Annotated in this window: 58 protein-coding genes (1 of these 58 running past the window's edge); 28 read left to right on the top strand and 30 right to left on the bottom strand. The window is 44.2% G+C overall.

The window, feature by feature from the left end:
• From MAS10914_RS0112085 to MAS10914_RS0112065, 4 genes are all read left to right on the top strand, one after another.
• Positions 1-1,120 carry the 3' portion of an iron-containing alcohol dehydrogenase family protein gene (locus tag MAS10914_RS0112085; RefSeq protein WP_017316197.1) on the top strand. It extends 53 nt beyond the left edge of the window, so only the last 1,120 of its 1,173 coding nucleotides appear in the window; the start codon falls outside the window, past its left edge; its stop codon occupies positions 1,118-1,120.
• Positions 1,121-1,239: 119 nt separating this feature from the next.
• Positions 1,240-2,424, top strand: coding sequence for an aspartate aminotransferase (locus MAS10914_RS0112080; protein ID WP_017316196.1), 1,185 nt, complete (start codon positions 1,240-1,242; stop codon positions 2,422-2,424).
• 85 nt (positions 2,425-2,509) lie between these two features.
• Positions 2,510-2,638, top strand: coding sequence for a hypothetical protein (locus MAS10914_RS36155; protein ID WP_269635050.1), 129 nt, complete (start codon positions 2,510-2,512; stop codon positions 2,636-2,638).
• A 797-nt stretch (positions 2,639-3,435) separates the two neighbouring features.
• Positions 3,436-4,482, top strand: coding sequence for a 1-acyl-sn-glycerol-3-phosphate acyltransferase (locus tag MAS10914_RS0112065; protein ID WP_017316193.1), 1,047 nt, complete (start codon positions 3,436-3,438; stop codon positions 4,480-4,482).
• A gap of 166 nt (positions 4,483-4,648) precedes the next feature.
• Here the strand turns inward: MAS10914_RS0112065 and rppA are convergent, their stop codons facing one another.
• Positions 4,649-5,335 carry a two-component system response regulator RppA gene (gene rppA, locus MAS10914_RS0112060; protein ID WP_017316192.1) on the bottom strand — a complete coding sequence of 229 codons (687 nt, stop codon included), beginning with the start codon at positions 5,333-5,335 and terminating at the stop codon, positions 4,649-4,651.
• A gap of 68 nt (positions 5,336-5,403) precedes the next feature.
• On the opposite strand from rppA, the gene hisG reads away from it, so the two are divergent.
• Together hisG and MAS10914_RS0112050 are read left to right on the top strand one after the other, a co-directional pair.
• Complete coding sequence (gene hisG, locus MAS10914_RS0112055) at positions 5,404-6,048, top strand: ATP phosphoribosyltransferase (RefSeq protein ID WP_017316191.1); 645 nt, start codon at positions 5,404-5,406, stop codon at positions 6,046-6,048.
• Positions 6,049-6,080: 32 nt separating this feature from the next.
• Positions 6,081-6,785 carry a class I SAM-dependent methyltransferase gene (locus MAS10914_RS0112050; protein ID WP_017316190.1) on the top strand — a complete coding sequence of 235 codons (705 nt, stop codon included), beginning with the start codon at positions 6,081-6,083 and terminating at the stop codon, positions 6,783-6,785.
• A 38-nt stretch (positions 6,786-6,823) separates the two neighbouring features.
• Here MAS10914_RS0112050 and MAS10914_RS0112045 read toward each other — a convergent pair whose 3' ends face one another.
• The gene (locus MAS10914_RS0112045; protein ID WP_017316189.1) at positions 6,824-7,381 is read right to left on the bottom strand and encodes a GNAT family N-acetyltransferase; all 558 of its coding nucleotides are present in this window, start codon (positions 7,379-7,381) and stop codon (positions 6,824-6,826) included.
• 228 nt (positions 7,382-7,609) lie between these two features.
• On the opposite strand from MAS10914_RS0112045, the gene MAS10914_RS0112040 reads away from it, so the two are divergent.
• From MAS10914_RS0112040 to MAS10914_RS0112030, 3 genes are read left to right on the top strand one after another with little or no spacing between them, the layout of a single operon-like run.
• Complete coding sequence (locus MAS10914_RS0112040; protein ID WP_017316188.1) at positions 7,610-10,165, top strand: GAF domain-containing protein; 2,556 nt, start codon at positions 7,610-7,612, stop codon at positions 10,163-10,165.
• Between the two features lie 14 nt (positions 10,166-10,179).
• Positions 10,180-10,605, top strand: a complete 426-nt coding sequence (locus MAS10914_RS0112035) for a response regulator (protein ID WP_033365166.1) — start codon at positions 10,180-10,182, stop codon at positions 10,603-10,605.
• A 58-nt stretch (positions 10,606-10,663) separates the two neighbouring features.
• Positions 10,664-12,949 carry a hybrid sensor histidine kinase/response regulator gene (locus tag MAS10914_RS0112030; protein WP_017316186.1) on the top strand — a complete coding sequence of 762 codons (2,286 nt, stop codon included), beginning with the start codon at positions 10,664-10,666 and terminating at the stop codon, positions 12,947-12,949.
• A gap of 14 nt (positions 12,950-12,963) precedes the next feature.
• Here MAS10914_RS0112030 and MAS10914_RS0112025 read toward each other — a convergent pair whose 3' ends face one another.
• A complete protein-coding gene (locus MAS10914_RS0112025; RefSeq protein WP_017316185.1) occupies positions 12,964-13,605 on the bottom strand; it encodes a hypothetical protein in 642 nt (213 codons plus the stop codon).
• Positions 13,606-13,977: 372 nt separating this feature from the next.
• On the opposite strand from MAS10914_RS0112025, the gene MAS10914_RS0112020 reads away from it, so the two are divergent.
• Positions 13,978-15,858, top strand: a complete 1,881-nt coding sequence (locus MAS10914_RS0112020) for an ABC transporter ATP-binding protein (RefSeq protein WP_017316184.1) — start codon at positions 13,978-13,980, stop codon at positions 15,856-15,858.
• 205 nt (positions 15,859-16,063) lie between these two features.
• On the opposite strand, the gene MAS10914_RS0112015 is transcribed toward MAS10914_RS0112020, so the two are convergent.
• Positions 16,064-17,041, bottom strand: coding sequence for a sucrase ferredoxin (locus tag MAS10914_RS0112015; RefSeq protein ID WP_017316183.1), 978 nt, complete (start codon positions 17,039-17,041; stop codon positions 16,064-16,066).
• Between the two features lie 1,394 nt (positions 17,042-18,435).
• Between MAS10914_RS0112015 and MAS10914_RS0112005 the strand changes: the two genes are divergently transcribed.
• Entirely contained in the window at positions 18,436-19,179 is a 744-nt protein-coding gene (locus MAS10914_RS0112005) for a Mut7-C RNAse domain-containing protein (protein WP_017316181.1), read from the top strand.
• Between the two features lie 349 nt (positions 19,180-19,528).
• On the opposite strand, the gene MAS10914_RS0112000 is transcribed toward MAS10914_RS0112005, so the two are convergent.
• A complete protein-coding gene (locus MAS10914_RS0112000) occupies positions 19,529-20,437 on the bottom strand; it encodes an AraC family transcriptional regulator (protein ID WP_017316180.1) in 909 nt (302 codons plus the stop codon).
• Positions 20,438-20,656: 219 nt separating this feature from the next.
• Between MAS10914_RS0112000 and MAS10914_RS0111990 the strand changes: the two genes are divergently transcribed.
• The 9 genes from MAS10914_RS0111990 (at position 20,657) to MAS10914_RS0111950 (ending at position 26,620) form a co-directional block, all read left to right on the top strand.
• The gene (locus MAS10914_RS0111990) at positions 20,657-21,412 is read left to right on the top strand and encodes an SDR family NAD(P)-dependent oxidoreductase (protein WP_017316178.1); all 756 of its coding nucleotides are present in this window, start codon (positions 20,657-20,659) and stop codon (positions 21,410-21,412) included.
• Between the two features lie 30 nt (positions 21,413-21,442).
• The gene (locus MAS10914_RS35510; RefSeq protein WP_156818139.1) at positions 21,443-21,619 is read left to right on the top strand and encodes a hypothetical protein; all 177 of its coding nucleotides are present in this window, start codon (positions 21,443-21,445) and stop codon (positions 21,617-21,619) included.
• Between the two features lie 22 nt (positions 21,620-21,641).
• Positions 21,642-22,451 carry an SDR family NAD(P)-dependent oxidoreductase gene (locus tag MAS10914_RS0111980; RefSeq protein ID WP_017316176.1) on the top strand — a complete coding sequence of 270 codons (810 nt, stop codon included), beginning with the start codon at positions 21,642-21,644 and terminating at the stop codon, positions 22,449-22,451.
• Between the two features lie 23 nt (positions 22,452-22,474).
• Positions 22,475-22,843, top strand: coding sequence for a hypothetical protein (locus MAS10914_RS0111975; protein ID WP_017316175.1), 369 nt, complete (start codon positions 22,475-22,477; stop codon positions 22,841-22,843).
• Between the two features lie 126 nt (positions 22,844-22,969).
• Complete coding sequence (locus MAS10914_RS0111970) at positions 22,970-23,848, top strand: NAD(P)-dependent oxidoreductase (RefSeq protein WP_017316174.1); 879 nt, start codon at positions 22,970-22,972, stop codon at positions 23,846-23,848.
• A 1-nt stretch (position 23,849) separates the two neighbouring features.
• Positions 23,850-24,143, top strand: coding sequence for an EthD family reductase (locus MAS10914_RS0111965; RefSeq protein WP_017316173.1), 294 nt, complete (start codon positions 23,850-23,852; stop codon positions 24,141-24,143).
• Between the two features lie 84 nt (positions 24,144-24,227).
• Positions 24,228-24,788, top strand: a complete 561-nt coding sequence (locus tag MAS10914_RS33505) for an N-acyl homoserine lactonase family protein (protein ID WP_084786346.1) — start codon at positions 24,228-24,230, stop codon at positions 24,786-24,788.
• Entirely contained in the window at positions 24,782-25,780 is a 999-nt protein-coding gene (locus tag MAS10914_RS0111955; RefSeq protein ID WP_017316171.1) for an NAD(P)H-dependent flavin oxidoreductase, read from the top strand. The genes MAS10914_RS33505 and MAS10914_RS0111955 overlap by 7 nt, the downstream gene beginning before the upstream one ends.
• 120 nt (positions 25,781-25,900) lie before the next feature.
• The gene (locus tag MAS10914_RS0111950) at positions 25,901-26,620 is read left to right on the top strand and encodes an SDR family NAD(P)-dependent oxidoreductase (protein ID WP_017316170.1); all 720 of its coding nucleotides are present in this window, start codon (positions 25,901-25,903) and stop codon (positions 26,618-26,620) included.
• 114 nt (positions 26,621-26,734) lie between these two features.
• Here MAS10914_RS0111950 and proB read toward each other — a convergent pair whose 3' ends face one another.
• From proB to MAS10914_RS35505, 3 genes are all read right to left on the bottom strand, one after another.
• Positions 26,735-27,844: a glutamate 5-kinase gene (gene proB, locus MAS10914_RS0111945; RefSeq protein WP_017316169.1), complete on the bottom strand. Its 1,110-nt coding sequence runs from the start codon at positions 27,842-27,844 to the stop codon at positions 26,735-26,737.
• Positions 27,845-28,065: 221 nt separating this feature from the next.
• Positions 28,066-28,623 (bottom strand): YqeG family HAD IIIA-type phosphatase, encoded by a 558-nt coding sequence (locus tag MAS10914_RS0111940; RefSeq protein ID WP_017316168.1) that lies wholly within the window; start codon positions 28,621-28,623, stop codon positions 28,066-28,068.
• 135 nt (positions 28,624-28,758) lie between these two features.
• A complete protein-coding gene (locus MAS10914_RS35505) occupies positions 28,759-28,848 on the bottom strand; it encodes an endolytic transglycosylase MltG (RefSeq protein ID WP_232224149.1) in 90 nt (29 codons plus the stop codon).
• A gap of 105 nt (positions 28,849-28,953) precedes the next feature.
• On the opposite strand from MAS10914_RS35505, the gene MAS10914_RS36150 reads away from it, so the two are divergent.
• Positions 28,954-29,079: a hypothetical protein gene (locus MAS10914_RS36150; RefSeq protein ID WP_269635049.1), complete on the top strand. Its 126-nt coding sequence runs from the start codon at positions 28,954-28,956 to the stop codon at positions 29,077-29,079.
• A gap of 464 nt (positions 29,080-29,543) precedes the next feature.
• Here MAS10914_RS36150 and MAS10914_RS0111930 read toward each other — a convergent pair whose 3' ends face one another.
• The 10 genes from MAS10914_RS0111930 to hemE form a co-directional block, all read right to left on the bottom strand.
• A complete protein-coding gene (locus MAS10914_RS0111930; protein ID WP_017316167.1) occupies positions 29,544-30,116 on the bottom strand; it encodes a DUF3727 domain-containing protein in 573 nt (190 codons plus the stop codon).
• A gap of 134 nt (positions 30,117-30,250) precedes the next feature.
• Positions 30,251-30,745 carry a Holliday junction resolvase RuvX gene (ruvX, locus tag MAS10914_RS0111925; protein ID WP_051151149.1) on the bottom strand — a complete coding sequence of 165 codons (495 nt, stop codon included), beginning with the start codon at positions 30,743-30,745 and terminating at the stop codon, positions 30,251-30,253.
• A 102-nt stretch (positions 30,746-30,847) separates the two neighbouring features.
• Positions 30,848-32,104: a GNAT family N-acetyltransferase gene (locus MAS10914_RS0111920; RefSeq protein ID WP_017316165.1), complete on the bottom strand. Its 1,257-nt coding sequence runs from the start codon at positions 32,102-32,104 to the stop codon at positions 30,848-30,850.
• A gap of 189 nt (positions 32,105-32,293) precedes the next feature.
• A complete protein-coding gene (locus MAS10914_RS0111915; protein ID WP_026082505.1) occupies positions 32,294-32,494 on the bottom strand; it encodes a hypothetical protein in 201 nt (66 codons plus the stop codon).
• Between the two features lie 372 nt (positions 32,495-32,866).
• Positions 32,867-33,193, bottom strand: coding sequence for a YnfA family protein (locus MAS10914_RS0111910; protein ID WP_026082504.1), 327 nt, complete (start codon positions 33,191-33,193; stop codon positions 32,867-32,869).
• Between the two features lie 141 nt (positions 33,194-33,334).
• Positions 33,335-34,921 (bottom strand): B12-binding domain-containing radical SAM protein, encoded by a 1,587-nt coding sequence (locus MAS10914_RS0111905; protein WP_017316162.1) that lies wholly within the window; start codon positions 34,919-34,921, stop codon positions 33,335-33,337.
• Between the two features lie 190 nt (positions 34,922-35,111).
• On the bottom strand, positions 35,112-36,071 hold the full coding sequence (locus tag MAS10914_RS0111900) for an NAD-dependent epimerase/dehydratase family protein (protein ID WP_017316161.1): 960 nt from the start codon (positions 36,069-36,071) through the stop codon (positions 35,112-35,114).
• Positions 36,072-36,613: 542 nt separating this feature from the next.
• Entirely contained in the window at positions 36,614-36,994 is a 381-nt protein-coding gene (locus MAS10914_RS0111895; RefSeq protein WP_017316160.1) for a PIN domain-containing protein, read from the bottom strand.
• A gap of 11 nt (positions 36,995-37,005) precedes the next feature.
• The gene (locus MAS10914_RS0111890) at positions 37,006-37,266 is read right to left on the bottom strand and encodes a hypothetical protein (RefSeq protein ID WP_017316159.1); all 261 of its coding nucleotides are present in this window, start codon (positions 37,264-37,266) and stop codon (positions 37,006-37,008) included.
• Positions 37,267-37,373: 107 nt separating this feature from the next.
• Positions 37,374-38,429 (bottom strand): uroporphyrinogen decarboxylase, encoded by a 1,056-nt coding sequence (hemE, locus tag MAS10914_RS0111885; RefSeq protein ID WP_017316158.1) that lies wholly within the window; start codon positions 38,427-38,429, stop codon positions 37,374-37,376.
• 148 nt (positions 38,430-38,577) lie between these two features.
• Here hemE and MAS10914_RS0111880 point away from each other — a divergent pair, with 148 nt between their 5' ends.
• The 3 genes from MAS10914_RS0111880 to MAS10914_RS0111870 are packed head-to-tail and all read left to right on the top strand — an operon-like array spanning position 38,578 to position 40,051.
• Positions 38,578-39,312, top strand: a complete 735-nt coding sequence (locus MAS10914_RS0111880) for a hypothetical protein (protein WP_017316157.1) — start codon at positions 38,578-38,580, stop codon at positions 39,310-39,312.
• Between the two features lie 32 nt (positions 39,313-39,344).
• Positions 39,345-39,629: a hypothetical protein gene (locus MAS10914_RS0111875; protein WP_232224148.1), complete on the top strand. Its 285-nt coding sequence runs from the start codon at positions 39,345-39,347 to the stop codon at positions 39,627-39,629.
• A complete protein-coding gene (locus tag MAS10914_RS0111870) occupies positions 39,626-40,051 on the top strand; it encodes a type II toxin-antitoxin system VapC family toxin (RefSeq protein ID WP_017316155.1) in 426 nt (141 codons plus the stop codon). The genes MAS10914_RS0111875 and MAS10914_RS0111870 overlap by 4 nt, the downstream gene beginning before the upstream one ends.
• A 3-nt stretch (positions 40,052-40,054) precedes the next feature.
• Here MAS10914_RS0111870 and MAS10914_RS0111865 read toward each other — a convergent pair whose 3' ends face one another.
• The 9 genes from MAS10914_RS0111865 to MAS10914_RS0111820 form a co-directional block, all read right to left on the bottom strand.
• Positions 40,055-40,999, bottom strand: a complete 945-nt coding sequence (locus MAS10914_RS0111865; RefSeq protein ID WP_017316154.1) for a S66 peptidase family protein — start codon at positions 40,997-40,999, stop codon at positions 40,055-40,057.
• A gap of 234 nt (positions 41,000-41,233) precedes the next feature.
• Entirely contained in the window at positions 41,234-41,683 is a 450-nt protein-coding gene (locus MAS10914_RS0111860; RefSeq protein ID WP_017316153.1) for a hypothetical protein, read from the bottom strand.
• 141 nt (positions 41,684-41,824) lie between these two features.
• Entirely contained in the window at positions 41,825-42,904 is a 1,080-nt protein-coding gene (locus MAS10914_RS0111855; RefSeq protein WP_017316152.1) for a glycosyltransferase family 4 protein, read from the bottom strand.
• Between the two features lie 943 nt (positions 42,905-43,847).
• Positions 43,848-44,588, bottom strand: a complete 741-nt coding sequence (locus MAS10914_RS0111845) for an ABC transporter ATP-binding protein (RefSeq protein WP_017316150.1) — start codon at positions 44,586-44,588, stop codon at positions 43,848-43,850.
• A gap of 25 nt (positions 44,589-44,613) precedes the next feature.
• Entirely contained in the window at positions 44,614-45,411 is a 798-nt protein-coding gene (locus MAS10914_RS0111840; RefSeq protein WP_017316149.1) for an ABC transporter ATP-binding protein, read from the bottom strand.
• A gap of 5 nt (positions 45,412-45,416) precedes the next feature.
• Positions 45,417-46,355 carry a branched-chain amino acid ABC transporter permease gene (locus MAS10914_RS0111835; RefSeq protein WP_026082503.1) on the bottom strand — a complete coding sequence of 313 codons (939 nt, stop codon included), beginning with the start codon at positions 46,353-46,355 and terminating at the stop codon, positions 45,417-45,419.
• A gap of 115 nt (positions 46,356-46,470) precedes the next feature.
• Complete coding sequence (locus MAS10914_RS0111830; RefSeq protein WP_017316147.1) at positions 46,471-47,421, bottom strand: branched-chain amino acid ABC transporter permease; 951 nt, start codon at positions 47,419-47,421, stop codon at positions 46,471-46,473.
• Positions 47,422-47,428: 7 nt separating this feature from the next.
• On the bottom strand, positions 47,429-48,676 hold the full coding sequence (locus MAS10914_RS0111825; protein ID WP_017316146.1) for an ABC transporter substrate-binding protein: 1,248 nt from the start codon (positions 48,674-48,676) through the stop codon (positions 47,429-47,431).
• 470 nt (positions 48,677-49,146) lie between these two features.
• Positions 49,147-49,809, bottom strand: coding sequence for a glutathione S-transferase family protein (locus MAS10914_RS0111820; protein ID WP_017316145.1), 663 nt, complete (start codon positions 49,807-49,809; stop codon positions 49,147-49,149).
• Positions 49,810-49,931: 122 nt separating this feature from the next.
• On the opposite strand from MAS10914_RS0111820, the gene rsmG reads away from it, so the two are divergent.
• Positions 49,932-50,714 carry a 16S rRNA (guanine(527)-N(7))-methyltransferase RsmG gene (gene rsmG, locus MAS10914_RS0111815; protein ID WP_026082502.1) on the top strand — a complete coding sequence of 261 codons (783 nt, stop codon included), beginning with the start codon at positions 49,932-49,934 and terminating at the stop codon, positions 50,712-50,714.
• A 71-nt stretch (positions 50,715-50,785) separates the two neighbouring features.
• Here the strand turns inward: rsmG and MAS10914_RS0111810 are convergent, their stop codons facing one another.
• Complete coding sequence (locus MAS10914_RS0111810) at positions 50,786-51,532, bottom strand: superoxide dismutase (RefSeq protein WP_017316143.1); 747 nt, start codon at positions 51,530-51,532, stop codon at positions 50,786-50,788.
• A 295-nt stretch (positions 51,533-51,827) separates the two neighbouring features.
• Entirely contained in the window at positions 51,828-53,009 is a 1,182-nt protein-coding gene (locus MAS10914_RS0111805; RefSeq protein WP_017316142.1) for an aldo/keto reductase, read from the bottom strand.
• A gap of 371 nt (positions 53,010-53,380) precedes the next feature.
• Here MAS10914_RS0111805 and MAS10914_RS0111800 point away from each other — a divergent pair, with 371 nt between their 5' ends.
• On the top strand, positions 53,381-53,617 hold the full coding sequence (locus tag MAS10914_RS0111800) for a hypothetical protein (protein ID WP_017316141.1): 237 nt from the start codon (positions 53,381-53,383) through the stop codon (positions 53,615-53,617).
• 160 nt (positions 53,618-53,777) lie between these two features.
• Here MAS10914_RS0111800 and rpiA read toward each other — a convergent pair whose 3' ends face one another.
• Positions 53,778-54,488 carry a ribose-5-phosphate isomerase RpiA gene (rpiA, locus tag MAS10914_RS0111795; RefSeq protein WP_017316140.1) on the bottom strand — a complete coding sequence of 237 codons (711 nt, stop codon included), beginning with the start codon at positions 54,486-54,488 and terminating at the stop codon, positions 53,778-53,780.
• Positions 54,489-54,711: 223 nt separating this feature from the next.
• On the opposite strand from rpiA, the gene MAS10914_RS0111790 reads away from it, so the two are divergent.
• Complete coding sequence (locus MAS10914_RS0111790) at positions 54,712-55,395, top strand: S-layer homology domain-containing protein (protein WP_017316139.1); 684 nt, start codon at positions 54,712-54,714, stop codon at positions 55,393-55,395.
• A 187-nt stretch (positions 55,396-55,582) separates the two neighbouring features.
• Positions 55,583-57,490 (top strand): 1-deoxy-D-xylulose-5-phosphate synthase, encoded by a 1,908-nt coding sequence (dxs, locus tag MAS10914_RS0111785; RefSeq protein ID WP_017316138.1) that lies wholly within the window; start codon positions 55,583-55,585, stop codon positions 57,488-57,490.
• Positions 57,491-57,671 lie beyond the last annotated feature (181 nt).

Raw genomic sequence — 57,671 nt, 5'->3', positions numbered from 1 at the left:
CACTCTTTGCGTAGCTCCAGCAAAGGTCATCCGTGGCTCGCAGATATTGGCACAAGCAACTGATGCGATCGCTCGTTTGGGAAGTCGTCCCCTAGTTGTGGGAGGTGAACAGACTCTTGCTGTCACCCAACACTTGCAACCACTGCTGAAACAACAACAGCTACATATTGCCCAAGCCTCTTATACTCCTGATTGTAGTGAAGCCAGCTTGAAAGCTTTACGTAAGGTAGCAAAAGAACATAAAACCGATGTTATTATTGGTGTTGGTGGTGGTAAAGCACTAGATACGGCTAAATTAATTGCTCACCAGTTGCAATTGCCAGTGGTGACAATTCCCACCTCAGCGGCTACCTGTGCGGCTTGGACTGCTCTATCGAATGTCTATTCTGATGAAGGGGCATTTCTCTACGATGTGGCATTGACAAGTTGTCCTGATTTACTGATACTCGATTACGACTTGATTAAAACTGCTCCCCAACGTACCCTTGTAGCGGGAATAGGGGATGCGATCGCCAAATGGTATGAAGCCTCAGTCAGCAGCGGACACTCAGAACAAACCTTAATCATAGCCGCAGTGCAACAAGCGCGAGTTTTGCGAGATATCCTCTTCCAAAAATCTGCCGATGCGCTTAAAGAACCTGGTAGCGAAGCTTGGCAACAAGTCGTAGATGCAACGGTTCTCCTTGCTGGAGTTATTGGGGGATTAGGAGGCGCACAGTGTCGTACGGTTGCGGCTCATGCCATACACAATGGTTTAACTCACATTTCTAAAAGTGGCAGCATTCATGGCGAAAAAGTCGCCTACGGTATCTTGGTGCAACTGCGTTTAGAAGAGATGGTACAAGGCAATCAACTGGCAGCTGCGGCACGGCAACAATTATTAAAGTTTTACGCAGAGATAGGATTACCCCAAAAATTGGGCGATTTAGGATTAGGCAACATCACCCTAGGCGAATTGCAAAAAGCTGCTGAAATTGCTCTAGATCCTCATTCTGACATCCACCGACTCCCATTTAAAGTTGCAGTAGAACAATTGATGGCGGCGATGGTTTCCACCACTGCGCCAGCAGAAGGACGCACTCATATGGGTTTAACGCCTGTTGTGAATGAGGTTGAGTAATTATTGGATCACATCAATCCCAGAGAAACGATGAATTGTGATGACTGAATAATTCATAATTCTTCGTTTCTCACCTTCCATAATTTATAATTCATAATTTATAATTGATAACTCCTTCGATGACATTAGATTGGATTGCCCCAGCTGAACGCATACAGAAATTACCACCCTATGTATTTGCCCGTCTAGATGAACTCAAGGCTAAAGCACGAGAGCAAGGGCTGGATTTGATTGATTTGGGTATGGGAAACCCGGATGGTGCAACACCGCAACCAGTCATAGAAGCGGCGATCAAAGCTTTGCAAAATCCTGCCAATCATGGCTATCCTCCTTTTGAGGGTACAGCAAGTTTCCGCCACGCCATCACTAGCTGGTATCGTCGTCGTTACGGAGTCGATTTAGATTCAGACAGCGAAGCATTACCACTTCTAGGTTCTAAAGAAGGATTGGCGCATCTTGCCATAGCCTACATTAATCCAGGTGACTTGATTCTAGTCCCCTCTCCAGCCTATCCTGCCCATTTTCGTGGTCCAGTGATTGCTGGGGGAAAAGTTCACAGCTTAATTCTCAAACCAGAGAATGACTGGCTTATTGATTTGGGGGCAATTCCTGAGGATGTTGCCCAAAGCGCAAAGATTCTCTATTTTAATTATCCCAGTAATCCGACAGCTGCAACTGCACCCCGTGAATTTTTTGAAGAAATTGTCGCCTTTGCCCGTAAATATGAGATTCTGCTCGTGCATGATTTGTGTTATGCGGAGCTCGCTTTTGATGGCTATCAACCGACGAGTTTGTTAGAAATTCCGGGCGCCAAAGACATTGGCGTTGAGTTTCATACCCTTTCCAAAACCTACAACATGGCAGGTTGGCGCGTTGGTTTTGTGGTTGGGAACCGCCATATCATTCAAGGTTTGCGGACGCTGAAAACGAACTTGGATTATGGCATTTTTGCAGCATTGCAAACGGCAGCAGAAACCGCATTGCAACTGAGCGATGATTATTTACATGAGGTACAAGAACGCTACCGTACCCGCCGCGATTTTCTTATTCAAGGCTTGGCACAGTTAGGTTGGAATCTAAGTAAAACCAAGGCAACAATGTATCTGTGGGTTCCTTGTCCTGTTGGCATCAGTTCCACAGATTTTGCTCTCAAGGTATTGCAACAGACTGGTGTCGTTGTCACTCCAGGTAATGCCTTTGGAGTTGCGGGTGAAGGGTATGTGCGAATTAGCTTGATTGCAGATTGCGATCGCCTGGGTGAAGCGTTGCACCGTTTCAAACAAGCTAATATCCGCTTTCAATAAACACAAATTTGTAGATGCCTTTTGGGCGACGTCCCATAGAATACACAGATAGATGTTGTTTATCTGTGTGTATCTCTGACTTTTCATGGGATGTGGAAAAGGTGCTCTAGAGGCGATGCTCCCAAAGGAAGCCGCCCAAAGGGCGATCGCTTGCTGCTTGTTAGAACTCTTGCAAAAGTATATTTTTTTATATGAAACCACAGATAAACACTGATATTTATCTGTGTTTATCTGGAGGGCACTGCGTTGCGGTGAGTCCAGCACTGCAGGAGGTGAGACCAGTGCTGCAGGAGGTGAGACCAGTGCTGCAGGAGGTGAGACCAGTGCTGCAGGAGGTGAGACCAGTGCTGAAGGAGGGTTTCCCGACCTAGGCAACTGGCGTAAGTCCTGCGGACAGGCTACGCCAACGCCGTCAGGCGTGCCGTTCGGCGCAGCCGTGCCGAAGGCTCAGGCATACCCGAAGGGGTTTCCCGCGCCCAGGTGACTGGCGTGAGTCCTGCGGACAGGCTACGCCAACGCCGTCAGGCGTGCCGCAGGCATACCCGGAGGGGGGTCTCCCCCCAACCCCAACGCCAGTCCGCTCAAGTCGGGAGACCCGCCCACGCGGCTGGCTCCTCCGTGGGGACCCCAAAGCCCCCCGTTGTAAGCGCAAAGCGCACACTACGTGTTGGCGCAGCCTGTCCTCCGGACTTACGCGCAGCGTCTCCGCAGGAGATAGCAAGTGTCCGTTGTCCATCTGCGGTTTTATTTTCAAGATTATTCACTTTTGCAAGAAGTCTGTTGTACTTCGTCCCCTTAGGGGGAATAGGTAATGGGGTGTAGTAGTCACAGTTGTTTCAAAAGCTTTTTGGTGATATAGCAGTCCTATTTGAATTTTGAAAAAAACTCAGTACAAGACTTCACTTGAAAATAGCAGGGGAAGCAGGAAACTTAGTCCGCAGTAAGATGGCAACTAGAAGTTTCTAAAGCTAGAATTACCAAGCCAATTGTTTTGAAAGCTGTTCAGCTATTGTGATTAATCAACACTCTGATAACCTTTTCAACCCTCAACTTGAAAAAACATCAGTTGAACAATATAACTTTGGCTGGTTTGATCGGTTTTGTCTGTGGTATCCTCCTGGATGGCTGATTGTATTCAACCGCCACTGGCAACACTATCACAAAGATCCAGATGGTTGGAATTGGTTGGAGTATGGGTTATTTTTGATTCCCGGTGGATTTTACATAGCACTTTTCATTCGCTGGTTACGGCTAGGCTGTCGTTCACCTCGTAGTGAAGTAGGTGAATTTGACCCAAATTATCAAAAAGCTTTTCGATATGAAGTTATTGCTCCAATTGTTAAATATTATTTTCGCGGAGAGTTGCATAACATTGAAAAATTGCCACAAACAGGACCAATGATTGTGGCAATGAATCATGCAGGAATGTGTTTTCCCTGGGACTTTTTAACGTTAGGTTATCTATTAAGTAAAACACAAGGATGGTTGGTGCAACCGTTGGCTGGTATATCTTTGTTTGACCATCCTTGGGTCATTTGGTGGTTACCACCCGGATGGTCAAAGGTTTTAGGTGGTGTGAGAGCAGAGTTAAATGATTTTGAGGCTGCAATACAAGAACGTAAAATTCTCTTATATGCACCAGAAGGTTTACGCGGACCGAGAAAAGGTTGGGGAAAACGTTATCAACTAGAAACTTTTGATTTAAGTTTTATTCAATTAAGCCAACGTTATCAAATTCCTATCTTGCCTGTTATTTGCATCGGTAATGAAAATTTACATCCTTGGACTTTAAATATTAAAAAGTTGCAGAAGCTATTAAATTTACCATTTTTGCCTATATCACCTTTAATACCATTATTTATTCTCTTTCCATCAATGGGAGTCTGGGCGATGAGAAGTCGCTTGCGTTACGCTATTCAGCCTTTATACACAGCAGAGTTAAATGGCGATAAGACAAAAAGATCAGAGGCTTATCAAAAAGCACAACAATTACGAGAAAAACTCCAAGGTCAAATCGATCAGTTGTTAAACAAAACAGTTAGAACTGAAGAGTTTTGAATTTTGAATAAAAGTTTTTAAACTCATATTATGTCCGGTTAAATAACCGTGTGCAAACTCGTAGTGAGGACTTTAGTCCTCTTGCTCTTTGAAAGCAAGGACTCTTGTCCTTACTACAAACAAGTTTTATTATGGGTAATTTCCCCAACATGATATCAACACTCATTTACGGAGAAACACCAAAGCGGTATCCTTTGCCATAGACAGTATGAATTAACGGTGTTTCGCCAGCTTGTTCAATCTTGCGCCGCAGCAGACGAATTAATGCTGCAATGACATTACTGCTAGGTTGTTCGTCATCTTTCCAGAGATATTGGAGAATCTGCGCGTGAGTGAGCAATTGTCCGGTATTTTCCATAAAATATTGCAGGAGCTGGCTTTCTTTTTCTGATAAATCGATGCTCCTGCCTCGACGATAAGCCACTTGGTTTTCGCTATCGAGTTCTAAGTCAGCTACTATAAGCCTTTGGGTTGTTGTCCCATAGCTTGGGGAACCGGAACGACGCAATAAAGCACGGACTCGTGCTAGTAACTCCCGCAACTCAAAAGGTTTAACCAAATAGTCGTCCGCGCCTGCATCCAAGCCTTCCACTCGGTCATTCAGAGTATCTTTAGCGGTAAGAAACAAAACAGGTGTGATTTTGCCTTGGCGTCGTAATTCCTGACAAATCTCCAACCCCGTTTTTCCTGGCAGCATCCAATCTAAAATCAGTAAGTCATAACTGCGGCTTTGTGCAAGTTGGCTACCACTTGTCCCATCATAAGCGGCATCAACGCTATATCCCTCACGAGTTAACAACCGACTCAAAGGGTCAGTTAATTCAGCTTCATCATCAACGAGCAAAATTTGCATGGTTAGCCATCTGTACTTAGCTATCAGATATTATTATTTTGCTGATTGCTGAACGCTGACCGCTAATTATGCTAACTGTTGCATTGCCAAAAGGGGAACTTCTCAAAAATAGCATCTGCATCTTGCAAGCTGTGGGATTGGATTTTAGTGCTTTTTTGGACTCAAGTAACCGCCAACTTCAGATTTCCGATTCTAGCGGTCAAGCCAAAGGGCTGCTGGTGCGAGCGCAGGATGTGCCAGTATATGTCGAATATGGTCAGGCACAGCTAGGTATCGTCGGATATGATGTCTTGCGGGAGAAAAAGCCACAAGTCGCCCACTTAGTTGATTTAGAGTTTGGACATTGTCGAATGTCTGTGGCGGTGAAACAGTCCAGTCCTTATCGTTCGGCTCTAGAATTACCACCTCATGGTCGAGTGGCTTCTAAGTATGTAAATTGTGCGCGTGAATATTTTCACAATCTGGATTTACCTGTAGAAATTGTACCGTTGTATGGTTCGGTGGAGCTAGGTCCAATTACGGGGATGTCAGAGGCTATTGTAGATTTGGTTTCCACAGGGCGAACCTTACGCGAGAATGGTTTGGTTGAAATTGAAACTTTGTACGAAAGTACAGCAAGATTGATTGTCCATCCGCTGAGTTATCGCCTAAACACGGATAATTTACTAGGATGGGTTGAGCAACTGCGCTCAAAAGTTCTTTCTAGAGTTTAATCCTAAAATTTCAGCAAAAATACGACAAGTCAATGCCAGAAGAGACACTAGATTTTGACACCAACCCACCAGTTGCAATCAACGAATACGACAACATGGCTCAGATGGCTTTGCCTGGTTATGAGGCAATGCATACAATGGCATTGTCTTGTTTGAAAGCGCACCTAAGGGAAACAGGTAATTTGTTGATTGTGGGTGCTGGTACGGGGATGGAGTTAGTCAAGTTTGGTCAGGGCAATTCACAGTGGCAGATGTTAGGCGTAGACCCATCTGTTAATATGCTATCCATTGCCCAAGAGAAAATACAGCAGCACTCCTTATCTGAAAGAGTCAAGTTATTTGAAGGATATACTCACGATTTGCCTGCTACTCCCCTGTATGATGCAGCAACTTGCATTTTAGTGATGCATTTTCTCCCAGATGATGGCAGCAAATTAGCATTACTTCAAAGTATTGCTCAGCGATTGAAATCATCAGCTACTTTTATTGTGGTAGATATGTTTGGTGAAAAAGGCACTCGTGAATTAGAACAGATGATTTCGATATTGAAACTTTTTTGGCAAGAAATGGGCATGAAATCAGAAATAATGGCTCAATTACTAGAAACATTCAACCAAAGTGTTTATCCTATTCCAGAGGCAAGAGAGTTACAATTATTACAGCAAGCAGGCTTTGGAAATATCATCAGATTTTATACAGGGCTTTGGGTTGGCGGTTGGGTAGCAATTAAAGATTGAAATCGTTTTCCTGTCTAAGTTTCTATAGCCTCAGACTTCTAGTTTGTAGGCTTTTGTCGCAAACTGTACAGAGAATCTTCCGCCTGCCACTCTTGCCGTGAGATAGTGTAGTAAACCACTTCTCTGTTGTAAAGAAAGGCATTTTTCTCGTATTTCATCCCCAACTTCTGCATGACTCGTTGGGAAACAAAATTTGTTGGTGCAGTTAACGCCATAATCTGCTCTGCCTTTAGTTCCTCAAAGCCATACCTCAAACTAGCTTTTGCTGCTTCTGTGGCAATTCCTTTTCCCCAGTAGGCGCGAGCAACAGCATACACCAGTTCGTATTCCAAACTACCTTCAAGAAAGCGTAACCCACACTGACCGATTAAATTTCCTTCTTGTTTGTCAAAGACAAGCCATAGACCAAAACTATGGCGTTCCCAGTGTTCTAAGAAGCGATTGAAAAACAACTGACCTTCTTGCCAAGATAGCGCTTTCCCCGGTAGCAGAGTCTGCATTACGTCTACATCGCTAGTGATTTGGCGGTGATAATCAGGAAAATCACTAATTATAAAAGGTCTTAGTCGTAATCGGGCTGTTTCAATTTCTGGCATTTCAGCTGTCAAAGAAATGCAAATTAATTAAGTCAAATCTTACTAGTCTTTTTACACTAAGAATTGTTACAAAATTATATGTCACCTCATATAGGTGGTAAATAGCATCTACCGAAAGTAGTATAAAATATAAGAAGTGTTAACATACACTCATCGAAATAAGCTACTTTTCTTAAAAATAGAAAGAGTAAAGCATTGAGTATTTTTAAAATTAATTAATAAATATTTATGATTGTAATGACTCATAACGAAGCAGCGAGACTTGAAGCCCTCCGCCAATATCAAATTCTTGACACTGAACCCGAAGAAGCCTACGACAATATTGCTCAGTTAGCTGCCTTTATTTGTGGGACTCCCATAGTCCTAGTCAATTTTATTGATGAAAACCGCCAGTGGTTTAAGGCAAAAATAGGTTTGGATGTGCCAGAAATGCCCCGCTGTGTAGGATTATCTTACCTTTGCCAAGAGCGACGGGATGTGGTAGTTATTTCTGATACTTTGGCTGATGAACGGTTTGCCAATAATTCAGTAGTTGTGTCATATCCATATGTGCGATTTTATGCAGGTGTCCCCCTGATTACCCCAAAGGGAGACATGGTGGGGACTCTTTGCGCGATTGACCAAGTCCCACGGGAACTGAGCCACAAACAAGTGGAAGCGCTTGTGGCGCTAGCTCGCCAGGTGATTAGTGAACTGGAGCTTAGGCGTAATTTAGCTGAGGTGTCCCGTTTTGCTGAGGAACTTAAGCATACGGAGGAAAAATTGGCACACAGCGAAAACCTTCTCCGTACAATCATTGAGTCAGAACCGGAATGTGTAAAATTGCTTGCCAAAGACGGCACGCTGCTGGAGATGAATCCGGCTGGACTGGCGATGATTGAAGCTGATTCCCTAAATCAGGTGCAGGGAAACTGTATCTATCCCATAGTTGCTCCTGAGCATCGTCAAGGTTTTATAGAATTGACCGAAAGCGTTTTTGAGGGCGAATCAGGAATACTGGAGTTTGAAATTATTGGATTCAAGGGCACCCGTCGCTGGTTGGAAACCCACGCCGTCCCCCTCCGTGATTCTGATAGAGAAATTATTGCCTTGCTAGCAGTGACGCGCGACATCACTGAACGCAAGCGAACTGAGGCATTTTTGCGCGAGAGTGAACAACGTCTGAAGCTGGCATTACAGGCTGCTAAACTCGGTTCTTGGGAGCTAGATTTGAAAACAGAAGAGTTGTCTGTCTCTAACCAATGCAAAGCAAACTTTGGTCTACCCCCGGAAGCTGAATTTTCTTACAGGGTGCTGCATAAACATATCCATCCAGACGATCTCGCCTACATGCAGGAGTCTGTGCAACAAGCCCTGGAGCAACGCAAAGATTATGAAGCAGAGTACCGAAATATTTGGCACGATGGCAGTGTTCACTGGGTCATGTCACGAGGTAGTGGAATTTACAATGCTGATGGTAGTCCTACTCGCATGATGGGTGTCACGCTGGACATCACCGAGCGCAAGCAAGCAGAAGAGGAGTTAAAGCGTCAAAATAAACGTTCTCAAGTGTTTTCCGAAATCAGCCTCAAAATTCGTCAATCTTTACAAATTGAGGAAATTCTACAAACCGCAGTCACCGAAGTCCAAAAACTGCTGCACGCTGACCGAGTTCTGATCTTTCGGCGGTGGGGAGATGGTTCGGGAACTGTGGTGCAAGAGGCAGTGCTGCCAGGTTTTCCTGTAGTCTTGGGAAAAAATCTCCACGACCCTTGCTTTGAAAAAGACTATCAAGAACCGTATCGTCAGGGGAGAGTGAGTGCGATGGCGCAAAGCGCCTGCCCTTTTAGGGCGATCGCCAATCTTGAAACAGCAAACATTCAAGTTTGTCATAAAGAATTTCTTGCACAGTTTGGTGTAAAAGCTAACCTCGTTGTACCGATTCTGCAAAGAGATAACCTGTGGGGTTTGCTGATTGCCCATCAGTGTGAGCGTCCTCGAAATTGGAGCAACATGGAAATTGAGTTGTTGCAACAGTTGGCAAACCAAATAGGCATTGCTCTATCTCAAGCGCAACTTTTGGAACAAGAAACCCGCCAACGTCAGGAACTGGCTCGTTCCAATGCCGAATTAGAACAATTTGCCTACGTTGCTTCTCATGACTTGCAAGAACCGTTGCGAATGGTGGGGAGTTACTTGCAGCTATTGGAACGACGATACAAAGACAATCTTGATGATAGGGCAAATGAGTTCATTGACTACGCTGTAGACGGAGCACGCCGGATGCAGACTCTGATCAATGACTTGTTGAGCTATTCGCGTGTCAGTACCCGTGGTCAGCCCTTTAAGCCAGTTGATTGTAATGCTGTGCTGAACAACGCTCTAGCTAATCTCAAAGTTGCTATTGAAGAAAGTGGCGCAATCATCACCCGCGATACTTTACCCGAAGTGATGGCGGACGCCACGCAACTGACGCAGTTGTTTCAAAACCTGATTGGCAATGCCATCAAGTTCCGCAGTCAACAGCAGCCCCAAATCCATATTGGGGTGGAACGCACAGAGGAAAAATGGCGATTTGCAGTGCGCGATAATGGAATTGGTATCGAACCCCAGTATGCCGAGCGGATTTTTGTTATTTTTCAGCGCTTACACACAAGAGATAAGTATCCTGGCACTGGCATTGGGTTAGCAATATGTAAGAAAATTGTGGAACGACACGGCGGAAGCATTTGCATTGAGTCGCAACCGCAACATGGTGCAACTTTCTTCTTTACAATTCCTGATAGAGCCGTAAACCGATTGTGAGTTTTGAATTAATTATGCCTATTGAGGTTTTGCTAGTAGAAGACAACCCTGGCGATGTGCAGTTAACCCGCATAGCCTTTGAAGATAGCAAAATCTCCGTGAACCTGAATGTCGTGGTCGATGGCGTCGAGGCTATGGCATTCTTGCGTAAACAGGAAAATTATGCTGATATGCACACCCCTGACATCATCCTGCTAGATTTCAATCTACCCAAAAAAGACGGGCGAGAGGTGCTGGCAGAAATTAAAGCGGATGAAACCCTTAGGCGAATTCCTGTGGTTGTTCTGACAACATCTGGGGCTGAAGAAGATGTCTTGAGAGCTTACAACCTTTGTGCTAACTGCTATATCACTAAGCCTGTTGACTTTGACCAGTTTGTCAAAATTGTCCATTCTATAGAGAACTTTTGGTTCACTGTTGTCAAGTTACCACCGGAGTGAGGCGGGAGTGGGGAGATGAGGGAGAATAACTAATAACTAATAACTAATAACTAAAATAATGAAAGTTTTATTAGTAGAAGATAATCCTGGTGATGTCCGTCTGTTGCAGGAGTTTTTATGGGATGTCAGTTCTGTTCAGTTTTATCTCAAGCAGGCGCAGCAATTGGACGAGGCGCTACGCTTTTTAGAGCAAGAACGCTTTGATGTCATTCTGCTAGACCTCTTACTTCCAGATAGCCAGGGACTGGATACCTTTATCAAAATTCATCATCGGGCAAGTGCCATTCCTATCATCGTGTTAACAGGTTTTGATGATGAAACATTGGCAACTAAGGCTATGCAAGAGGGAGCACAAGATTATTTGGTCAAGGGACAGGTGAATGGTGATTTACTGGTGCGCTCAATGCGCTATGCAATTGAGCGTCAGCGAACAGAGGAAGCTCTGCGACAGAGTGAAGAGCGATTTCGGGTAGCTCTAAAAAACTCGCCGATTGTTGTTTTCAACCAGGACAAGGAGTTACGCTACACCTGGGTTTATAACCCTGCATTTGGGTTGACGGCTGAAGAGATGTTGGGTAAACGGGACTCAGATCTCATTGGTGCTGAAGATGCTCAACGTCTCTTGGCTATCAAAAGTCGTGTACTCACCACCGGGATCGGAACCCGAGAGGAAGTCTCTATCACCACTGCACAAGGAACTCGATATTACGAGTTAACTGTAGAGCCATTGTATAATGACTCGCAAGAAGTTGTAGGCATCACCTGCGCTGGTATTGACATCAGCGAACGGCAAGCTGCACTGCGTGAACGGCAAGCCGCGCTGCGCGAACGCAAACTTGCTGAACAGAAAATTCGCGAGCAGGCGGCTTTGCTTGATGTCACCACGGATGCCATTTTTGTGCGAGATTTAGACAACTGCATCTTATTCTGGAACAAAGGTGCAGAAAATTTGTACGGATGGCAAGCTCAAGAAGCGTGTGGCAAAATTGCTAGCAAGCTTTTGCATAAGGAACAGCCACCAGAAGTGGAAGCTGCTTTTTCAACGGTTATCAGCAAAGGTCAGTGGCAAGGCGAGATCACTAAAATGACTAAAAATGGGAAGGAAATTTTAGTAGGAAGCCGCTGGACATTAGTCTGTGATGAACAAGGAAAGCCCAAATCAATTCTTAGCGTTGACACAGATATCACCGAGAAAAAACTATTGGAAGCGCAATTGTTTCGCGCTCAACGTTTGGAAAGTATCGGTACTTTAGCGAGTGGTATCGCTCACGATCTGAACAACATCCTAACGCCGATTTTAGCAGTGGCTCAACTGTTACCCCTCAAATTCCCTAACCTGTACAAGCAAGATAAACACTTGCTGGAAATACTAGAAGACAGCGCCAAACGTGGAGCCGACCTTGTCAAGCAGGTTTTGTCATTTGCGCGAGGCGTGGAAGGAAAGCGCATGACCTTACAAGTCAAACACCTGATTAGGGAAGTCGTAAAGATTCTTAAACAGACCTTCCCTAAATCGATTGAAGTGTGTATTGAAATAGCACAAGACTTGTGGTTGGTTTCTGGAGATGGGACACAACTTCATCAGGTGCTGATGAACCTTTGTGTTAATGCTCGCGATGCTATGCCCAATGGCGGGACTTTAAGTATCTCTGCCGAAAATGTGTTTATTGATGAAAACTATGCTCGGATGCATTTAGAAGCCAAAACCGGATATTATACATTGATAACTGTTTCAGATACTGGAATTGGTATTCCTCCTGAAATAATCGATAGAATTTTTGAGCCATTTTTCACAACCAAAGAACAAGGTAAAGGAACGGGACTGGGGCTTTCCACTGTTATTGGCATTGTTAAAAGTCACGGTGGTTTTGTGAACGTCTATAGTGAAGTGGGATCTGGCACGAGTTTTAAGATTTACTTACCAGCAGTACAGGGAATAGAAACACAGCCAGCACAAGAGATAGAGGTTCTGGCGGGACATGGAGAATTAATCCTGGTTGTGGATGATGAACCCTCAATTCAAGAAATTACCAAAGTTTCGTTAGAAACATACAATTACAAAATTCTGATTGCTAATGATGGCATTGAGGCGATCGCCATCTACGCCCAACATAAGAACGAAATTAGTGCTGTGTTGATTGATATGATGTTGCCCGTGTTGGATGGTTTAACTGCCATGCGTACCATGCAAAAAATCAACCCACAAGTCAAAATTATTGCTACTAGCGGGCTGATGTCTAGCAGTAAGCTGACAGCAGCAATTGGCAATGGTGTCAAAACATTTTTGTCGAAGCCCTATACGGTCAAGGAATTATTGCACACTTTACAGATGGTTCTCAGTTAAAAGTACTGTTTTCCCTAGTCGAAAGGCGTCTGGAATCCAGCAAATTCCTCTAAGTAGGCGAGAATAGAAGTGCCATTTTCATCTTGAGAAACCTCGTTATTAAGCAGCAACTTGACAACCCCTCCTTCGCCACGCAAATGGGCAGCTGCAAGAATTCCGGATGTGGTGATGACTACTCCTCCTCGTTGTTGTCCGATAAATTCTTTTATAGAACGTCCATTGAGTTGATTGTTGATCAGGTTCCACCTGTATTCAAAAGCCTCTTTAATAGCTTTGTCTTGCACATCGTTCTTATTATTAAGGAAATCTTGCTTACTATTAATCCCATTTTTTCCTGTCCATCTACCCTGCCAATTGTTCCTATCTACACCATTTCCTCCACCGATATAGGGATTAGGGGTGTCATAATAACCAAGGTCTTTCAGCAAGGCTTCTCCGAATTGGTACTTGCCTATAAAACCCAACTGGTTCTCAATGTTAGTAGGTGGATTTTGTTGTCCTGTTTCCCTTATTGCAAGTGCTGTCAAAAAGTCTTCGTAACTTCCCCTAACCCCATTCTGCTTTGTTTGTGCGACATAATCGCTTTTGTTGAAGACACTGTTAGCGTAGCTAGATTCAGGTGTGAAAAATGATGTCGTTAAAAGTGAACACGCCACTAGTCCTACAGCAGAAAGTTTGTTAATTTTAGGACTTACCCATTGACAAAGTTCTGATTGTGTGTTTTTAGCGATAGGAGACAGAAATCACCTCAACTTAGTAGGGTAGGGTTTTGAACCTAGAGGATATAAGCCCTCCTTCTACTTCTTATATAGGTCTAAGTGACATCAACTTATGCACTGGCGGAAGATGGAACGTGGATTGTAGATAGCTGAAAAATTTTGCCGCCGCAGTTCTTTTCGTCTTGGGTGTAAGGTTTAAGTCGCAGCCGTGCAGTTTCAATCTCTGGCATGGTGTCAAGGTAGGAATGGACACTCTAGATTAAGAAGATGTGCTTTTTGTATTGTAAAAATTAATATAATGCTCTTATTATGAGCACTTCCAAACCCCTAAAAAAATTTGACACAGGTTCCCGTCGCCGTGAAAACGACTGGCGGTTATTTTTGCGTTTAGTACCTTATGCCCGTCATCATGGACAATTACTAGCGCTTGCCATTTTGCTGCTGATACCCATAGCAGTCGCTAACGCTGTGCAACCACTCCTTATTGGACAGGTTATCTCCCTCATTCGCAATGAACCAAGTACCTATGAGTTTCTCAAGAATCGCCCGTTGTTACAGGGGCTAAATATTATCGAAGTCTTGTTGCTGATAACGATAACTGTACGACTCATATTTACTGGGTTTCAGGGTTATTTAGTACAGAAGGTAGGGCAGCAAATTACTGCCGAAATTCGCCAAGACTTGTTTCATCATGTTACATCTTTAGCAGTGCGTTTTTTTGACAGAACACCTGTAGGTAAATTAATCACCAGGCTTACTAGTGATGTGGAAGTCTTGGGTGATGTGTTTTCCACTGGAGCAATTGGCATTGTATCAGATGTCTTCTCCATGCTGGTGATTCTCGGTTTTATGTTTTCTCTCCAGTGGCAACTTGCTTTTTTGCTGCTGATGGTGTTATTTCCGGTTGCTGGTATTATAATATACTTTCAACAGCAGTACCGCAAAGCTAATTACAAGGTAAGGGAAGAACTTTCTGCACTGAATTCTCAGCTACAAGAGAATATTGTTGGCATTAATATTGTGCAATTGTTCCAGAGGGAAAAATTCAATGCAGAGTTGTTTCGAGCTAACAATCAGCGTTACGTCAAAGATGTGGATGATACCATCTTTTATGATTCAGCGGTTTCGTCAACACTGGAATGGATTGCTTTAATTGCCATTGCAGGTGTTTTATGGGTAGGTGGTTATTTACTCCTGCAAGAGAACTTGACTTTTGGCATATTATCAGCATTTATATTGTATGCCCAACGATTATTTGACCCTTTACGGCAATTTGCGGAAAAATTCACTGTCATTCAAGCTGGTTTCACCGCTATAGAACGCGTGAGTGAGATTTTAGATGAACCGATAGAAATACGCGATCGCAGTAATCCAAGATTCTCACTTTTTGATTCTACACTGGGTTACATAAAAGAAATAACTGCCAATCCTGAATCCCCAACCGATAATTCACAACCTGAACTTGGAGAAATCCGATTTGAACACGTCTGGTTTGCGTATAAAGACAATGATTATGTGATCAAGAATTTGAACTTTACCATTCATCCTGGAGAGAAAATAGCATTAGTAGGTCCTACAGGTGCGGGTAAAAGTTCCATCATCCGTCTTTTGTGTCGCCTTTACGAACCGAACAAAGGACGCATTTTGGTGGACGGCGTAGATATCCGGGAAATACCCCAAGCAGAACTGCGGCGTTACATGGCTGTAATTTTGCAAGAAGGCTTTTTGTTTGCTGGTGATGTTAAAAGTAACATTACCTTAGGGGACATCTATAGTTTTGAGGAAATCCAACAAGCAGCACAGAAAACGAATATCGCCCAGTTTATTGAACTCCTACCCCAAGGTTATGATAGCCAACTTAGAGAACGGGGTACAAATCTTTCTAGCGGTCAAAAGCAACTTTTAGCATTTGCGCGTGCTGCGATTCGCGATCCACAAATTTTGATTCTGGATGAAGCAACTGCTAATCTAGATGTAGGAACAGAAGCTTTAATTCAAGAAGCTTTAAACAAACTTTTAGTCAGACGTACCGCCATCATTATTGCTCATCGTCTGTCCACCATTCGCAATGTAGATCGAATTTTTGTGCTAAAGCACGGAGAATTAGTAGAACAGGGAAGTCATGAAGAGTTGCTGCACACAGGAGGAATATACGCCACTTTGCACAACTTGCAGATGTTAGGAACCTAAAGAATTTTAGCTCTTAGATATTAGATAGTCTGGTGAGTGACTTCGTGTCGTTCACTGTATATACTCGTACATAACCCTACCTATTTTTATCTCCAGCAATCCTTTGCAAGGGTTGTGAGCGTTGCTTGCGCGGACTGGAAGTCTGCACTACTAACCAAGGTTCATAAAATATTTAGGAGCGCTATAGATACTCCCACTCTTTATTTTATTTACTACAAGTTATGAGCTTGTGAGATGCAAGCCAGAAACTATCCACGTCATACTTAATAAAGACTGATTCTTGCGTAGCATTGCAAGAAGCCCTAAGTTTCAGAGTTTGAGTTTCATCTTTCACTAGTTTTGCTTGATAACAGTATAGGGAGCAATCTGGTTTTTCAACATTTAGCTCAGCAAGAACCATATTCTTGTCTAAATTTTGCTTAATGATTCCGCCTGTCACTTTGTAGTTAAACCAATCCCATCCGTGGCGGAGGATAAGCTCTCTTTCTAAAACCTGAATTGAGTTTGGCAGAATTCCCCAACCTCGATAGACTTTCTTCAAGAATGTTATGTCACCAGTCCGAGTTAAAATCGAATTAAATGATTGTTGATCCAAAGCTCCATAGTATCTTCCGTTTGGGAAATCTATCGCGGTTGGAGCAAACCGATGTCCACCAAAATGGCTCGATTTCCAAATACGAACGTTCTCTAATTCCAAACTCGAAACGATAGATGTAGCGTGGAAGTAAAAAGGATTGCCATATCTAGCACAACACCTATCATGGCTACCATGAGTACACACAAGAATATCTCTTGTTGCATTTGTTTCTATATCAGAATTAGAAAATTCACCCCGTAACCATTTTCTGACAACGGCTGCTACTTGCTCAAGATTTGCTAACTGAAATTCTTGCTTACAATACCCATTGCTCAAACCCTCTTTTCTGTGATAGATCAACAGGGTTGTGTGCTCTACTTTGTGTGATAAATTATTGGCAATCAAGAGAAATTTTATAGGCAGCTTATTTCGTTTCACCTCCTTGATCAAAATTTGTAAATTCTCAGGAACCCACCTGGAATTAAAGGCTTCTGATATCCAAGGTGGAGGACACTCAACTAATATATAAGTTTCCTGATAGGTGGCACTACCAATAATATCTTCTCCTGCTTGTCGCGAATAGTCGGAACAAAAGAAAGTATTCATCTAACCTTACTGTACTTAATCAATGTGTTTTACGAACAAATAAAGGATTTTACGAACTACAGATGTGGTCATTGACTACAAAATCCCCTCATAAGATTGTTTACCGCTACTAGTTTCAACGAAAACAAAACCTTTAGCTATCAACAAGCATAACAATAGAGAAAAAATATTTATTCCCACTTTCAATAAGTCTCCCAGTTGATAACAAGACTTCTCGTAGATTCCTCTGTTTTAAAAAAGCTGACAAGTTTTTTAATAGGTAGTTTATTGTCAGTAAAGATAATTTTAGACAACCAACAAGTGAGTATCTTTATACTTCTTTTTCTCTCAGCTTTGCAATATTTGAATAAGTCAGTGTTTGTCATTTGGCTTGGTAATTCTTCGTTTAAAGCAAAGCACAAATTTAAACACTTGAACTGATGAAAGTTCAAATTATTATGAAATATCTTTCCCAGAAAAAAGGCTAGCCATTTTATTTTGCCCTTCACGAAATATAAAAACTGCTTCTTTTGTACATTTTTTTTTAAAAGTTCTCGGTGTCGAAACGGTTTTCCTAAATCTATTAATTGCTCCATATTGCAAAATATTCTCAATTAATTGCTAAAAAAAATCAAATGAAATCAATTATTACAAATTATTAACACTAAACAAGATAACACAATCTCAGCCCCTTCACCTTCTTTTGTATTCTTAAAAATAAATTTAAGCAATTATTCATTGCGAATGTCACTTGTTTTCAGCATCAACATTCAAATTGGAAAAGGTACTTTTACTTAGCGATAACATGACCATTTCCTCAAAATTAATGCGAATATCACTAATACAACACTGCTTTTTGGTAGATTTTGCTAATTCCTATGATATATCTAGTCCAGACTATCTTAAGGATTTTTTTACTTTATCTCAGAAAGCTGAAAAGCATATCAGGACTGGTGTGGGGCGTCTATTATGACTCTAACTGAAGTCAATAACAAAAGCAAGTATTTGCTAATTTTTCTAATTATCGAACCTGTTCCAAACTGGGAAATGGCAGTTAACACAGGGTTAATTAGTAGCATCATATAGCTGACAATGCTTGCTGGAGCAAGGTTTTGTACTCCGGATACACTAGATAAATATTCTTAAATCGTAGAAAACAGTTGCAAAGACTTTAAGTTAAGGAAGTCACCTTGTCTCATCCTTTGAGAAAAACTCACAATGATCCCACGAAGAAATTTGGGTCATTCACAAAGAAAAAACTTTCTGTCTCTACAACTAAATTCAAGAGGCTACAACCTCAACTTTCCATCTAGTGATGAATTGTTCAACTCAATTTTGAGTTCTTTGTTAGTCATAACTCATGTCTTTATCAGAGCAAGTTATGATAGTAATTAAAAATCCTGCGATTTCTTGCTATGGCTTCTGCCTCTTTCCTCTTTTATGCAGAGTTGAATGATTTCTTACCATCTCATAAAAAGCAGGTGAGAATAGCCCATTGTTTTACAGAAAGAGCCTCAATTAAGGACATGATTGAGTCGTTTGGTATTCCTCATCCAGAAGTTTCTTATATTGAAGTTAACGGAAAATCGGTAGATTTTTCCTACCTTGTGCAGGATGGGGATACAATCGATGTTTATCCAATTTCCGCTACAGATAGAGCTACATCCAACATCTCCGTGAGACCTAAACCCCTAAGTGTCATCTGCTTTGTTGTAGATATTCATTTAGGAAAATTAGCAACATCTTTACGCCTGTTAGGGTTTGATACGTTATACCGCAATGACTATAAAGATGAAGAATTAGCACGCATCTCTAGCCTCCAAAACCGAATTTTGTTAACTCGTGATCGCGGTTTATTAATGCGAAGTATAGTGACCTATGGATACTATGTGAGAAATACTAACCCGCAGCTACAAATTGTTGAAGTCATGCAGCGTTTTAACCTGTATAAATTAGTAGCACCCTTTCAACGCTGTTTACGCTGCAATGGATTATTAGAACCTGTAGCCAAAGAATCAATTATTGACGAGTTGCCAGAAACTGTCAGATTGTACACTCATGAATTTCATCGCTGTCAAAACTGCAACCAGATTTACTGGAAAGGATCGCATTATGAAAGATTGCAACAGTTTATTGACTTAGTAGTGGGTAATGAGTGATGGGTATTGGATAGTGGATATCGGTATTTTCTACAATCGATGAATCGTCCGGCGACGGTATGAGGCGCGAATCTCGCACCCGCGTAGACATCTACCAGGTACGTGCGAAATCTCGCCTTGTGGCTCACTCCCGCTCAACTTCACCTTAGGAGAATCCGATGACGATTTATGCTTAGGCTGTCAAGTCCGAGTTAGAGCCGTTTGAATATGAAACCGAACCGCTCTCGCCGATGGATGTCGAGGTGCGCGTGCAATACTGCAGCGTTTGTCACAGCGATCTCGCCATGATCGATAACGATTGAGGCATAAGTACTTATCCGCTTGAAACGATGTCTATAAATCGCACACGTTATGCCGAGTGCTGCGTCTGTTCCTTGGCGCTTCTCACCTGGCTTGCATAACGTCCTGGTGACTCGCCAAAGAGTCGTCGATACTCGCGATTAAATTGCGACGGGCTGGAATAGCCTACGGCATATCCAGTACCAGCAACATCTGTGACTTGGCTCGCAAGCAGACGCCTTGCCTCCTGAAGACGAATACACTTCTGGTATTCGAGCGGACTCATAGCAGTGATTTCACGAAAATGGCGATTCAGCGTCGAAACACTCATCCCTGCAATTTTGGCTAATTCATCTGCCGTATAGTCAGTTGCGTAGTGTTCGTGCAACCACGCAATCGCCCTGCCAACCTGTGACAGCCGACTGCTTGCTTGACTTGCCGCATACAGTGACCGACCCCACGGTCCAACGTAGAGTCGATAGAGCAGTTCTTGTTCATATAACGGCGCCAGGACATCGATATGCTGGGTGTTGTCGAGTAATTGCGCCAGCCTGAAGGCTGCATCAATAACTTCGGTTGTGGCGGTTCCCACCTGAAGCCCCCGATCGCTCCCTTGCGTGACATTGGGCGTCACCGTTGCTCGGATAGCGATTTCGGCAAGCGTTGGGTGGTGTAGATCAAGGCATAGCGCGAGATATGGATTCTCAGGAAGCGCCTCCAAAACGGTGCCAACAACAGGCAGATCGACTGTAACAAGGAAGCAATCGCCTGGTCCGTACTCAGAAGTCTTCTCACCGAAGAACACCTGCTTTCGACCCGAGACAACTAAGCAGAATAGAGGGTGATAGATTGCAGGCGTCCGAGTTGTGGAACGGTCGGCACGAAAAATTGAAAGCCGAGGCATCAGCGTAGGCTCCATTTGTTCCGACGCGAAGCTGTGGCGCGAAAGAATCTGAGCAAGCTCAGGCAGTGTGTTCATGATGATCCACCACGATTAAAGCCAGATAACTGCTTAATTTTATCAAGTTTGAGCGGATTGAGCAATGCTTTGAGCGAATTGTTGATTATTTTATAGCCTGAAAATGCCATAATTACAGGTAATGAAGCGAAACTTCTATAAAATTGCATCCGCGTTCCTAGTCAAAATGGAGCGAAATATGTAATTTGAAGACAACATAATTTTGGAAGGAGTTGTAGCATGACTAAAATCACCCTCATCACCGGAGCTAGTCGTGGGCTGGGCCGAAACACTGCTCTCAGTATTGCCCGCCACGGCGGTGACGTTATCATGACGTACAGAAATAGTGCCGAAGAAGCTCAGGCTGTTGTCGAAGAGATTAAAGGAATGGGTCGCAAGGCGATCGCCTTCCAGCTCGACAGCGGCAACATCACTGAATTCGCACCGTTCGTCGAGCACCTGCGGACAGCGCTGCGTGAAACCTGGCAGCGCGAGACCTTCGACCACCTCGTTAACAATGCCGGCCACGGCGAGTACGCCATGATCGAGCAGACGACCGAGGCGCAGTTTGACGGGTTGGTCAACGTCCACTTCAAGGGCGTGTTCTTTCTCACCCAGGCGCTCTTGCCGCTCCTGGCGGACGGCGGCCGCATCGTGAACCTAGGCACCGGACTGACCCGGGTGTCCTACCCCGGCTTTTCCGCTTACGCGGCAGCAAAGGCCGCAGCCGATATGCTCACCGTCTATATGGCCAAGGAGCTAGGCGGTCGCGGGATTACGGTTAACACAGTAGCGCCTGGCGCGATCGAGACCGATTTCGGCGGCGGACTCGTCCGCGACAACGCGGACGCCAACAAGCAATTCGCAGACATGACCGCGCTCGGCCGCGTCGGTGTGCCAGATGACATCGGGCCGATGATTGCGAGCCTGTTGTCCGAGAACAACCGCTGGGTCACTGCGCAGCGGATCGAGGTCTCCGGCGGTCAAGTCATCTGATCCGTCAGTCGCCAATGGTGAGGCGAAGGCGTGGAGCGTTGCCTCGCCATTGGTGAGCATGGTCACTCCGTCAGAAAGGAGCTCACAATGCGCGTGTTCGGCTACGCCATGCAGCACAAGGGCGGCTCGATGGACCAAGTGCAGTTCGATCGGGAGTCCCTCGGCATAGGCATTGTCGAGATGATGTCAGGGAAATTAGCCATCTAAGCTATCAGGAGGAAACGACGAGATGCAAGATTTCAATGGAAAAGTGGTTGTCATAACCGGGGGTGCCACTGGCATCGGCTTTGCGCTTGCCAAGCAGTTTGCAGAGCACGGCGCACGGATCGTCATTGCGGCGCGGCGGCGCGAACGTCTGGCTCAAGCAGCAGCGACTTTGTCCGCAAGCGGTGCCGAAATCCGGGTGTTCGAGTGTGACGTCACCCAACGTGACCAAGTCGAAGCCCTAGCCGACTTTGCCTGGGAGCAGTTTGGACGGGTAGATGTAATTGTCAATAATGCCGGGGTTCTCCCTACTCTGTCGCCTGTCATCGAAACGAAGCAAGAGGACGTGCAGCGCGTGTTCGACGTCGATTTCTTCGGTGTCTGGAACGGCGTCTCAGTGTTTGGGCAGCGGTTCATAGCGCAGGGAACGCCAGCCGCGATCTACAATGTCGGCTCGGAGAATTGCTTCTTCAGTGCAGTTCCGCAGGGGGGCGGATACGTGGCCGCCAAACATGCCGTTCTGGCGATGACCGAAGCGCTGCGGGAGGAACTGCCTGATCACATCGAGGTTAGCCTGATTTGCCCAGGATTGGTGAAGTCCGAACTCGGCGAGGTTACCAACGACGGCATGGACACAGACAGATTTGCGGCCTTGGCAATGACGCAAATCCTGGCAGGGGAATTTTTGATCGTCTCTCACGCGCATAACATGGTGCGAATTCAAGCGCGCTACGAGGAAATCAAGGTCGCTTACGTGAAGTATGCACCCCGCTATCAGGGCGACGACGAATTCGATGTCAGGACTCTGGGTGCCAGATTCAACTGGTGGAAATAACGTTAAACTACGAGGAGACTTCAATGATGAAACAGCAAACTGTCGAAGAATCAATCGAACAATACATCGGGGCTTGGAATAAAACAGGTGCTGACAACATCAAAGCCGCGCTCGGAAAATGCTGGACGGTTGACAGCACGTATGCCGATCCGAACAATGCGCCGACCAAAGGTGCGGACGGATTGACAGCGTTAATCGAGCTTTCCCAGAAGCAAATGCCCGGTCGTCGGTTCAGTCAAGCGTCCGCGCCTGAATTCCATCATGGCAGCGGCTGCTTTAGATGGCGGCTCACTCAGAAAGACGGTGAAGCGATCAATGGGTTGGATTATTTTGAATACAGCTCTGAAAATCAAATCACGCGCATTGTCGGGTTCTTCGATGTCCTGCGCTGATTATTACGTTCCGGTGCAGTTGGATGTTCCCGAAATTGACGTGCATTTCATCTCACACCAGACAAGTTACTTTGATTGATCGCACTAGCTCCACTCAAAGCACACTCTAGAATCAGGAACTTCATCATGGATATCGGATTTATTGGCATCGGGAGCATGGGCGCGGCAATGGTGCCCAACTTGGTCAAAGCTGGTCATTCTGTCAGCGTGTGGAACCGCAATGTAGAGGCAGCCAAGGCGCTGGAAGGTGTCACAGTTCTAACATCACCAGCCGCAGCATTTGAGCACGATGCAGTTATAACGATGCTTTCTGATGATGCTGCAATTCGCAGCGTGATCATGGACTCAGGCGTACTCGCTTCTGCCCGAAAAGACTGCGTTCATATCCTGATGGCGACAATCTCACCTGCGATTGTTGAAGAATTACAGAACTTGCATCGCAAAGCGAGCATGGCTTACATCTCCGCCCCGGTTCTGGGTGTCCCTGCTGTCGCGGCAAAGGGTGAGTTAAATATCTTAGCGGCAGGAGATGCAGATGCGATCGCAAAGGTTCAACCCTTGTTCGATGTACTCGGACAGAAAACCTGGCATCTCGGCGACGATCCCAAACGTGCCAACGTCGCAAAGATTGCCGCCAACCTGATGATTACTCTAGCGATCGAGTCGATGGGCGAAGCGACGGCACTGACCGAAAGCTACGGGTTGAAGGCAAGCGATTTCCTCGATATTGTCACCAACACATTGTTCGCGAGTCCCAGCTATAAACGCTACGGCGGCAATATTGCCAGCAACAGCTATGAGCCAGGATTCAAGCTGACATTGGGACTTAAAGACGTGAACTTGGCGATCGATGCTGCCAAAGCGAAACACGCCGTTTTGCCTGCGGCGGAAATTGTACGCGAAACGATGAACCAAGCGATCGATCAAGGATTGGGATCGAAAGACTGGTCGGCTCTGGCGAAGGTCACTCGTCATCGAGCAGGTTTAGCTGAAGGAGTTGCATAGCATGACGACGCTATTAGTGACTTATGCTGGCGATGCCAGTACACGCTTCGACCGCGACTATTTCGTTGGCATCCACCTGCCTTTGGTACTGGAGGCTTGGGGTCCATACGGGCTTAAGACTATCGATGCCTTCTTCCCGGCTGGGGACGGCGCAGGCATAATTGCGATCGCAGTGTGCGTATTCCAAGACGAGGCGGCGCTCAGTGCCTCCCTTAGCTCACCGCAGACCAATCGTGTGATGGCCGATGTTGAGCATTATACCGACGCGAAGCCTCGCCGTACCGCTCTGAGTTAGTGCGTTTATCCCCCTGACCGATGGCTCGGTCACTGGCCAGCGCATTGAAGTCTCCGGTGGCATGGCCCTCAAAAAGGCGAGTGGATCATTTGGGACACTGGCATTGAGGACAAAGTCGCAGAAGTACCTGGCGGCAGGATCATTGCCCACAACATCAGGGGCATTGTTGTTAGAACCATAAGTTCTCAGCTCACGGACATCGGCATCACGCCCGCAGACATCGGAACGGTTATTCTGTCCCACGCTCATTTCGATCATGTTGGCAACGCTGCGCTGTTCCGGCACGCGACCTGGTACATCCAACGTCGCGAGCATCAGGCAATGTTCGACCCTGATTATGAGCAGTATGGTTATTCTCCGTCGCTCTACGAAGATCTTAAGCAAGCGAAAGTTGAACTGATGGACGGCGATCGCGACATCTTCGGCGACGGTTCAGTGAAGGTAATTTCCACGCCGGAGCACACTCCCAGTCATTGCTCGCTACTGCTCCGCTTGGCGAAAACCGGGCCGGTTCTGCTCTCAGGCGATGTTGCACATTTTCGCTTCAACGATGATTGCTGCTTGGGGCAACTTCTAGTCCTAGAAGCTCGTAAAGGTATTCGGTTGAGTAGAAAACATTACATCAGGAAGATATATACGTGTTAAAAACTCCGCTTTGTCATCAGATTGGTATTTCCTATCCCATCTTCTCTGCGGGTATGGGGCCTGCCGCCGGACCAGAACTCGCAGCGGCGGTGTCTAGCGCTGGCGGCTGTGGGGTGCTAGGTGGACTGTTTATGCCACCCCCGATCCTGCGACAGGCGATCCACCGACTCCGCAGCTTAACAGACAAGCCCTTTGGGGTTAACTTCGTTCTCTCACATTTGCAGGAAGGGCAGATTGAAGTCTGCCTGGAAGAGCAGGTTCCCCTGCTAGTACTCTTTTGGGGCGATCCTAGTCCCTATATCGCTGAGGCTCATCGCCATCACACCAAGGTCTTCACCCAGGTGGGATCTGTCGAAGAAGCTACGGCAGCCGCAGACGCGGGTGTTGATGCGATCATCGTCCAAGGGGTTGAAGCAGGGGGGCATGTGAAGGGTCTTACATCGCTGTCAACTATTGTGCCAGCGGTGGTTGAAGCAGTCAACTCTGTGCCTGCGATCGCGGCTGGAGGGATTGCCACGGGTCGAGGTGTGGTGTCAGCCCTCAGCCTTGGGGCACAAGCGGTATCTATGGGGACACGGTTTCTCTGTAGCACCGAAGCCGCTGTGATGCGTGCCTACCAAGAACGAGTTGTCAGCAGTACTGCCAAGGACACGGTGTATACCACGCTCTTTGATGTTGGTTGGCCCGGTGCGCCACATCGAGTGCTGCGTAATACAGCGTTCGTGGAGTGGGAGTCGGCAGGTTACCCAGCCAGTGGGCAGCGTCCAGGTGAGGGCAAGATCGCTGGCACTGTCTCGGTGGCTGGCACCACCATAGAGGTGCCGAAATATGGGGCAATGATTCCACTAACTGGCTTTAGCGGGGATATGGAGTCCGTCGCTCTCTACGCGGGTGAATCGTGCAGTCTCGTGAATGACATCAAGCCCGCAGCGCAGATTGTTCAGGAAGTGGTGAAAGAGGCTGAAGAGACGATCGCGCATATGCAGCGGTAAAGGAACTACACATCGCAAGAGAGCGAAATAGATTCATAGTGATCCTGAAAATATTCTGTTCTCTGTTCACCTTCAATATAGTTTCTCGTGAGTGTCAAACCAGGAAAAACAAAGAGCATTATGTCGAGAAAAACAGCCATCGTTACGGGTGCATCAAGCGGCATTGGGTTAGGTATTGTCAAAACGCTGCTAGCTGAAGACTATAGTGTCGTTGCCTGTGCCCGAAAGCTTTCAAGCGCGAAAGTACTTGACCAAACTGATCGGTGCTTTCTAATTGATGGAGATGTCAGCTTGAAAGCTACGGGCGAATCACTGACCGATGTTGCAATTCAGAAAACTGGAAGGTTAGATCTGGTTGTCAACAATGCTGGTATTTTTGTTCCAGGAAATTTTCATGATTATACCGAAGAACAATATCGATCAATTATGGCAACGAACGCTGATGGATTTTTCTATGTTACCCAACCCGCAGTGAGACAGATGAGAACACAAGGACGGGGGCACGTTGTCACAATTTCAACAACGCTTGTCACACAGCCAGTCGCAGGATTAAATGCTTTTGGAACATACTTCAGTAAAGGCGCACTCAACGCCGCGACAAAAAGCTTGGCGATCGAATACGCAACGACAGGCATTCGGTTCAATACGATTAGTGCGGGCATCATCGATACGCCGATGCATCAACCAGAAAGCCATGAATTCCTGAAGGGTTTACATCCGATCGCTCGGCTCGGCACAGTGGGTGAGATCGTTACAGCACTCTTGTACCTTGAGGGTGCAGAATTTGTCACTGGCGAAATTTTGCATGTAGATGGCGGCGCACACGCGGGAAAATGGTAATGAATATGCGCGGCAGCAATTATCATCTGAAAAACCTCCAGAAAAAGGCTCAATCTCTGGGCTTTGACCTCGTTGCTCAATCCTCTGCCACGCAAAGTGTTTCTTCACAGAGCGTTATGTCAAAACCAAATTATCCCGATGAACCACAGTTTCCGCACCAACATAACCTAAAATAGCGGCAATTTCACCGGAACGGCGTCCGCGAATCTTTTGCAGTTCGGTGCTGCTGTAGTTCACCACTCCTCTGGCAATTTCATGACCGTTTTTGTCGCACAATTGCACCGCTTCTTGAGTGTCAAATTCCCCTTGTACTGCGGTAATACCAGCAGCTAACAGCGATTTGCCAGCACCAGAAATTGCTAGCACTGCTCCCTCATCTAAATAGAGTTTACCCCCAGGAAGCAAACCATAAGCTATCCAGCGTTTACGGGCAGAAGTTGGTTCGGGGTGAGGTTCAAAGTGTGTGCCAATGGATTCGCCCTGTAAAATTTTTTCTATATTGCGGGGGTATTTTCCTTCAGTAATGACGGTGCGAATACCAGCAGCTGTAGCAATTCTTGCTGCAGAAATTTTGGTCAACATACCACCAGTACCCCATTGGGAACCTTGCGTGCCTGTTTGCACTTGTAGCTGTGCTAATTCTTGGATATTGCTAACTAAAGCAATAGGCTGGGCATCGGGTACAGAACGGGGATCGGCTGAGTAAAGCCTATCAACATCGGTGAGCAAAAACAGCCAATCTGCTTCCACTAAGCTAGCAACTAAGGCAGAAAGGGTGTCATTATCACCAAATTTCAGTTCTTCCACTGCGACTGTGTCATTCTCATTCACCACCGGAATGATCCCCAGTTCCAGTAATTCCCTGAATGTGTTGTAGACGTTAAGGTAACGACTGCGCTGTACTAAGTCGCTACGGGTGAGTAAAACTTGAGCAATTGGCTGTTGCAGAGTCGTAAATAAATCGTCGTAGACTCGTATTAATCTGCCTTGCCCAACTGCTGCAACTGCCTGTTTCAGAGCAATTGCCTTGGGGCGTTCTGTTAAGCCCAGTCGCGCACAACCCACACCTACAGCGCCAGAGGACACCAAAATGACCTTATGCCCCTGCCGTCGGAGGTGTGAAAGGGTTTCTGCTAAAGTCGCAATTGTGGAAAGTGCCAGTTGTCCGGTTTCTGGTTGAGTCAGGCTGGAAGTGCCAATTTTGACGACAATTGTTTTGGCCATTAGTTATTTAGTCATGAGTCATTCGTTTTATGACAAAAGACTAAGGAGTATTGACTAAATTGTAAAGCGCCAACCCCTTTATATGTTGAGGCTGACGCTTTGCTGTTTATGTTGACTTGTTATTGGCTAGGGTCTTTATTTGGCTGACCCCATGTTATTTATACTTATTATGATCCCCGATTTTTCTAGAAAACAAAGGTTTTTTTATTTTTTCTTTAGATTTACTTTCCTGGCTCTTTGTCAACCTTTGTAAACCTCCCTGTTTTAGGAGTAATGGAGGCACCTAAAATTTCAGATACCCAAACTTCACAGTTGCGTATCGGATGGGAACGCAAAGCAACATCTGGATGGATAATTGGTTCTACCAATATAGTAAACATTCCTAAGCGATTGCCTGCCAATACATCAGTAAATAACCTATCTCCCACCATGCCCACTTGGTGTACAGGTAAGTTCATTGCTTTGAGTGCTTCCCGAATTTTACGTCGCGAGGGCTTGGCAGCACCTAAGAAGTAAGGCAGGTTGAGAGAGCGAGCAATTCCACCAATCCGGGCTTCGCTCAGGTTATTGCTCACCAACCACAGCTTTGCAAAGGGGCGAATTTGTTCTACCCACTGTTGCAGTTCTGGAGAAGCTGATGCTACTCTTATTGGTACTAATGTTTCATCTACATCCAATACCAGCCCCTGCAGCCCGTATGTTTGGATAATATCTGGTGTGAGGTTCAATACTGAACCTTCCAAAATCAAGTCAGGCTGTAAGAAATTGTTCCAACGCATAAGTTAAGAGTCAAGAGGAGACAGCGCTATGCAGGAGGGTTTCCCGCTCTCACGGCGACTGGCGTTCAAGAGTTATGCAGACGCTTCATAGTGCGTCTGTACATGAGTCAAAAGTCAACAGCAATCGACTAATGACTATTGTCGCTGTTTTTCGATTTTGGCAACCGCTGCTTCGTGGTCTTCTAAAGAATGACTGAACACATGAGTACCATCGTACCGTGCCACCAAATACAAGTAGTAAGTTTCCTGCCAAATTTTCAGGGCGATTGCTTGTAAGGGCAGTGGCTTTTCGTTTTTACGTCACAAGGACATAGGAGACACGAGACAGGATTGCACGAACACGCCATCGCCCTTTGGGCGGCTGCCTTTGGGAGCATCGCCGATAAAGGCTGGCTGAGTGAAAGTTTGTATATCCCTACTTTAAAACTATCTTTGGGGTCTTTGCAACTTAAGTAAAGCAACTACACATTCCACTCCAACTGCGAGGCAATTCTGTCAGCTTTTTGCTAATAATGACCAATTTGCTGCGCTCCTGTTTCTGGAGGTATTTGAATTTGTAGCCATTTTACTGAGATGCACGTACTTTTACTGCTTGAATTGTTGCATTTGCTCAACTGCACCATGTCCCAATACCGTTCAGTTAAGGTTATTAGTGTGAATCTCTAGTGTGTTCAAATGTGTTAAAACACGTCTGGACAAGAGGTGCAATTTTTTGCAACAACTCTTAACTGCACCGTATCGCACCATGAGCAACCTGACCAAGTATAAAAGAAAAGGGTCAGTGATAGCAGACCCTATATTTATGACTATTTCCAGATTTTTTGGCAAATGATCATCTTAAATTAAGATGATCATTAAAAATTCCCGATTAAAAATTAAAATTCCTAATTTTTTTAATTTTTAATTTTTAATTCATCATCTTATTCAACCTCATTGAACAAATGTTCTTCCAACAAGGGTTGCACTTGACGAAACTCCTCTGGGGAGAGTAATTCTGGTTTACCAGTTTTAGATATTCTGGCAAAAAACAGCAGTGGATCGAGGGGAGTGTAAATGGCGTATTCCTGTTCTTCGTGGTAGAAGCTCGATAGGAGCTGTAATTGCTCTGGTTCTAAATCTGTCCCTTCATCTTCAATTTCTAAAGTAAAGAGTTCTGACTCCTCCACTGGTGGTAACTCACCCGCAACAGTCAGAGCATAAGCGGTGTTTTTCAAAATCAGATTTTGCTCGGAGAGAACAGCTTGGGCAATGCCAAAAATTTGGTCAATCGTCGCTTCATCTTCTACTAAAATGGCTTCTTCGTCGTCGCCATCACCTTGCCAAGCAAAAATTTCTATTGGTGAGTCAACTGGAAGAAGTAAAACGTACTCTTGATCATCGACGGTGAGTGAATGCTCAATGTAACAATCAAGGGTTCTGTCTTTGTCGTCGTTTAAAGTGATAGAACCAGCATGAGCCTGGTCATTTTCTTCAGGAAATTGTGAGGGTAACATAGCCGAGATATAGACTTAATAACTACCAGCAACTATAAGAATGTCTTAATAACTTCTTCTGATAGATATGATCAATCAAATAGAAGTAAGGCTGGCTAATAAATTTCAGAATATCATCTTAAAAGGTTGCATTATTAATCCGCAGAAGTCAATCTGCTTTTAGAGGTAGCTCGCCTTACATCCAGCCATTGTTGTAAGATGAGCGATGCTGCTTTACGGTCAATTAATTCTTTATGACGAGATGGCGATCGCTTTTCTGCTATGAGCATTTGCTCTGCTTGATATGAAGTTAATCGCTCATCAACATATTCCACAGGCAGTTTCAGAGCTTTGGCAAGTCTGGTGGTAAACTTCTGCACTTGACGCGCCTGAAACCCTAATGACCCATCCATAGAATAAGGTAACCCAACGACTAGGACTTGCACTTGCCGCTCATTGACGAGTTGTCGTATTTGCTCCACATCCCGCTCAAACGATGCGCGCTCTACAGTAGTAATACCACTAGCAATCAAACCAGTGCGATCGCATCCTGCAACACCAACACGCTTGCGACCTACATCTAATCCCAAAGCTGAGATAAACTCCCTCGGTTGCTTTTTGTCATTAACAGATGCACCGGAGGGGGGGATGATCTCAGGGGTGGACAAGGGGGGATATTGTCCTCCTAACCCGTTGTCTGTTTGTCTGCTTGTCTGCTTGTCTGCTTGTGTTTCTTCAAGAGCCACTGTAAATTACTCCTGCTGTGCATCTGCTGACTCTGGCTGGCTAGATGCTTCCACGCTACTGTTGTACGAAAATGCAACAGTTTCTTTAGTTGTATTGGGTTGTGCTCCTCTATCTGAAGACAGATGCTGTCCTTGTTGTGCCCATGACATACCACCAGGTATGGGTTTGCGTGCAGGTTGTAAACCTTGCAACATCTCTGGTAATTGAATCCCTTCTAGGGAGACAAATTTTGACTCCCGAAGTTTGTGCCACACTGAGCGAGACATCATGAGGGTGTGTTCTCTGCGACTTGCGCCAATTCGCTCCAAATACTCTTCTCTTTCTGGGTGATAGTCCGCCGATGTCAGTTGTAGAGCTTGTGGAGGAAAATCCTGTGCTATCCGCGCCAGTTGAGACAGCAACTCTGGATACAGCCAGGTGTATGCTGGGTTAACTGTCAACGTTCCCACATGAGGCTGTTGACCTTTGCGCTCAAGTCGCACTTGAAAATAGCCAATTGCTGCTTTGCGCTGGGGTTCAAAAACGTAACCACTCACGACTTCTGTTTTCGTCACCCACTGCTTAAATGCTTCTGTTAAAGCGCCGAACAGGCTTGTTTTAAAGTCATCAGCGTTGCGGTCAAACACCTGCCTTACTAAAGGTGGCATTGATGAGGTATCTAGTTGATAGAGCAGTTGAGCGTCGGCATTACTCACAGGCAGTAGATTCGCCAAGTCAGGCTCTGATTGCGCCAATTCTTGAAGCAACTCTGGTTCTATTTCCCAGTATGTCATTTCTGCTAGACGCTGAAATCCATTTTTGCGATAAAGCGCTAATGCGTCTTTGTCATTGACATTAACTTCTAAAATCCAAGTACGAGCCTCTAAAATCGACTCAAAGCAATAGCGCAAAAGTTGCGAGCCTATTGCTTGCTTATCAGCGGCACGCTCTAGCATTACGCGATCAACACGCCAGGTGCTGTGCGTACGGTTAAATGGCGATACTTGGATCATCCCCAGAAGCATACGCCCTTGTTCTGCTACGTACGCGCAAAAACGATACTGTAGCGGGTTAGGAAACCAATTCAAAAACTTGAGTAACCCATACCAACTGCGTAACCATTGCATTTGCCGCATAGCATCACAGGCTCCATTAGGGGTTTGGGCTGCGAATGACTCTTGAGTTAGGCGTTCAATTCCGTCCAAGTCCCGGTGTTGGACTGGTCGGATGACAACGCTAAGATTGCGGGGAAGTAAAGAGGCCATTTTCATTCGAGCCGCCATTCAGCCTATAGTGACTGGGTCAAAGGAACTGCTGCCATCATATTAACGGCTTTGAGCTAGTTTCCATTGATCCAAAAGGGTGATTTTCGTAAATTTTGATGTTAAAAAGCAGATTTTCTGAGAACAGCATTAGCCTTGTCCTGACAAAATCTGCTTTTATTGTATTTTATTTAATATTTGTTGTGTCAGCTAAATAGCTCTACGAGACGCTTGCTTTTCAAAATGAGCTTGGGTTTGATGAAGTAATTGCTCCCGGCTGTCTTCCAAAGACTGTTTCAGGGTTGGAACCAGATTGCGAGCTTGCAGAGCCATGTGAAGCTGTAGATGAGCAACATATTCACTGAAATCTTCACGCACTGCGTTTGCGCCCATTAAGAAATTTGATTCCATTGCCACTGTATTCTCCTTGAATCCTTCTCGATTCATTAATTTACATTACCAATACTTATCATGTCGTTTTGCTTATCTTCTTATTTTGCAATGAAGTTTAATGGATTGCAGACCGATTGTGGAGAAATGTGAACAACAAAGAATTCAGAATTACAGAACTCAGAATTAAGTTCTGTAGGACTGGGTGACGAGTCAGGAGGGTTTAAGTCCCCTACCAAATCTTGATTTGGTAGTCAACAATGCTTGTAGTAGCGGGTTTCAATCCTCTACTACAAGCATTGTTGAGTTCTGCATTCTTCTTTAACTTTAATCATGAGTCAAAAATTCTTCTTTTCCTCTCTCCATCTCTCCACAGCCTTAAAAATCAGTCTTTTACAGCCGATGTGAGCCGAACAAAATCACAAACGTTCCTATTAGAGAGATTGTAACGCCAAGTAAGTCCCACCACTCCGGCTTGACACCTTCAGCCAACCATAACCAAACAAGAGATGAGAAAATGTAAATACCGCCATAGGCAGCGTATACTCTTCCAGCATTTGAAGCATCTACCTTGGTTAGAGAAAAAGCGAAGATAATCAGGGCTAAGATGCCTGGAAAAATCCAAAGTATGCTTTTTCCTAGTCTCAACCAAGCCCAAAAGGCGTAGCAACCAGAGATTTCTCCTAAAGCAGCAAGTAAGAAGAAGACAAGCGTTTGCATTTTCGGCTTAAGGTTTAAAGCAGATATATGACACGATGCCGTGCAGGTGTCAGCGCTATAAACTCTACTGTCTATTAAAAGCAGAGTCATAGCATTAAGACACTTAGGTAAAACCAACAGCCATTAGCTATTTAGCCAGACTCAACTTGCTACAGCACTCACTGTCTCATTGACCTTTTCATATGGTTTTTCTGCACCTTGCGCCAGATACTCAGCCAGCTGAGATTCTATTTGCTCCCGTACAATTTGGCGATACTCCATGAAATGCTCATTGTGGGCGCAGGTAGCAAGGTATTGTTCCGCAACCTTAGGATTCCGCTTGATTATGCTAAATAAGTGATGCCAGAATTTCCACCTCGTTTCCCGTTTTATGCCTTGTCGCCAGATAATAAGTAGCAGCGCTTTCACAACCACCCATTCTGGCATCTTGAACGGAGCTTTCCAACTCGGCGCACCCAGCATCAGGAAACAGCGGTAGGTGCGATCCAAGTACTGTACCGGGTCATATAAAGTACAAAAGGCCTCAATATATTCTCTGGCAATGTCTTCTAGGGGACGGGTGGGGATAAAGTTCATCAAAGTAGTTTGGTTGATGTTACCATCTTTGTTCTCCCGCAGTCGTCCTTCTTTGGTGAGACGATGCCAAAGTGCTGTATTGGGTAGCGCTTGTAACATAGCGAAGGTCGTGGAGGGAATTGCTGCAAGTTCAGCAAAGCGGACAATGCGATCGCCTGCGCCTGGTTTTTCGCCATCAAAACCAATAATAAATCCAGCCATTGGGCGCAAGCCTGCTTTTATGATGCTTTGCACAGACTCAGCCAGCGAGTTGCGGGTATTTTGAAACTTCTTGGTTAATTGCAAACTTTCTTCATCCGGTGTTTCAATTCCCAAAAACACCGCAGCGAAACCACACTCAACCATTAACTCCATTAATTCTGCATCTTGTGCCAAATCAATAGACGCTTCGGTGTCAAACCGGAAGGGATACTTGTGTTCTGCCATCCAAACTTTTAACTCTTTGAGCAACAACTTGACATTACGCTTGTTGCCGATAAAGTTGTCATCCACCATGAAAATACTACGCCGCCAACCCAACTCGTAGAGGTAATTTAACTCTGCTAACAATTGTGCTGGAGTTTTGGTGCGCGGTTTGCGTCCGTAGAGAACAATAATGTCGCAAAATTCGCACTGGAAAGGACAACCCCGTGAAAACTGAATCGACATCATGTCATAGGCGTTAAAGTCTAGCAAATCAAACCGGGGTACTGGGGTGTTTGTTACATCGGGTTTTTCTGTAGCGCGGAAAATACCAGAGGTTTCACCCCGTTTAATTGCCTCTACAAACATCGGTAGGGTAATTTCCCCTTCATCTAAAATCAGGAAATCTGCCCCAACATCCTGAACTGCATGAGGGACTGAGGTGGGGTAAGGACCGCCGACTGCAACTAATTTACCACGTTGCTTTGCTTCGCGAATTTGCTCCAGTAAATCTTGTTTTTGAACTATCATTGCGCTGAAGATACACACATCTGCCCATGCCCATTCCTCCTCTGTGACTGGACGGATGTTGCGATCAACCAGCTTAAATTCCCATTCTTGAGGCAAAATTGCTGCGACAGTCACTAAACCCAAGGGTGGTAACAAAACCTTGCGGTTAACTAATTCCAATATTTTTTCATAAGACCAAAATGTTTTGGGAAAAATAGGATAAACCAGTAAGATTCTCATAAACCGTCATACCTCACACTTTGAGTGTTATTTCACTGTAACTAAATTAAAAGTTTATTGAGGTGCTGACGAAGTTTTCTTCTTTAAAGTTTCTCTTTATGTAACCCTAATAAGTTCTTAGTAAGGAGTTTAGTCCTCATTATCAGCTTACAGAGGGCTGAAGTCTTCACTACAAACAGTAATTTCTGGTTTACTTACTTAATGGCTTAACACGACTTATTTTCAAAACATCGCTCATCGTCGCACAGTAATTTGCCAAACCCAAACTGCCGGGATTGATGACATTTTGGTAAGTAAAATGCCGATAGTTCATACTGAATCTATCCCAAGCCGCCATTTGAATGCGGAACAAAACGATAATTAAGTTGGCTAAAGATAAAGATAGAGGGATGCGGAAGTAAATCTTTTTCCCTAGATAGGCGCAAACTTCTTCTATTGCCTGGTTTACGGTTAACTGCGCTTGACCTAAAACTAAGGAGCGTGGTTCGTCTTGTTTGGGAGGATTCTCAATCAAATACCTTACCACAGTAGCAATATCTCGCCCGTGAATGAAGTGGAAACTGCCATCTGCATTCAGAAAGCGAATCAAATTTATATAAGTCGTCACTTCTGGGATACCAGATGTAATGTGAGAATAGGGTTTATTGGAATCGCCCCCCACAACTAAAGTGGGAAAAACAGTCGTCACTTTGGGTGCGATCGCTAACTGCGGTATCTTATGTAAGCAATCGTACTTGGAACGGATATAATCTGTCCCCAGTTCGCCTGCTTCCTTTAAGGGTTGATTGTTGCGATCCAAAACACTAGCAGTGGAAAAATAAATGATTTGTTCGCATTTGTCTGGATCTAGCAAGTTGAGCAACTCGTGCGTTTTATGTACATTAATATCAAATGTTCCATCACCGCCCCAAGCTGTTGCCGTTAGTACAGCAGTATCTATGGTTTTCAGCAAGTCCGCAAATTGTCCTATTTCTTGCATATCACCTTGCAAGACGGTGACACCAGGACGTGCTTGAGTATCAACTTGCAGTTTCTTTGGGTTCCTGACTAGCAGATACAGTTCGTGTTCCGTTTCTTGAATTAAGGCTTCACTTATATAGTGACCGATACAACCACTCGCACCCGTTACTAAAATTCGTTTCTGACTCATAGAGATTTTTAAATAAATTAGGGAGTTAGGAATTATGAATTATGAATGAGAAAAAAGTTTCAAAATTCCTCATCTATCTTGGATGTCGCAAGAGGACTCCCGTTACAGGCTTCGTTTTAAGGGTGAGATGAATTGCGACCAATAAAAAACATGGCTTCGCAATACCTTGGTGTAGTAGAATATACTTGCCACCAAAAAAGTTAGGGTTAGGCAAGATTGGTGTTTCTCCACCAGACAACTCGCATCACCAAAAAGAAATACCTGATTAACAGGGGGGTCGAATGTTGTGAATCAGACAAACGATACATCAGAATAAGTATTTTGTGACTGCGGTCGGGCAGCCCGTGGTAGTAAAACAGATGCTTGTGGAGGGGAATCTGTCGGGGTCAGTGCCTGTGGGAGAGTTTTTAACTCGTTATACCACAGTGGGCTAGAAAAACCTGTTGAAGCAAGAATCTCCCTTCACAGGCGAAGCTTTGAAGGTGAGAGTGTCAAGACTCTTATATGGACATAAACCCTAAGTGGTGAGGTGTTAGGTTGCTTCAACGAGCGTAGGGTTGTGCTGTAACTAAACCGGGCACAACCCGATAATGTTTAACATTGAAGGTGCAGAGCGTTGCACCTCGTCCAACTGTACAAGCAGCAATCAAAGCATCAAGCAACCCCAAACTGTGTGACAGGTGATAGGTTGTAAAATCTGATAGGGCACGGGCGCAATCAGCTTCAGTAGCCCAAACCACAGGCAATGGAGCAACGAGCTTGAGGGCATTACGCACTTGTTGTATGTTCTGAGCATCTTGAATTAGCTCCATAACAACAAAACCGGGAACACTAGGCACCTCTAGTAGGCTCGCAAACCAAGCTATTGCAGGAGCATGACCACGCTGAATGTCGATCAGAACGTCAGTGTCTAACAAGTACATCACAACCCTACCTATGCGCGTGATCGTTTTTCAGCCTCATGACGCAGTTGACGGGCGTGTGCTTGACTATTAGTAATGTCAGGTCGTGAATTGATGATGCCTTCGCTTTGCCAATAAGCAACAAGCTCTGCTCCAGTCTTAGGAGGATTAACTAGAACTTGCCTAGTAGACAGAATACGGAGAATGTATTCAGACAAGGGTAAGTTTAGCTGAGAAGCTTCGGTGCAAAGTTCATTCTCTAGTTCTGGTGGCAGGTTCAGGTTAATACTCACTTCATCTCTCCTATTTAGCTCTGCTTCTAGATTGATGTTAACTTGAGCCAGAAGAGCGATGAGACAAGTCGAGGGACACAAAGTATTGCGCCCCTAACCTCGACTGATCATACAACTGCACTGCTGAGTTGCTTTGCTGTTTCAAAGAAGAAAGCGACATTCTCCTCTGGAGTCTCCGGTAAAACACCGTGACCGAGATTGAGAATGTGTCCCCAGTTACCAGCCTTGCGAACGGTATCGAAAATGCGATCGCGGATAAAGTCTTGAGAACCAAACAGCACACCAGGGTCAAGATTTCCTTGCACTTTGAAGTGTTTACCTAATCTTTCCCGTGCGTCTGCCATATCCACTGTCCAGTCTACAGTGATCACATCCGCGCCCGATAGTGCCATCCTCTCTAGCAAACCACCACAACCACTCACCAGCAGAATGAGGGGTGTATCAGGATGAGTTTCCCTGACTTGCTGGAACACCCGCTGCTGATAGGGGAGTGCGAAAGTTTCGTAATCTTGAGGACTCAACTGTCCTGCCCAAGAATCAAACATTTGCACAACTTGAGCGCCACAGTCAATTTGGTAGCGGACATAAGTAGCGATCGCATCTGCGAATTTTGTCAGCAACTGATGCAGTACCGTCGGGTTTGAGAACGCCATGTTTTTGATGATGGAATAGGTTTTGGAACCTTTTCCCTCTACTGCATAAGCGGCTAATGTCCAAGGCGCACCAACGAAGCCCAACACTGTTGATTTGTTACCCACTTCTTGCCGCAATGCCTGCAAGATTGTTTTAATAAAAGGCAGGGATTGTTCTGGTTCTAAGGGACGCAGGGTATCGACTTGTTGAGAAGTGCGAATGGGCGAGTCAATGATTGGTCCTTTGCCTTCAGCGATATCCATTTCAATGCCCAAACCAGGAAGCGGCGTGACAATATCGGAAAACAGAATCACTCCGTCCGGTTGAAAGGCTTTCCAAGGTTGCAAGGATATTTCAATCGCCACTTCCGGTATTTCCGAACGCTCACGAAAAGAAGGATACTTCTCCCTTAAATCTCGGTAAGCTTTCATATACCGTCCCGCTTGTCGCATCATCCATACGGGGGGACGGTCTAACACTTCACCACGAGCTGCCCTGAGGAGATAAGGATCATTAGAAGAAATACCCATTTAACAGTTCATCCTAAACTCTTTTTTATGTCATTGTTTAGCTTATCATTCCAAGATCGTCCTTTTTTCAAGAGGCTTATCTTTGGGGCGCTACTTGCAAAACTTCTATATTAAATCTGATTTAAAACTTAATAAATATTAAAATCTCATGGCATCCAATTCAAAACCACCTGATTACGCAGTATCTTTCTCTGGTGAACCCAAAGCGCGAAGGTTTTTGATACCCCGCTTTGAGCGCCGGAGTTTCATCTTCCAATTTACCTTCATAACCATTTTGGGATGGGCTGTAGGCGGAATTGCCAGTATAGCTATAGAAAAAACTATCGTAGAGGTACTGCCAACAGCGGTTTTGCAACAGAATATCTGGTATGCCTTAGCAAAATACTTCAGCAACAGTGTGTTTGCGCTCATTTTCGGCGCAGATCAAGCGCTCATTCTGCGTCGCTATCTATCCGGTTGGCTGTGGATGTTTGCTACCAGTCTCGGTTGGCTAATTGCTAACGGTGTTTCTGCACAATGGATTAACTACATTGCATCTATCGCTGCATCATTAAATAAAAATTTATCTGCTGAACAAGCCGTCATCTTTGGGCTTTTGTCAACCATCGCATATATCCTCTCAGGAATTTGGCTTGGATTTTTCCAATGGCTGGTACTGCGAAGATACACCACAGGTGCTTGGTGGTGGAATTTTCTGCCCTCAATTTCGTTTCTATTCATCAGTATTTTGGTTTGGTTGCTTTCTCTTGTGCAAGAATCTATTCCAGCAGTGAACCGCCCTCAGGTTGTGTATTTATGTGAACAAGGATTGACAGCGTTGGTTTTGGGTGTGATTCCAGCCATGGGTTTGTGTACCTTGAAAAGAAAATCACGCCCCATTTGAGAAAATGTCTACGCTTTCTATGTCATACTAGTATGACAAGCAATACAAATAAATCAAGACCGATGCTGAGTGTCAGATTAGATGAACAGACAGAGCAGCAACTGAGCGATATTCTGGCTCACGAGAAAACAGACAAGAGTGAATTGATCCGACGCTTGATTGCTGAACGCTGGCTTACCTTGCAAGCAGGCAAAACTCTTGTTGAGAGGAGGGGCGGACACCCCCAGCATCTACTACAAGATGCTCCAGCTGATTTATCAGAGCGCCAAAACCGAAAAGCTGCACTCTCTGAATATCTCAAGAAACGCCACCCATGACCTACCACCCGCTCATACTCGCAGATAGTGGGTTTTTGTTCGCGTACTACAGCGCTCAGGACAAGTATCATCAACAGGTGCGTCACTTTTTTGAGAACTGCACTTCCAAACTGGTTACTCCCCCTGTTTGCATTGCAGAGGTGATGTGGTTGCTCAACTTTCATTGGCGTACACAAAATGAATTTCTTCTAGATGTTGCTAAACAACTCTACGAGTGTGAGCAGCTCTTACCTCAAGACTTTTCGCGCATTGCTGAGTTGAACGCTCAGTATTCTGACTTACCGGGGGATTTTGCCGATCTGTGCTTGGTAGCGATTTCAGAACGTTTGGATATTGCTGCGATCGCTACCCTAGACAGCGATTTTGATGTTTATCGGCGCTATCGTAAAAAACCTTTTGAACGAGTATTTTTGCCAAAGTAAAAGTCAACATTCCATCTCCCCTAAACTCAAAATTCCTTGCTCTGCATCCAAAGTTGCCAATACACCAACTGGTAAAGCAGCGTTGGGCGCTTCATGACCAAAAGGCAAGTTTGAGACGATGGGAATGCCCAAATCACCCAAGCGATCGCGCAAAACTTCCTCAACACTAAAGCTAGGAACGTTTGGTGGTGGTTCACAACGGCTAAAGCTACCCAGCGCAATACCATGCACTTTTGCTAAAGCACCGCTCATCCGCCACTGCGTCAACATTCGGTCAATGCGGTAGGGAGCTTCTGTCACATCCTCTAATGCTAATATCACACCATCCATATCTGGTAGCATTGGCGTACCAAGGAGATGGGTGGCAACCGTGAGATTACCAGGTAATAGAATACCAGTAGCAACGCCCCCACCCCAACCACAACCTTTGAGAGGTGCAAGAGAGCGACCTTCGACGGCATCAAATAACCTTTGGATTGACCAATCTGGCTCTGAGGCGAGAGTTGTCAGCACGGGACCGTGAACGCTGCAAATCCCTGTTGTGTAAAGGCTCCACAAAAGAGCGGTGATGTCAGAAAAGCCAACGAGCCATTTTTCTGTCGAGACGTTGGATACAATGTCTCGACAATCCCATGTCCAATTTTCTAGGATGCGGGTACTGCCGAAACCACCTCTAGTACAAACGATACCGCGACACTCCGGCTTTTTCCATGCTGTGGCTAGCTGCTCGCGACGGTGTTCGTCCTTACCTGCTAAATATCCCCATTTGTCGTCTATCTCTGGTAGGATTTCTAACTGATAGCCACGCGAGCGCCAAATTTCTACCCCTTTTTGGAAAGCTTCAAATTCTCGCAAAGCACCGCTGGGAGCAATCACTTGTAGTAAGTCACCTGGTTTGAGAGGTGGTGGAACAATTTTAGATATAAGATTTTGAGTTTTGGATTGCATTAAGCATTTTCTAGTTTAAAAACTTTAAACACAAATGATACACCTGGTTGATTGACAACCAATACAGTTCGGTTAAGCATTAAGAACTACTGAGTATAAAAAAAGTAAAAGGAACTGGGGATTAGGGATTAGGTTTTCAAACAAAAAATTTTGGAAGGCGCAATAAAGCCCTCCCAAATTTTGAGATATTTTCCTGTTTTATGCCTGCTTACTATTACAACGCCTATCTATTCTCTATTTGCTAAAAGCATCCTTGATGTTATCAACAGTGCGTTCAACAGCATTCTTTGTCTTGTCTACTGCTTTCTGAGTCAGAGCCGCATCTTGCTCTGCTCTTTGCTCAATTCGAGCCGCATCTCTGTTTGCTTTGCGCTCAACAAAACTACCATTGTCATCCGTTGCTTGCTCAACTCGATCAGCATTTTTGTTTGCAGTTCGCTCAACTCGATCTGCCGTATCTCGGATGAAATTCTTGGCTCGTCCAGCATCTTTACTAACTTTCCCTTGAATCTCTGAGCCTATGTCTGCCTCGGCGATTAAGTTTGCGGCAGGCGAAGCCATTGCTACAGTGTTCGAGAAAAACGCACCCTGCCAAACCAAGGCGATCGCTGACACACAAAACAGAACTGTAGCCAGAAAGCGTCCTACAGTCGAAAGCTGTTTCTTAAAATAATTCTGTTTCATAGAATACAATCTGCATCTATAACTTAGCATCCTATTTTTACTTGATCTAGCCCATCAGTCATATCGTTCCCTAGACAGAGGTTCTCCCGTCATAAACTGAAAGCAATTCGCTTTACCCCGTAGGGGCTTGGTCACTTAGAATCAAAAATCTAAAATTTGTATAAACCATTCTTCAAAGCGATCGCCCAAAGCTTCCAGAGAAAATTCGGTTTCTGCTGAGGCGCGACAGGTTTGACGGTTGATTTGATCCAAGTGGGAAACAGCATTAACTAACCCAGGGAGACTATCTGGTTCTACCAAAAATCCCGTTTTGCCATCTTGGACAATTTCCGCAGGACCACCACGACGATAGGAAATCACGGGGACTCCACAAGCAAGCGCTTCTATTGCCACATTTCCGAATGCTTCTACCCATCGGTGTGTCATCAACAATGCCCGACACTCGCGCAAAACTTGCTGCATTTGGGAAGTTGATAGAAATCCTAAATACTCAAATGGTGCATTTGCGTAATCCTGGCAAATCTTCTGCCAGTACAATTCATCTTGGAGTTTACCCATAATTTTCAGCGGAATTTGAGTCATTTTTGCTACAGATACCGCGTCTTCTAAGCCTTTTTCTGGGGAAATTCGACCGACCCAGGCTAACTGTTGTTTTGGTTGGGCGCAAAACTCATACAGCGATGTATCAATTCCATTACTTAGGCAAAAAAACTGCTCCTCAAGATCAAAAGTAGCCGCTTGTGCGAGGCTATGAAAGCCAATCGTACCAGGAAACTGCTTTGCGACTTGTTTAATAATTTGGTCTAAAGCGTTATTTAACGAACCCATGCTGACTAAGTGGGCAATGGGACGTTGAAAAAAAGGTGTTAAGTAGAATGGCAACCAATCATAACCAAAGTTGACAATCAGGTGGTACTCACTCTGAACCTGACGTGCATAATCCCACATATTCGCCAGTACCGAATTTTCTGGCATAGTCACAAGGGCTGCACGTTGCTGACTCTGAGCAATGATTTGTAAATTGCCAGGAATTTGCACAACAGGTAAACAATCCCATGTAGAACCAGAAGGGGCAACTATTTGCAGTTTATGACCGCGCCGGATCATTTCTTGGGAAATGTTATGTAGCGTCAATTCCACACCACCGCCGAGTCCAGTACCAAGTGGTCCAACGGGTGTGGAGACAAAGAGGAACTTCAAAGATTGAGAAGTAGCAGTCATCGAGCGTGGAGATACACAATCACAATGACACTAAAGCATAAAGTTGGCAAAAAGCAAATGTCAGATTATGTTTCTATCATTCTCAAAATGTTCTGGTGATTAACTGCATACCACTAAGATTAAGCACGAGGATTTGCATTTCATTAGGCGATCGCCAACCGTATTTTAAGTATATTTGCTCATAAAAAATAGAGATTCAAAGATTGAATGGCGATAGTATATTTGCTTATGCGGAATATCAGATCAAAAGTTTAATGGCGATATAAGGTTACTTTGGAGAACCATTTTTTACTTTGTTTCTAATTTGTCACTTTTTCGTCCTGAGTTTGTCACTTTGCTATGTCTAAACTTAATTCATATATACCCACCAATGTCCTCACAAATTTTAACTGAGAGGATATAACACTATACTGCTAAGATTCAGGAGGCAAGGATGATGAATTACCACAACGAGTCGCAGTTTGGGAAAGTTATCTACTTTAATGTCACAGTCAATGGAAAAAGGGATATGGTTCCTATGCAACTGAACGATGATGGTTCACTTAAATATATATCCCGATACGTAGAAGATGAAACAATTGATTCAGATTCAAGTATATGAGCACATTAAAGTTATGTGTTCAAGCAATGGCTAGGACTTGAGCAAAAACTTCTATCGCTCGCTCAGTTTGTCCCAGGATTGTTACAGTTCACAAGTTAATATCAAAGGAACAATGTTCATGTAGTGACCAATACTTACTCCTCGCGGAGCCTTTACCCCTCCAAGCCATCTTGGAGGGTTTTATTTTGCCTATTGATCAGACACTACAGATCGTCTCGGCATAAGCACAAAAAGCTCTATCCCCTTTCTGGTAGTTTGAGAAACTCTTCCAAAGACTGGGTTTTAGTTGGTGACTGTACCATGTGTTATGCCTCCCAACTCTTTACTAAAACACTAGCTTAATCACCCCAAATAAGCCTTTTTCACTCGCTCATCAGTGATTAATTCCGATGCTGCACCTGATAGAGTGATGCAACCAGCTTCTAATACATAACCACGGTCTGCAATTTGTAGAGCAAGGTTGGCATTTTGTTCAACCAAAAGGATAGTCACGCCTGTAGCACGCAGATTGTGAATAATAGTGAAAATTTCACGGACAATTGTAGGTGCTAAACCTAAGCTAGGCTCATCTAAGAGCAAAAGTTTAGGTTTACTCATCAAAGCACGGGCTATAGCTAACATTTGTTGTTCACCACCGCTGAGGGTTCCCGCCAATTGATTACGCCTTTGTGCTAAACGAGGGAATCTCTCAAATTGGTACTGGATATCATTTCTCACCTCTGTTTGATTGGAACGAATATAAGCACCCAATAGTAAGTTATCTAAAACTGTTTGCCGCGCTAATACTCTTCTTCCTTCAGGACAATGGGCAATACCTAGTTGTACAACTTCATGAGGTTGGCGGCGGGTAATATTACGTCCGTTGTACATAATTTTGCCACGGTGAGGATTAACTATTTTGGAGATAGCACGCAGAGTCGTCGTTTTGCCTGCACCATTAGCACCTATCAGGGTAACTACCTCGCCTTTGCTCACAACTAAATTAATATTTTGTAGAGCTTCAATTCCTCCATAGTTAACATAAAGGTCTTTAATTTCTAAAATTTTAAAAATTTGTGTATTACTTAATGTATCTGTATTCATCTGTGTGAATCTATGGTTAATATCCTTATTCGTTGCCCAAATATGCTTCAATCACAGCCGAGTCATTTCTGATAACAGATGGTTCCCCTAAAGCAATCAACTGCCCAAAATCTAAAACGGCGATACGGTCACATAAACCCATAACCAAGGGGACATGATGCTCAATCAGAATTATCGTCAAATTGAATCTATCTCGCAGGTTACGGATAAATTCACTCAACTGTAGCTTTTCACTGGGGTTCATACCAGCCGCAGGTTCATCTAACAGTAAAATTTGCGGATCTAAAGCAAGGGCGCGGGCAATTTCCAGTCGTCGTTGGTCACCGTAGGGAAAATTTTTGGCTTTTTCGTCAATACGCTCACTCAAACCAACCAAATCTAGTAACTCTAAAGCTTTTTGCTGACTTTTTTGTTCCTCCTTGGGAGCGGGTGGCAATCCCAAAATACCTTTTATTGTACTGCTCTTGGTCTGCAAATGACGCGCTATTATAACATTTTCTAAAGCTGAAAGTTCAGCAAATAAACGAATATTTTGGAATGTCCGAGCAATACCTAAACCAGCAATTTTATGGGGACGTAGTTGGGAAATTTCTGCACCTTGATAAAGTAATTGCCCGCTAGAAGGTGTTATTAAGCCTGTCATTAAATTAAACAGAGTTGTCTTACCAGCACCGTTGGGACCAATAAGCCCAAAAATTTCATATTGGTTGACTGAAAAAGAAACATTATTTACCGCTACTAGCCCTCCAAAACGGCGAGTGAGGTCTTTCGCCTCTAATATCGGTAATCCAAAGTGATTTTTGGTTAAATTTTCCTGAGTCATTGTACTTATTTAAAGACTTCATTCCTGCGATTTTTGCGTTTTTTAAATAAATCTGGAGTCACAAGTCCTTGAGGGAAAAATATTGTACCGATAACTATAAGCAATCCAAAGATAATTAATCGACCATCTCGGAGAAATTGTGCGAGCCAGGTAGGTAAACCGCCTGTGTCTGCTATTGCTCTCAACACTTCTGGCAAGGCTGTAAATACCATACCTCCTACGACTGAACCCAAAAAAGTTCTAGAACCACCAATTAACACAAAAGTTAAGTAGATAATACTGGCATCGAACGTTCCTTGACGTGCATTCCAAGTGTTGAGAAAATGGGCACTCATTGCACCAACCACTCCTGCCAAAATACACCCTAACGTAAATGCTAAAACTTTGTAGTAAGTCGGATTAATTCCCATCGCACCTGCAGCCAATTCATCCTCACGGATAGCGATGAAAGCCCTTCCTGCTCTGATGCGTTCCAAACGGTAAATGAATATAATGCTGATCAGCAGCAATGGCAGCGCAATCCACAAATACTCGATTGGTGTTTGAAAAGGTTGAGGGATGGAAAAAATTCCTACAGCACCGCCTGTAATTTCTAAATTTAGAGATATGACTCGCAGAACTTCCACAAAGGCAATGGTGGCGATCGCCAAATAAATTCCCCGCAACCGCAACGCTGGTATTCCTACCGCCACACCTAATAAACCAGAAACGATACCAGCAATTAACATCTCCAGTAATAGCAGTGGAATGGGGAATGAACCACTTGTGGAAGAAAAAACGGTTGTGGAGAGAATCGCAGCTATATAACCACCCAAAGCATAAAAGCCAGGGCTTGCCAAAGAGAGCTGTCCAGCCATCAGTGGTAAGTACAGCGACAGCCCCAGCAGCGCCCCCAACACCATAGAGACGATAAGAGACCCGTAAGTAGCGATAAATTCAGCCATAAAGTGATTTGAGATTGTTAGATTGTTGTAACTGCAAATGGGCGCTACACGCAGATAATTGTCTTTATCTATCAGCGTACATCCGCGTACATCTGCGGTTAACATCCAAAATTGATTACACCTTCTGGACAAACCGACGTCCAAGTAAACCTTGGGGTCGAACTAACAGCATAATAAACAGGATGCCAAAGGCAACAGCATCTTTATACCCTGAGTATTCTCCCGGGACAAACGCCTCCACCAGTCCAATCACCAAACCTCCTAGCACCGCACCAGGGATACTACCCAAACCACCCAAGACAATGACCGATAACCCCCTTAACCCAAAACCTATCCCAAAATAAGGTCCAGCAATGCTGACACTCGAAGCAACTAACGTTCCCGCCACTCCTGCAACAAAACTGCTGATAAAAAATGTCAGCATAATAAAGCGATCGCTGTTAATTCCTAACAGACTGGCGGTTGTCGGGTCTTCGGCGATCGCCTGCATTGCTTTACCATACTTTGTGTAATTGATAAAATAAGTAAGAATTGCCACAATCAATACTGATATGGCAAAAATCACCATTTGAACAGTGCGAATGGGAATGGGGTTTTCTGCCGTGCCGAAGTTGATAGATGGTGGCAAATTACCATAAGTGTTTGCAGGAAATGTATAACTTTCTGCACCTACCAAGTACTGGATTAAGTTAACAATAACCACTCCTACACCCAAACTGGAAACAACTGTTAGCAAAGGGTCAGAACCTCGCTTTCGCAAAGGTAGAAAGGCAATACGTTCAATTGCCACCCCAACAAAGCCTGCGATAGTACTTCCCAAAATCAAGGCAATAGCAAATGGCAATTGTATCGGTAGCGATGCATTAGATAGCACTCCATTAAATCCAAAAGCACCACCCATGAGCGTATATGTGAGATATGCACCCAAGGTAAAAACAGCACCATGAGCTAAATTAATGATGCCTAAAATGGAGTAAACCAGGGTATATCCCAAAGCAAAAATGGCATAGGCGCTGCCAATAGATAACCCATTCAAAAATTGTTGCAAAAATATAGCTAAGTTCATATTGCAACTATTTTAAAATAGCGAATTTACCTTTTTTTCCGTCTTTGTCCATCTTAATTTGGGCAACATAAAAGTCTTTTTGAACGATATCGCCTACAGGTGTGAAAGCAATCTCGCCCAGAGGAGTTTCATATTTTCCTGCTAATAGCTGCTTGTTTAATTCTGTACGTAATTGATTCAGAGGCATTGTACTTACTTTAGACTTTTTATCTAAAGCTTTCAAAGCTTCTACATATACCTGCACAGCAGCAAAAGCTTGACCGCTAAATTGAGGTGGTTCTTCATTAAATTGCTTGACATATGCGGTGCGGAAGTCCTTATTCACTTCCCCTGAATATTCAGGACTGTAAGCTTGGGCAATAATCACACCATCGCAAAGTGCTTGACAGACTGCGAAGACTTTCCCTGTGTTCAAACCATTGCCACTTACAATTAAGCCTTTATAACCTAATTCTCTCAGTTGTCGCACTAAATTACCACCATCAGCAGCTAAACCAGAAATAATCACTAAATCGGGTTTTAAATTAAGAGCATTAGTGGCTTGAGCTTGAAAGTCAGTATCACTTGTTTGGAACTTTTGCACTGTGACTATCTCTAGTCCCTGTTCCTTGACTGTTTTCTGAAAAATTTCTGTTTCGGACTTGTTAAAGGCATCATTTTGAGCGTAAAAGACAGCAACTCTTTTAATATTAGGATTTTGCTTGAGCGCAGCTTTCACTGAAAGAGGAGCAACAGTAGTCACAGGTGCAGAGACACGCGCCACATAATCACCAATTTCCGGAATTCCTTTAGCAGTATTAGATGCTCCAATTACTGGGACTTTTGCTCTTTCTGCAACAGGGTCAGCGCTAAAAGCTTGCTGTGATAAAGTTGGACCAACAATACCAACAACTTTATCTTTATTAATTAAAGTTTGAAAAGCGTTAATTGCTCCTGCTTCATCGCCACTAGAGTCTTGAAACACTAATTTAATTGGAGTGCCATTAACACCACCTTTATCATTAAAATACTTCTCAGCAATCTTTGCTCCAGCGACTCCCTCTTGACCTAGTAATGCCACGTTGCTAGTTTGTGCAAAGGCAATACCGATGGGAATAGGACCAGACGTACTTGTTGTTGCTGTGGCGTTGGTTGCAGAATTTGTGGTGTTGTTTGTTCCAGTATTTGTACTACTGTTAGTGCTACCGCCGCAGGCTGTTAGCAGCATAGCACAAGCCGTAAATATTGCAGTTGTAATAGCAGCAGGTTGTTTCATGGTCGAGGAATGATAAAGTTAGTATTAGTCTTGACAAAAAGTAAAGTCTAGAAGACTGTTTCTGTGCGAGTCCTATACTCATTAAGAGTACTTTGATCAGAATTGTATTAAATTATTGTCATTTTTATATAGCAATCCTAAATCATTCGTGATAACTCTCTTTTTCTCTTTTCTTTGCGCTCTTTGCGTCTTGGCGGTTCGTTTTCAATAAAAATCTCACAACTTGTCTAGGATTGCTATATAACTTATTCATTTAAAGAAAGTTTACAGATAATTTGCCATTTTCAGGCTTTGAGCTACAGTAAAAAAAGCCAAATAGACAAAGTATGCAAGAATTTACTCCTTGATAAAACTAGACTTATTGCATATAGCGGTTCTTAATTATATAAAATATAGTTCTAGATTCTTGTGGAAGCATCCAGCCCATCTCATATGCAGACGGGCTAAAGAGCAGCTTTAATCGTCGTATGCTAGCTTGTGGGTTTCTGCGTCATTCTTGCCGCCATGCGAGACTTTAACGCTTCCATTGCCTCCGGTGTCGCCTCAGTCGTTTGCCAAGCTGGACGTGCAAGTAGGCGATCGCACCATGCACTCAATTTTGGATAATCACTCAAAGACAAACCCGATCTCGGTAACCAAGGTACTATAGTTCCAGCCACAACCTCAGCTAAAGTTATGCTTTGACTGCCAAAGTAAGGGCGTTCATCTAATAAATCCTCAAAAAACTTCAGTACCGTTGATGCTTTCTGCTTTGCTTGTTCAATTTTTTCTGCATTAACCGATAAGCCAAACATCACTCCAGACAGTGAAACAGTAGCAGATAATAACTCATTTACACTCACCAGTTGCACCATTTTCACTTTTGCCAAATCCTTGGCATCAGTTGGCAACATCGCAGGTTTGGGGTACTTTGCCTCTAAATAATCTAAAATTGCCAAAGATTCCACTATATTAAAGCCGTTGTCTACCAAAACTGGAATATGGTGGAAGGGGTTAAGCGCTAAATATTCTGGTTGGAACTGTTCGCCATCCAGTTTCATCTCCACCAATTCAAACTCAAGTTCTTTTTCCAGCAAAGTAATCCAGATACGGCGCGAATTTGGAGAAATCGGATAGTGATACAGCTTTAACATGGGAAAAACTTACAGCTTTATAATAAAGTGGGCATTCTCACCATATACCCTACACTCAATAGAATTGCTCTCACAATAAAAAAAGAAAACTTGGCAGACAATCCAAAGCTATTTGTGTGACTGTGAACAACTTCAAATTGCCTTCTTTGCCTGAGGTGGCAGATATTTGGCAGCAAACTCTCCATTGGACTCCCACTGTCCAACAGCAGGTGCAATTCCAACGCCTTTACGAATTCATTCTGGAGGGGAACCGCCAGCTTAACTTAACTCGCATCACTGACCCGCAAGAGTTTTGGGAAAAACATCTTTGGGATTCTTTGCGAGGAATTACCTCATTGTTGAGAGATGGGGGAGTCGGGGGAGAAAATACTTCTCCATCTTCCCTCACTTCCCCCACTCCCCTTTCTTTCATAGATATCGGCACTGGTGCGGGTTTTCCAGGGATTCCGGTTGCAATTGCTGTCGCTGATTCTACTGTGACTCTGCTTGACTCTACCCGTAAAAAAATTGCGTTCCTTGAAAAAATCGGGGCTGAACTTGACCTAACTAACGTTAAAACTTTAACTGGTAGAGCTGAAGAAGTAGGTCAGCATCCGCAGCACCGACAAAGCTATGATGTTGCCTTGATTCGAGCTGTAGGGACAGCCTCTGTTTGTGCTGAATATACCCTACCATTACTTAAGCAGGGCGGTTTAGCCATAATTTACCGTGGCAATTGGACAGAAGAAGAAACAAAAGCGCTGGAAAGTGCCGTTCACCAGTTGGGTGGTATCATTGAATCAATCGAAAAATTTACAACTCCCTTCAGTCATAGCATCCGTCACTGCCTTTATTTGCGTAAGGTAGCAACTACACCGTCTCAGTTTCCCCGTCCTGTTGGTGTACCTAGCCAAAAGCCGCTTTAGGAGGAGTGGGGGAGTAAAAATCTCTGTGTTTCCACGTCTTTGCTTTCCCCTACTTCCCTTGTCAGGTAGTTTTAACTCGCTTGGGCAAACCGCTTATTTATCTCATCCCAGTTCAGGACATTCCACCAAGCATTCAAGTAATCGGCGCGGCGGTTCTGATACTTGAGGTAATATGCGTGTTCCCACACATCGTTGCCCATAATTGGGTAGTTACCTTCACTCAGAGGACTATCCTGATTGGCTGTCGTTCTGACTTCAAGCTTGCCATCTTTGGTGCGGACTAGCCAAACCCAACCACTCCCAAAACGACTTGCACCTGCTTCGTTAAATTGCTTTTTGAAATTAGCAAAACTGCTGAAGTTTTGTTTAATAGCAGATGAGATCGCCCCTGTTGGTTCTCCGCCACCCTTCGGCTTCATAATTCTCCAAAACATCGAGTGGTTTACATGACCACCACCATTATTGCGTACTGTTCTACGAATATCTTCTGGCACACTGTTAAGGTCACGCAGCAGTTGTTCAACAGTTCTGCTTTTCAGTTCTGGATGTTTGTCTAATGCGGCATTCAAATTTTTTACATAAGTTGCATGGTGTTTATCGTGATGAAACCGCATCGTTGCAGCATCAATGTGTGGTTCAAGCGCCTGGTAGGGGTAGGGCAATGGTGGTAGCTGGATAACTCCTGTTTTACCTGGACTTGTGCTTGGGCTTGGTTTGTTTTGACTGGGCGAATTCTGTGCCGAAGCACAAGCATCTAAGGCAAAAGCACCTGCACTTGCTCCGAGTAAAAATAAGAAATGACGACGATTAACAGGCATAACAGTGACTGCTGCGAAAAATTCTACTTTAAGTTCTTAGTTTCTTCAATTTAGGCTAAATATCATACCAATTTTTGATTTTCATTGTAAATTAACTCAGACAGTATAAATTCTTAATACATTTTAATTGGAGTATTAATAATTACAATAATTTTTTTGGGTGAGTACAGCCAAGATGAGAGCCATTTTAGAGGGATGAGTCAATACCATTGTTGTTAAGAGTTCTTTATGACGTCTTCATACGTGTAGAGACGTTGCAATGCAACGTCTCTACTTAAAAATAAATTGCATGAATCTAACTTTGTGACAAGCGCTGCACAGCTTCACCCGCCAACATTTGATGTGCTTCTGCTAGGACGCGCTTAATTTTGTCAGCATGGGGACTGCGGTTAAGACATTGCCGCAGGTCTAGTTTATCTACCTTGTCTGCTTTGTTACCAGGAAACCAATGACTTGCATTGCCTAGCATGTTGTAGCGCATTTTGGCATATTCCAGCATATCGTAGGCGATCGCCAAATTTCTCAACCATAAAATCGCTCGAATATTCACTTGACCAGGGGTTTCTTCAACAGTAGGTAAATTGAGATGCCAAGTTTTCACCCAGTCTTCCCCTAAAGTGATCATAGCTTCTGCCTCTAGCCGTGCCAAAATTGGTTGCAAAACTTCAGATGCATGGTTCAGCAAATCTAAGGTTTTCAGGTGTTCATCAAAATCTTGTGGTTTTGCTGCCCCCACACTGAGGGTATGTACTTGAGGGTGACTCAGACAAAACAAATCATTAAACACCATTGGACTTAAGGGAGTGCAAAGATTGATTAATTTTTGTGGTGGTTTATACAACATTCCCCCTTTATCAGATGGGCTAATAATAAATACGCCCATATCTAAGCGATTTGCCGCTTCAATTGCAGCCCAATTTACTTGATTTATGTAGTACCAATGCAAATTGACGTAATCGAATTGATTGGTATCTATGGTTTGGATAATGATATTTGTGGGTGCATGTGTAGAAAAGCCGATAAACCTGACTTTTCCTTGTGCCTGAAGTTTTTTTGCGACCTCTAAACAGCCTCCAGCACGGATGCTATAGTTTAACAACTCAGCATTGTTGATACCATGTATTCCTAGCAAGTCAACATAATCTAGCCGAAGATTTCGCAATGACTTTTCAAAGTCCCGCTGAAATTCTTTAGGGTCTGCATTGGGACTGACTTTAGTTTGAACAATTAACTGTTCGCGCTTTAAAGTTGGTAAAATTCTCCCCAACTGCGTTTCGGAACTCCCATAACCACGGGCAGTTTCAATGTGATGAATTCCCAACTCGGCTGCCCGTCGAATAGTTGCTTCCAGATTATCCTGATTATCGCGGGGTATTTGCCATTGCGGAACATCCTGCCATTTATATTGGTATCTCATGCCACCACAGGAAAACACAGGCATTTTTAATTCTGTGCGTCCAAATCGTCTATACAACATCATTGGATTCGTGAACCTCAATTAAAAATAGTCACAGTTATGGTAATTAAGGATGAACAGGGAAATATTAGATACTAAATTCAGTAATGACAAAAAGAACAGATGATGTAACACTTGGATGGGTGTGATGGAAGTTGCTTACAGTCATTTGCGTGAAGACATTAATTGATTTGATGGAAATTTTGCGTACTCTACTATCTTTACTTGCTATCTACGAAGAAAAAAGAGTTTTTGCCCGTAAAAACTAAGAAAAATCTTTCTTTTAGCAAGCACAGACCAGATAATTCCGGAAAATCGCCAAATTTACACGAAAAATAAAACGTTCCCGATGAAGCCTTGTTAGTGGAACTAGAATTTCATTAGAGGTATTTATGCCACACGACTTCAGCACTCAATCAACAACTCACTCTGTCAATAACCACTCCGGGGGTTCAACAACCTATGCTAACAATCTCATAGGTTTTTCTATCATTTCCTTTCCTCTGTTTCTCGTACTAGGAATAATTACTTATAAAAAGTATCGTGCTGCTGTTTTCCGCCGACGAATTGCTACCTTAGAAAAACTTTGGTTAATAGATATTAAAAATAGTACTTATAGACAAGACTGAACACAGGAGATAACAGCGTTCCTTCTGGTTTAATCAAGCCAGGTATTTAAGGCTAGGGTATAGGGCAATAACTTTGAGTTAAGGTTATTTGCAGGATTTTTCGGTATGTAGAGAATAGCACTTGCTAGTCTCTACATACGCTCTATACTAGTTACAATTCTTACAACTGTCTTACTAGAGGCTGACCATCTTTCACTTCGCCTACTAGCACCACATCTGTACAATTGACGAAGATGCCGTTTTCTAACACACCAGGAATATTATTCAGTGTTTTTTCTAGATTCACTGGGTCATCAATTGTAGTAAATTTTACATCTATAACCATGTTGCCTTGGTCAGTGATGACTGGACCAGCTTTTTTTACGCCCATGCGGAGTTCTGGTTGACCACCAAGTTTTTCAATTGCCCGTGTTACAGGGGTAACAGCCATTGGTATGACTTCTACTGGGACTGCAAAAACAGAACCAAGTCGGTCAACTAATTTGCCGCTATCTACGACAACGATGAATCGGTTGGCTAAGTAATCTACGACTTTTTCGCGGGTATGTGCTGCACCACCACCTTTAATCAAATTCTTTTGCGGATCAACTTCATCCGCACCATCAATAGCGATGTCGATGTGGTCAATAGCGTCTAGGGTGGTGAGTGGAATGCCGTACTGCTTCGCCAACACTTCTGCTTGAAACGAGGTAGGGACACCAACAATATCTTTAAGTTCGCCCGACTTGAGGCGATCGCCTATAAATTGAATTGCGTATGCTGTCGTTGACCCCGTACCCAACCCAACAATAGAACCTGATTGTACCAGGGCGGCGGCGGCTTTGCCGACTTCTTGCTTCATCAACTTCACGGGGTCTGCTGCTACGGTCATTCCCAACGCTCCTCTTCTTTCATCTATGACATGGCACTTTTTGCGCCAGCTATAAGTCCATATTAGTGGTCAGGTGGCATCACCTGATAAGGTTTATAAAATGATGATTGCGATATACGCAGATAATCTTGGTTGCATCTATATTTATTCATCTGCATTTTTAATTACAAATCATTGCTGTTTTGTCAAGTCAAAGTAGCTTTCAAAAAAAATGGTGGGAATCATGCATAAGCTTTTGGGGACTCTTTCATTAGTGGCACTATTGCAATTTTTTCCCAACATAGTCCATGCTCAAGAAAAACCCAGGATTCAAGAATCATCCAACTCAATTGGAAAAGTCGTTGCTGCCAAAGTGATGACTAACTACCCAGATGGACAGTTTTATCCAGAACGTTTGCTTAGTCGCTCAGAATTAGCTTCCATTATGGTGAAAGCATTTCAACTAGATAAACGACAAGCTGTCACTAAAGAGAATATAAAAGTTGCAGATGTCCCTCCCTCCAATCCAGCGTTTAATGATGTGCAGATAGTCTTAAAAACCGAGATTATGAAAGGCTATCGCGGAAATTTATTTTTCCCCAATCAAAGAGTCACCAGGGCAGAAGCTTTGGCAATATTTGCCCAAGCATATGGAGTTTTTCAGTTTCCAGATGCAAGTGTCAATGAAATTCTTGCCCCATATCCAGATGCAGCGTCTATTCCTGCTTGGGCAAAAAAAGCGATCGCCACAGTAGCGAGTGAGGGATTTGTGAATACAGATGCACAAGGCAATCTTTCCCCCTTACAACCAATGACTCGTGGAGATATGGCTGATGTATTGAGTAAATATTTGCAAAGACAACAGCCACAACCCGAAACACCGGAAGTGCCTCGTGGTAACAATAGCCCAGAGTCTTCTCGACAATAAGGCACATACATCTTGGGATACCTTAGTAGTTAGGAATAAATTTTGAGGTGTAAAAGTTTTTCTATTGACTCTTGGTATTACCGTGTTCCTGCTTCAATAAATAAATGTCAAATTAGTATGAAGCGCCTCTTCACCTGAGCATGGGAAAATCAAAAATACAAAAAGAAGAGAGGAAAACCCTTATAGTATGCACTTGAGTGAAATCACCCATCCCAACCAGTTGCACGGTTTATCGATTCGACAACTGCAACAAATTGCCCGTCAGATTCGGGATAAACATCTCCAAACCGTAGCAGCCACCGGGGGACACCTGGGGCCGGGATTGGGTGTTGTAGAGTTGACGCTAGGGCTTTACCAAACCTTGGATTTAGATCATGATAAAGTCATTTGGGATGTAGGACATCAGGCATACCCTCACAAACTGATTACAGGGCGCTATAGTTGCTTCGATACTTTGCGGCAAAAAGACGGAATAGCTGGTTATCTCAAGCGCTGTGAAAGCAAGTTTGACCACTTTGGTGCAGGACACGCTTCCACGAGTATCTCTGCGGCATTGGGCATGGCTTTAGCGCGGGATATGCAAGGGGACAAATTTAAAGTTGTTGCCATCATCGGCGATGGTGCGCTTACTGGCGGTATGGCATTAGAAGCGATTAATCATGCTGGACATATGCCCAAAACTAACCTGCTGGTTGTCCTCAACGATAACGAGATGTCTATATCTCCTAACGTTGGTGCGATTCCCCGCTACCTTAACAAAATCCGCCTGAGTCCGCCAGTACAGTTTCTTACCGATAACTTCGAGGAACAGTTCAAGCAAATTCCTTTCGTCGGAGAATCCCTTTCTCCCGAACTGGGACGTATCAAAGAAGGGATGAAGCGTTTAGCTGTTCCGAAAGTAGGGGCGGTGTTTGAAGAACTCGGCTTTACTTACATCGGACCTGTGGACGGGCATAATCTAGAGGAATTGATTGTTACCTTCCAGCAGGCGCATCAAATACCAGGACCAGTTTTGGTACACGTCGCAACAGTGAAGGGCAAAGGCTATGACATAGCCGAACAAGACAAAGTTGGCTATCACGCCCAAAATCCCTTCAACCTGACAACTGGCAAAGCCGTCCCCTCCAATACACCCAAACCCCCCGGCTACAGTAAAGTTTTTGCCCACACCTTGGTCAAACTTGCCGAACAAAACCCCAAAATTGTTGGTATTACTGCTGCAATGGCAACGGGGACAGGGTTAGATAAATTACAAGCCAAGCTGCCCGATCAATATATTGATGTAGGCATTGCCGAACAACACGCCGTCACCCTCTCCGCCGGGCTAGCCTCTGAAGGTATGCGTCCTGTGGTTGCTATCTACTCTACCTTCTTGCAACGCGCCTACGACCAAATCATTCACGATGTCTGTATCCAAAACCTACCCGTGTTCTTCTGTCTGGACAGGGCGGGAATTGTTGGGGCTGATGGTCCTACTCATCAAGGAATGTACGACATTGCCTATCTGCGTTGCATTCCCAACATGGTACTGATGGCACCCAAAGATGAAGCGGAACTGCAACGGATGGTTGTGACTGGCGTACACCATACCACAGGACCGATCGCCATGCGCTTCCCTCGTGGTAACGGCTACGGCGTCCCCCTCATGGAAGAAGGCTGGGAACCCTTAGAAATTGGCAAAGGAGAAATTCTCCGCCACGGTGATGATGTGTTGATGGTAGGCTATGGTACAATAATACATTCGGCATTGCAAGCTGCTGAAATTCTCAGTGAACATGGCATTGAAGCCACCGTGATTAATGCCCGTTTTGCCAAACCTCTGGATACAGAATTAATTTTCCCATTGGCGAAGAAAATAGGGCGCGTTGTCACCTTGGAAGAAGGTTGTGTCATGGGGGGCTTTGGTTCAGCAGTTGCAGAAGCGCTGTTGGATGCTGACATAGTCGTTCCCATTAAGCGCATTGGTGTGCCAGATATATTAGTGGAGCATGCCCAACCAAATGAATCTAAGGCTGAATTAGGTTTGACTAGTCCTCAGATAGCCCAAAGCGTTTTGCAAGCTTTCTTTAAGCAAGAACTTTCTGCGGTGGGCTAAATTTCAAATGAAATGGCACGCTTTATTAATTCCAAAATGACGTAGGCTGGGTTGAGTCATGAAACCCAGCTCCTGCTACTTTTTGGGTTTTCGTCTAGTTATGCCTAGTTACTACTCTAGAAACCCGGTTTTTTAGACAACCGGGTTTCTTAGTACAGCTTTGGATGAATTCGTGACGTTT

The organism is Mastigocladopsis repens PCC 10914, from assembly GCF_000315565.1.
GTDB classification, from domain to species: domain Bacteria; phylum Cyanobacteriota; class Cyanobacteriia; order Cyanobacteriales; family Nostocaceae; genus Mastigocladopsis; species Mastigocladopsis repens.
Note: the sequence above shows the minus strand (reverse complement) of the source record. Positions and strands in the feature narration are given on the sequence as shown.

Bases quoted from the DNA above. Each gene is read 5' to 3' on its own strand.
- MAS10914_RS0112080 (WP_017316196.1), top strand. From the start codon at position 1,240: ATGACATTAGATTGGATTGCCCCAGCTGAACGCATACAGAAATTACCA.
- MAS10914_RS36155 (WP_269635050.1), top strand. From the start codon at position 2,510: ATGGGATGTGGAAAAGGTGCTCTAGAGGCGATGCTCCCAAAGGAAGCC.
- rppA (WP_017316192.1), bottom strand. From the start codon at position 5,335: ATGCAAATTTTGCTCGTTGATGATGAAGCTGAATTAACTGACCCTTTG.
- hisG (WP_017316191.1), top strand. From the start codon at position 5,404: ATGCTAACTGTTGCATTGCCAAAAGGGGAACTTCTCAAAAATAGCATC.
- MAS10914_RS0112050 (WP_017316190.1), top strand. From the start codon at position 6,081: ATGCCAGAAGAGACACTAGATTTTGACACCAACCCACCAGTTGCAATC.
- MAS10914_RS0112045 (WP_017316189.1), bottom strand. From the start codon at position 7,381: ATGCCAGAAATTGAAACAGCCCGATTACGACTAAGACCTTTTATAATT.
- MAS10914_RS0112040 (WP_017316188.1), top strand. From the start codon at position 7,610: ATGATTGTAATGACTCATAACGAAGCAGCGAGACTTGAAGCCCTCCGC.
- MAS10914_RS0112035 (WP_033365166.1), top strand. From the start codon at position 10,180: ATGCCTATTGAGGTTTTGCTAGTAGAAGACAACCCTGGCGATGTGCAG.
- MAS10914_RS0112030 (WP_017316186.1), top strand. From the start codon at position 10,664: ATGAAAGTTTTATTAGTAGAAGATAATCCTGGTGATGTCCGTCTGTTG.
- MAS10914_RS0112020 (WP_017316184.1), top strand. From the start codon at position 13,978: ATGAGCACTTCCAAACCCCTAAAAAAATTTGACACAGGTTCCCGTCGC.
- MAS10914_RS0112015 (WP_017316183.1), bottom strand. From the start codon at position 17,041: ATGAATACTTTCTTTTGTTCCGACTATTCGCGACAAGCAGGAGAAGAT.
- MAS10914_RS0112005 (WP_017316181.1), top strand. From the start codon at position 18,436: ATGGCTTCTGCCTCTTTCCTCTTTTATGCAGAGTTGAATGATTTCTTA.
- MAS10914_RS0112000 (WP_017316180.1), bottom strand. From the start codon at position 20,437: ATGAACACACTGCCTGAGCTTGCTCAGATTCTTTCGCGCCACAGCTTC.
- MAS10914_RS0111990 (WP_017316178.1), top strand. From the start codon at position 20,657: ATGACTAAAATCACCCTCATCACCGGAGCTAGTCGTGGGCTGGGCCGA.
- MAS10914_RS0111980 (WP_017316176.1), top strand. From the start codon at position 21,642: ATGCAAGATTTCAATGGAAAAGTGGTTGTCATAACCGGGGGTGCCACT.
- MAS10914_RS0111975 (WP_017316175.1), top strand. From the start codon at position 22,475: ATGATGAAACAGCAAACTGTCGAAGAATCAATCGAACAATACATCGGG.
- MAS10914_RS0111970 (WP_017316174.1), top strand. From the start codon at position 22,970: ATGGATATCGGATTTATTGGCATCGGGAGCATGGGCGCGGCAATGGTG.
- MAS10914_RS0111965 (WP_017316173.1), top strand. From the start codon at position 23,850: ATGACGACGCTATTAGTGACTTATGCTGGCGATGCCAGTACACGCTTC.
- MAS10914_RS0111950 (WP_017316170.1), top strand. From the start codon at position 25,901: ATGTCGAGAAAAACAGCCATCGTTACGGGTGCATCAAGCGGCATTGGG.
- proB (WP_017316169.1), bottom strand. From the start codon at position 27,844: ATGGCCAAAACAATTGTCGTCAAAATTGGCACTTCCAGCCTGACTCAA.
- MAS10914_RS0111940 (WP_017316168.1), bottom strand. From the start codon at position 28,623: ATGCGTTGGAACAATTTCTTACAGCCTGACTTGATTTTGGAAGGTTCA.
- MAS10914_RS0111930 (WP_017316167.1), bottom strand. From the start codon at position 30,116: ATGTTACCCTCACAATTTCCTGAAGAAAATGACCAGGCTCATGCTGGT.
- MAS10914_RS0111920 (WP_017316165.1), bottom strand. From the start codon at position 32,104: ATGGCGGCTCGAATGAAAATGGCCTCTTTACTTCCCCGCAATCTTAGC.
- MAS10914_RS0111915 (WP_026082505.1), bottom strand. From the start codon at position 32,494: ATGGAATCAAATTTCTTAATGGGCGCAAACGCAGTGCGTGAAGATTTC.
- MAS10914_RS0111910 (WP_026082504.1), bottom strand. From the start codon at position 33,193: ATGCAAACGCTTGTCTTCTTCTTACTTGCTGCTTTAGGAGAAATCTCT.
- MAS10914_RS0111905 (WP_017316162.1), bottom strand. From the start codon at position 34,921: ATGAGAATCTTACTGGTTTATCCTATTTTTCCCAAAACATTTTGGTCT.
- MAS10914_RS0111900 (WP_017316161.1), bottom strand. From the start codon at position 36,071: ATGAGTCAGAAACGAATTTTAGTAACGGGTGCGAGTGGTTGTATCGGT.
- MAS10914_RS0111895 (WP_017316160.1), bottom strand. From the start codon at position 36,994: ATGTACTTGTTAGACACTGACGTTCTGATCGACATTCAGCGTGGTCAT.
- hemE (WP_017316158.1), bottom strand. From the start codon at position 38,429: ATGGGTATTTCTTCTAATGATCCTTATCTCCTCAGGGCAGCTCGTGGT.
- MAS10914_RS0111880 (WP_017316157.1), top strand. From the start codon at position 38,578: ATGGCATCCAATTCAAAACCACCTGATTACGCAGTATCTTTCTCTGGT.
- MAS10914_RS0111875 (WP_232224148.1), top strand. From the start codon at position 39,345: ATGACAAGCAATACAAATAAATCAAGACCGATGCTGAGTGTCAGATTA.
- MAS10914_RS0111870 (WP_017316155.1), top strand. From the start codon at position 39,626: ATGACCTACCACCCGCTCATACTCGCAGATAGTGGGTTTTTGTTCGCG.
- MAS10914_RS0111865 (WP_017316154.1), bottom strand. From the start codon at position 40,999: ATGCAATCCAAAACTCAAAATCTTATATCTAAAATTGTTCCACCACCT.
- MAS10914_RS0111860 (WP_017316153.1), bottom strand. From the start codon at position 41,683: ATGAAACAGAATTATTTTAAGAAACAGCTTTCGACTGTAGGACGCTTT.
- MAS10914_RS0111855 (WP_017316152.1), bottom strand. From the start codon at position 42,904: ATGACTGCTACTTCTCAATCTTTGAAGTTCCTCTTTGTCTCCACACCC.
- MAS10914_RS0111845 (WP_017316150.1), bottom strand. From the start codon at position 44,588: ATGAATACAGATACATTAAGTAATACACAAATTTTTAAAATTTTAGAA.
- MAS10914_RS0111840 (WP_017316149.1), bottom strand. From the start codon at position 45,411: ATGACTCAGGAAAATTTAACCAAAAATCACTTTGGATTACCGATATTA.
- MAS10914_RS0111835 (WP_026082503.1), bottom strand. From the start codon at position 46,355: ATGGCTGAATTTATCGCTACTTACGGGTCTCTTATCGTCTCTATGGTG.
- MAS10914_RS0111830 (WP_017316147.1), bottom strand. From the start codon at position 47,421: ATGAACTTAGCTATATTTTTGCAACAATTTTTGAATGGGTTATCTATT.
- MAS10914_RS0111825 (WP_017316146.1), bottom strand. From the start codon at position 48,676: ATGAAACAACCTGCTGCTATTACAACTGCAATATTTACGGCTTGTGCT.
- MAS10914_RS0111820 (WP_017316145.1), bottom strand. From the start codon at position 49,809: ATGTTAAAGCTGTATCACTATCCGATTTCTCCAAATTCGCGCCGTATC.
- MAS10914_RS0111810 (WP_017316143.1), bottom strand. From the start codon at position 51,532: ATGCCTGTTAATCGTCGTCATTTCTTATTTTTACTCGGAGCAAGTGCA.
- MAS10914_RS0111805 (WP_017316142.1), bottom strand. From the start codon at position 53,009: ATGTTGTATAGACGATTTGGACGCACAGAATTAAAAATGCCTGTGTTT.
- MAS10914_RS0111800 (WP_017316141.1), top strand. From the start codon at position 53,381: ATGCCACACGACTTCAGCACTCAATCAACAACTCACTCTGTCAATAAC.
- rpiA (WP_017316140.1), bottom strand. From the start codon at position 54,488: ATGACCGTAGCAGCAGACCCCGTGAAGTTGATGAAGCAAGAAGTCGGC.
- MAS10914_RS0111790 (WP_017316139.1), top strand. From the start codon at position 54,712: ATGCATAAGCTTTTGGGGACTCTTTCATTAGTGGCACTATTGCAATTT.
- dxs (WP_017316138.1), top strand. From the start codon at position 55,583: ATGCACTTGAGTGAAATCACCCATCCCAACCAGTTGCACGGTTTATCG.